This is a genomic window from Rhizobium binae, from assembly GCF_017357225.1.
GTDB lineage: Bacteria > Pseudomonadota > Alphaproteobacteria > Rhizobiales > Rhizobiaceae > Rhizobium > Rhizobium binae.
Map to the genome: position 1 here is coordinate 3,627,501 of NZ_CP071604.1, position 57,671 is coordinate 3,685,171.

General features: G+C 61.7%; 50 protein-coding genes, 2 pseudogenes and 1 riboswitch (2 of these 53 cut by a window edge). Of the genes and pseudogenes, 36 read left to right on the top strand and 16 right to left on the bottom strand.

Annotated elements, in window-relative coordinates:
* The 14 genes from J2J99_RS17755 to J2J99_RS17820 all read left to right on the top strand — a co-directional run.
* Nucleotides 1-194, top strand: partial view of a phosphoribosyltransferase gene (locus J2J99_RS17755; RefSeq protein WP_168296220.1) — the end only. The gene continues 490 nt to the left of window position 1, outside the view; the window shows 194 of its 684 coding nt (coding positions 491-684); its start codon lies beyond the left edge, outside the window; its stop codon occupies nt 192-194.
* Between the two features lie 99 nt (nt 195-293).
* Complete coding sequence (locus tag J2J99_RS17760; RefSeq protein WP_168296210.1) at nt 294-2,036, top strand: SLC13 family permease; 1,743 nt, start codon at nt 294-296, stop codon at nt 2,034-2,036.
* 85 nt (nt 2,037-2,121) lie between these two features.
* Complete coding sequence (locus tag J2J99_RS17765; protein ID WP_168296209.1) at nt 2,122-3,066, top strand: phosphoribosylaminoimidazolesuccinocarboxamide synthase; 945 nt, start codon at nt 2,122-2,124, stop codon at nt 3,064-3,066.
* A 108-nt stretch (nt 3,067-3,174) separates the two neighbouring features.
* On the top strand, nt 3,175-3,777 hold the full coding sequence (locus tag J2J99_RS17770) for a TetR family transcriptional regulator (RefSeq protein WP_168296208.1): 603 nt from the start codon (nt 3,175-3,177) through the stop codon (nt 3,775-3,777).
* Nucleotides 3,778-3,934: 157 nt separating this feature from the next.
* Complete coding sequence (locus tag J2J99_RS17775; protein ID WP_168296207.1) at nt 3,935-5,146, top strand: efflux RND transporter periplasmic adaptor subunit; 1,212 nt, start codon at nt 3,935-3,937, stop codon at nt 5,144-5,146.
* A 47-nt stretch (nt 5,147-5,193) separates the two neighbouring features.
* A complete protein-coding gene (locus J2J99_RS17780) occupies nt 5,194-8,304 on the top strand; it encodes an efflux RND transporter permease subunit (protein WP_168296206.1) in 3,111 nt (1,036 codons plus the stop codon).
* A 149-nt stretch (nt 8,305-8,453) separates the two neighbouring features.
* Nucleotides 8,454-9,890, top strand: a complete 1,437-nt coding sequence (locus J2J99_RS17785) for an efflux transporter outer membrane subunit (RefSeq protein ID WP_168296205.1) — start codon at nt 8,454-8,456, stop codon at nt 9,888-9,890.
* 176 nt (nt 9,891-10,066) lie between these two features.
* Entirely contained in the window at nt 10,067-11,110 is a 1,044-nt protein-coding gene (locus J2J99_RS17790) for a LacI family DNA-binding transcriptional regulator (RefSeq protein ID WP_168296204.1), read from the top strand.
* Nucleotide 11,111: 1 nt separating this feature from the next.
* Entirely contained in the window at nt 11,112-12,134 is a 1,023-nt protein-coding gene (locus J2J99_RS17795; protein WP_168296203.1) for an ABC transporter substrate-binding protein, read from the top strand.
* Between the two features lie 67 nt (nt 12,135-12,201).
* Complete coding sequence (locus J2J99_RS17800; RefSeq protein WP_168296202.1) at nt 12,202-13,029, top strand: ABC transporter permease; 828 nt, start codon at nt 12,202-12,204, stop codon at nt 13,027-13,029.
* Nucleotides 13,026-13,805: an ABC transporter permease gene (locus J2J99_RS17805; protein WP_168296201.1), complete on the top strand. Its 780-nt coding sequence runs from the start codon at nt 13,026-13,028 to the stop codon at nt 13,803-13,805. The genes J2J99_RS17800 and J2J99_RS17805 overlap by 4 nt, the downstream gene beginning before the upstream one ends.
* A complete protein-coding gene (locus J2J99_RS17810) occupies nt 13,798-14,823 on the top strand; it encodes an ABC transporter ATP-binding protein (RefSeq protein ID WP_168296200.1) in 1,026 nt (341 codons plus the stop codon). Before J2J99_RS17805 ends, J2J99_RS17810 begins: the two co-directional genes overlap by 8 nt.
* 4 nt (nt 14,824-14,827) lie before the next feature.
* The gene (locus tag J2J99_RS17815; RefSeq protein ID WP_168296199.1) at nt 14,828-15,748 is read left to right on the top strand and encodes a nucleoside hydrolase; all 921 of its coding nucleotides are present in this window, start codon (nt 14,828-14,830) and stop codon (nt 15,746-15,748) included.
* Nucleotides 15,745-17,532, top strand: a complete 1,788-nt coding sequence (locus J2J99_RS17820) for an adenine deaminase (protein WP_168296198.1) — start codon at nt 15,745-15,747, stop codon at nt 17,530-17,532. The genes J2J99_RS17815 and J2J99_RS17820 overlap by 4 nt, the downstream gene beginning before the upstream one ends.
* A gap of 47 nt (nt 17,533-17,579) precedes the next feature.
* Here the strand turns inward: J2J99_RS17820 and J2J99_RS17825 are convergent, their stop codons facing one another.
* The 6 genes from J2J99_RS17825 to J2J99_RS17850 form a co-directional block, all read right to left on the bottom strand.
* Nucleotides 17,580-18,749 (bottom strand): M20 aminoacylase family protein, encoded by a 1,170-nt coding sequence (locus tag J2J99_RS17825; protein ID WP_168296197.1) that lies wholly within the window; start codon nt 18,747-18,749, stop codon nt 17,580-17,582.
* Nucleotides 18,750-18,857: 108 nt separating this feature from the next.
* The gene (locus J2J99_RS17830; RefSeq protein WP_168296196.1) at nt 18,858-20,363 is read right to left on the bottom strand and encodes a tripartite tricarboxylate transporter permease; all 1,506 of its coding nucleotides are present in this window, start codon (nt 20,361-20,363) and stop codon (nt 18,858-18,860) included.
* Nucleotides 20,364-20,372: 9 nt separating this feature from the next.
* Nucleotides 20,373-20,834 (bottom strand): tripartite tricarboxylate transporter TctB family protein, encoded by a 462-nt coding sequence (locus tag J2J99_RS17835; protein WP_168296195.1) that lies wholly within the window; start codon nt 20,832-20,834, stop codon nt 20,373-20,375.
* Nucleotides 20,835-20,986: 152 nt separating this feature from the next.
* Nucleotides 20,987-21,970, bottom strand: a complete 984-nt coding sequence (locus tag J2J99_RS17840) for a tripartite tricarboxylate transporter substrate-binding protein (protein ID WP_168296194.1) — start codon at nt 21,968-21,970, stop codon at nt 20,987-20,989.
* A gap of 207 nt (nt 21,971-22,177) precedes the next feature.
* Complete coding sequence (locus tag J2J99_RS17845; RefSeq protein ID WP_168296193.1) at nt 22,178-23,512, bottom strand: sigma-54-dependent transcriptional regulator; 1,335 nt, start codon at nt 23,510-23,512, stop codon at nt 22,178-22,180.
* The gene (locus J2J99_RS17850; protein ID WP_246763143.1) at nt 23,509-25,383 is read right to left on the bottom strand and encodes a sensor histidine kinase; all 1,875 of its coding nucleotides are present in this window, start codon (nt 25,381-25,383) and stop codon (nt 23,509-23,511) included. Before J2J99_RS17850 ends, J2J99_RS17845 begins: the two co-directional genes overlap by 4 nt.
* Before the next feature lie 111 nt (nt 25,384-25,494).
* On the opposite strand from J2J99_RS17850, the gene J2J99_RS17855 reads away from it, so the two are divergent.
* On the top strand, nt 25,495-26,157 hold the full coding sequence (locus J2J99_RS17855) for a sulfite oxidase-like oxidoreductase (RefSeq protein WP_168296192.1): 663 nt from the start codon (nt 25,495-25,497) through the stop codon (nt 26,155-26,157).
* On the opposite strand, the gene J2J99_RS17860 is transcribed toward J2J99_RS17855, so the two are convergent.
* The 3 genes from J2J99_RS17860 to J2J99_RS17870 form a co-directional block, all read right to left on the bottom strand.
* Nucleotides 26,142-26,756: a hypothetical protein gene (locus J2J99_RS17860; RefSeq protein WP_168296191.1), complete on the bottom strand. Its 615-nt coding sequence runs from the start codon at nt 26,754-26,756 to the stop codon at nt 26,142-26,144. The genes J2J99_RS17855 and J2J99_RS17860 overlap by 16 nt on opposite strands.
* Before the next feature lie 35 nt (nt 26,757-26,791).
* Complete coding sequence (locus J2J99_RS17865; RefSeq protein WP_168296190.1) at nt 26,792-27,526, bottom strand: CbtA family protein; 735 nt, start codon at nt 27,524-27,526, stop codon at nt 26,792-26,794.
* Nucleotides 27,527-27,537: 11 nt separating this feature from the next.
* Complete coding sequence (locus tag J2J99_RS17870; protein ID WP_168296189.1) at nt 27,538-27,747, bottom strand: CbtB domain-containing protein; 210 nt, start codon at nt 27,745-27,747, stop codon at nt 27,538-27,540.
* A riboswitch (adenosylcobalamin (AdoCbl) riboswitch) is annotated at nt 27,746-27,901 on the bottom strand. (Overlaps the previous gene by 2 nt.)
* Before the next feature lie 78 nt (nt 27,902-27,979).
* On the opposite strand from J2J99_RS17870, the gene J2J99_RS17875 reads away from it, so the two are divergent.
* Nucleotides 27,980-28,528 carry a histidine phosphatase family protein gene (locus tag J2J99_RS17875; RefSeq protein ID WP_168296188.1) on the top strand — a complete coding sequence of 183 codons (549 nt, stop codon included), beginning with the start codon at nt 27,980-27,982 and terminating at the stop codon, nt 28,526-28,528.
* A 340-nt stretch (nt 28,529-28,868) separates the two neighbouring features.
* Here the strand turns inward: J2J99_RS17875 and J2J99_RS17880 are convergent, their stop codons facing one another.
* Nucleotides 28,869-29,006, bottom strand: a complete 138-nt coding sequence (locus J2J99_RS17880) for a hypothetical protein (protein ID WP_168296187.1) — start codon at nt 29,004-29,006, stop codon at nt 28,869-28,871.
* A 57-nt stretch (nt 29,007-29,063) separates the two neighbouring features.
* Here J2J99_RS17880 and J2J99_RS17885 point away from each other — a divergent pair, with 57 nt between their 5' ends.
* Nucleotides 29,064-30,635, top strand: coding sequence for a putative bifunctional diguanylate cyclase/phosphodiesterase (locus J2J99_RS17885; protein ID WP_168296186.1), 1,572 nt, complete (start codon nt 29,064-29,066; stop codon nt 30,633-30,635).
* 11 nt (nt 30,636-30,646) lie between these two features.
* On the opposite strand, the pseudogene J2J99_RS17890 reads toward J2J99_RS17885, so the two are convergent.
* Nucleotides 30,647-31,075 (bottom strand): annotated as a pseudogene (locus J2J99_RS17890) (inorganic phosphate transporter); the annotation flags it as partial.
* A 271-nt stretch (nt 31,076-31,346) separates the two neighbouring features.
* Between J2J99_RS17890 and J2J99_RS17895 the strand changes: the two are divergent.
* Entirely contained in the window at nt 31,347-32,525 is a 1,179-nt protein-coding gene (locus tag J2J99_RS17895; protein WP_168296185.1) for an acetate/propionate family kinase, read from the top strand.
* 71 nt (nt 32,526-32,596) lie between these two features.
* Nucleotides 32,597-34,984 (top strand): phosphoketolase family protein, encoded by a 2,388-nt coding sequence (locus tag J2J99_RS17900; protein ID WP_168296184.1) that lies wholly within the window; start codon nt 32,597-32,599, stop codon nt 34,982-34,984.
* 50 nt (nt 34,985-35,034) lie between these two features.
* On the opposite strand, the gene J2J99_RS17905 is transcribed toward J2J99_RS17900, so the two are convergent.
* A complete protein-coding gene (locus J2J99_RS17905; protein WP_168296183.1) occupies nt 35,035-35,925 on the bottom strand; it encodes a helix-turn-helix domain-containing protein in 891 nt (296 codons plus the stop codon).
* 117 nt (nt 35,926-36,042) lie between these two features.
* On the opposite strand from J2J99_RS17905, the gene pobA reads away from it, so the two are divergent.
* From pobA to J2J99_RS17945, 8 genes are all read left to right on the top strand, one after another.
* Complete coding sequence (pobA, locus tag J2J99_RS17910) at nt 36,043-37,215, top strand: 4-hydroxybenzoate 3-monooxygenase (protein WP_168296182.1); 1,173 nt, start codon at nt 36,043-36,045, stop codon at nt 37,213-37,215.
* 175 nt (nt 37,216-37,390) lie between these two features.
* Nucleotides 37,391-38,563, top strand: a complete 1,173-nt coding sequence (locus J2J99_RS17915) for an ABC transporter substrate-binding protein (protein WP_168296181.1) — start codon at nt 37,391-37,393, stop codon at nt 38,561-38,563.
* A gap of 66 nt (nt 38,564-38,629) precedes the next feature.
* Complete coding sequence (locus J2J99_RS17920; RefSeq protein ID WP_168296180.1) at nt 38,630-39,493, top strand: branched-chain amino acid ABC transporter permease; 864 nt, start codon at nt 38,630-38,632, stop codon at nt 39,491-39,493.
* A gap of 1 nt (nt 39,494) precedes the next feature.
* Nucleotides 39,495-40,493 (top strand): branched-chain amino acid ABC transporter permease, encoded by a 999-nt coding sequence (locus J2J99_RS17925; protein WP_168296179.1) that lies wholly within the window; start codon nt 39,495-39,497, stop codon nt 40,491-40,493.
* Nucleotides 40,493-41,257, top strand: coding sequence for an ABC transporter ATP-binding protein (locus tag J2J99_RS17930; RefSeq protein ID WP_168296178.1), 765 nt, complete (start codon nt 40,493-40,495; stop codon nt 41,255-41,257). The genes J2J99_RS17925 and J2J99_RS17930 overlap by 1 nt, the downstream gene beginning before the upstream one ends.
* Nucleotides 41,238-41,954 (top strand): ABC transporter ATP-binding protein, encoded by a 717-nt coding sequence (locus J2J99_RS17935; protein WP_168296177.1) that lies wholly within the window; start codon nt 41,238-41,240, stop codon nt 41,952-41,954. The genes J2J99_RS17930 and J2J99_RS17935 overlap by 20 nt, the downstream gene beginning before the upstream one ends.
* A 331-nt stretch (nt 41,955-42,285) precedes the next feature.
* Nucleotides 42,286-43,113 carry a VCBS domain-containing protein gene (locus tag J2J99_RS17940; RefSeq protein ID WP_168296176.1) on the top strand — a complete coding sequence of 276 codons (828 nt, stop codon included), beginning with the start codon at nt 42,286-42,288 and terminating at the stop codon, nt 43,111-43,113.
* A 513-nt stretch (nt 43,114-43,626) separates the two neighbouring features.
* Nucleotides 43,627-44,133, top strand: coding sequence for an Hsp20/alpha crystallin family protein (locus J2J99_RS17945; RefSeq protein WP_168296175.1), 507 nt, complete (start codon nt 43,627-43,629; stop codon nt 44,131-44,133).
* A gap of 490 nt (nt 44,134-44,623) precedes the next feature.
* Here the strand turns inward: J2J99_RS17945 and J2J99_RS17950 are convergent, their stop codons facing one another.
* The gene (locus J2J99_RS17950; protein ID WP_168296174.1) at nt 44,624-45,457 is read right to left on the bottom strand and encodes a universal stress protein; all 834 of its coding nucleotides are present in this window, start codon (nt 45,455-45,457) and stop codon (nt 44,624-44,626) included.
* Between the two features lie 123 nt (nt 45,458-45,580).
* Here J2J99_RS17950 and J2J99_RS17955 point away from each other — a divergent pair, with 123 nt between their 5' ends.
* The 3 genes from J2J99_RS17955 to J2J99_RS17965 all read left to right on the top strand — a co-directional run bounded on the left by J2J99_RS17955 (nt 45,581) and on the right by J2J99_RS17965 (nt 48,687).
* Complete coding sequence (locus J2J99_RS17955; protein ID WP_168296173.1) at nt 45,581-47,191, top strand: MBL fold metallo-hydrolase; 1,611 nt, start codon at nt 45,581-45,583, stop codon at nt 47,189-47,191.
* Nucleotides 47,192-47,274: 83 nt separating this feature from the next.
* Entirely contained in the window at nt 47,275-47,493 is a 219-nt protein-coding gene (locus tag J2J99_RS17960; RefSeq protein WP_246735343.1) for a hypothetical protein, read from the top strand.
* 21 nt (nt 47,494-47,514) lie between these two features.
* Complete coding sequence (locus J2J99_RS17965; protein ID WP_168296172.1) at nt 47,515-48,687, top strand: acetate/propionate family kinase; 1,173 nt, start codon at nt 47,515-47,517, stop codon at nt 48,685-48,687.
* A gap of 137 nt (nt 48,688-48,824) precedes the next feature.
* On the opposite strand, the gene J2J99_RS17970 is transcribed toward J2J99_RS17965, so the two are convergent.
* The gene (locus J2J99_RS17970; protein WP_168296171.1) at nt 48,825-49,178 is read right to left on the bottom strand and encodes a hypothetical protein; all 354 of its coding nucleotides are present in this window, start codon (nt 49,176-49,178) and stop codon (nt 48,825-48,827) included.
* Between the two features lie 264 nt (nt 49,179-49,442).
* On the opposite strand from J2J99_RS17970, the gene J2J99_RS17975 reads away from it, so the two are divergent.
* Both J2J99_RS17975 and J2J99_RS17980 read left to right on the top strand, forming a co-directional pair.
* Nucleotides 49,443-49,619 (top strand): hypothetical protein, encoded by a 177-nt coding sequence (locus tag J2J99_RS17975; protein ID WP_168296170.1) that lies wholly within the window; start codon nt 49,443-49,445, stop codon nt 49,617-49,619.
* 116 nt (nt 49,620-49,735) lie between these two features.
* Nucleotides 49,736-50,014, top strand: coding sequence for a DUF982 domain-containing protein (locus J2J99_RS17980; protein ID WP_168296169.1), 279 nt, complete (start codon nt 49,736-49,738; stop codon nt 50,012-50,014).
* Between the two features lie 79 nt (nt 50,015-50,093).
* Here the strand turns inward: J2J99_RS17980 and J2J99_RS17985 are convergent, their stop codons facing one another.
* Nucleotides 50,094-51,644, bottom strand: a complete 1,551-nt coding sequence (locus J2J99_RS17985) for a bifunctional aminoglycoside phosphotransferase/ATP-binding protein (protein WP_168296218.1) — start codon at nt 51,642-51,644, stop codon at nt 50,094-50,096.
* A 120-nt stretch (nt 51,645-51,764) separates the two neighbouring features.
* Here J2J99_RS17985 and J2J99_RS17990 point away from each other — a divergent pair.
* From J2J99_RS17990 to J2J99_RS18000, 3 genes and pseudogenes are all read left to right on the top strand, one after another.
* Nucleotides 51,765-52,623 (top strand): annotated as a pseudogene (locus tag J2J99_RS17990) (3'(2'),5'-bisphosphate nucleotidase CysQ family protein).
* A gap of 130 nt (nt 52,624-52,753) precedes the next feature.
* Nucleotides 52,754-53,050 carry an ATPase inhibitor subunit zeta gene (locus tag J2J99_RS17995; RefSeq protein ID WP_168296168.1) on the top strand — a complete coding sequence of 99 codons (297 nt, stop codon included), beginning with the start codon at nt 52,754-52,756 and terminating at the stop codon, nt 53,048-53,050.
* A gap of 65 nt (nt 53,051-53,115) precedes the next feature.
* Entirely contained in the window at nt 53,116-55,800 is a 2,685-nt protein-coding gene (locus J2J99_RS18000) for a cation-translocating P-type ATPase (protein ID WP_168296167.1), read from the top strand.
* Between the two features lie 20 nt (nt 55,801-55,820).
* Here the strand turns inward: J2J99_RS18000 and J2J99_RS18005 are convergent, their stop codons facing one another.
* A complete protein-coding gene (locus J2J99_RS18005) occupies nt 55,821-56,651 on the bottom strand; it encodes a universal stress protein (RefSeq protein ID WP_168296166.1) in 831 nt (276 codons plus the stop codon).
* A gap of 159 nt (nt 56,652-56,810) precedes the next feature.
* Here J2J99_RS18005 and J2J99_RS18010 point away from each other — a divergent pair, with 159 nt between their 5' ends.
* Nucleotides 56,811-57,671: the 5' portion of an HlyD family secretion protein gene (locus tag J2J99_RS18010; protein WP_168296165.1), read on the top strand. It continues 249 nt past the right edge of the window; the window shows 861 of its 1,110 coding nt (coding positions 1-861); it begins with the start codon at nt 56,811-56,813; its stop codon lies beyond the right edge, outside the window.

Below are 57,671 nucleotides of genomic sequence, written 5' to 3' on the forward strand. Positions count from 1 at the left end.
TCGTCGCGGCTCTTGATCTGTTGACGGGCTGCGGTGTCGAACCCCTGGTGATCGGCGCGGCGATGCTGCAGTCGGAGCGCTGGCGCGAAAGCTTTGCCGCCGCCGGCCCGGAATGGACTGCGCGCACCGTCGGTGTCTTTACAACACCCATTCTGGAACGAAATGCAGCAGGCTGGTGGCAGACGCCCTCCTGACGTGATGAATGAGATCGTTGCATCTTTGCCGGCCGGCACCTCTGTACAGCGCAGAAGGAACGATTACAGTCTGCCTGATCGATAAACACGGACCCGCGCATGACGTTCGAGCAAGCATCCCTGCTGATCCTTCTGTTGGCGATGCTCATTTTCTTCTCGTTCGATCGCATCCGCATCGAGCTGGTCTCGATCGCCGGCCTGCTTAGCGGCTATGCGCTCGGTCTCTATCCCGCCAACCAGATCTTCTCCGGCTTTGCCAGTCCCGTCGTCATCACCGTCATCGAGATTCTGCTGATCGTCCAGGTGCTGGCGCGCGCCAGGGTCTTCGACAGACTTGCAGCCCGTTTCGCGGCCGCAAGACCTTCGGATTTCACTGTCATAGCAGGCGCTTCCTCGCTTGCCGGCTTCATTTCCATCTTCATGAACAATATCGGCGCCTTTGCGATCACCCTGCCGGTGGCGCTGCGGCTCGGCACGGCGCTGACGATCCCTCGCCGGCAACTCGTCATGCCCCTCTCTTTTGCGGCGCTGCTCGGCGGCCTCGTCTCACTGATCGGCACGCCGGCGAACCTCCTCGTCAGCGATACGCTCGCCAAGGCAACCGGAGCAGGCTTTCGCTTTTTCGATTTCGCCTATGTCGGTCTGCCGGTCGCAATCGGGGGCATTCTGTTGATCGCCTTTCGCATCCGGCAACTGTTTCCGGAATCCGACGAAGCGCCGGCAGCGATCTCTCCCGGCACGCGGCGGATCGTCGTCGAGCGCCGCATCCCCGACGTTTCACCGCTGATCGGCGTCCGGCTTTCCGATTGTCCGACGCGCTTCGGCATCAAGCCGCACGCGCTGATCCGCGGCGACAATTTCGTCTTCGGTCCGCTCGAACAGACGGTAGTCGCGTCCGACGACATTCTGCTTGCCGAAGGGGCCGATGCGGTCTTTGCCGGACTTGCCGCCATGCAGGCGCTGGTGGCCGATGCTCATCCGCATGGCCTGCAGCCGGACTTTACCCGTGTCGAAGCCGTCGTCATGCCGGAGAGCACTCTGGTCGGTTCGCGCGTCCGCTCGCTGGAAGTGTTCCAGAGCCGCGGCGTCGCGATCACCGCTCTTTCCATGCGCGCGCCGCGCATCGAGGGCCGTTTCCTCGACCTGCAACTATCGATCGGCGATATAGTGACGCTCGAAGGGCCGCGCATGGCCATTGCCGAGGCGCTTGAGGAAAGCGAATGCCTGCCGCTTGCGCAAACAGTGGCTGCCGCACCGGCCCTCCATTCCTGGCGGCCCTCCGCGCTGTTTGCCTGCGGCGTCGCCGCGTCGGCGGCCGGCCTTCATCCCGAGGTCGCTTTTGGCGGCGTCGTGCTCGTCCTTGCCCTGCTCAATCATCTCAATATCCGTCAGGCGATGGCTGACCTCAACTGGCCGATCATCATCATGCTCGCGGCGATGATCCCAATCGGCCAGGCGGTGGCAATGACCGGAGCCGCCGGAGCGATCGCCGCCTGGCTGAGCCTTGTCGTGCCGATCGGCCATCCGCTTTCCGGCATCGCCCTCATCCTCTTCCTCGCAATGGCGCTAACGCCCTTCGTTAACAATGCGACAGTCGCAATCGTTCTGACGCCGATCGCGTTCGAATTTGCAAAGACCGGGCGACATGCGCCCGATGCCTATCTGATCGCGGTCGCCGTCGGCGCCTCTCTCGATTTCCTGACGCCCTTCGGCCATCACAACAATACGCTTGCAATGGGCATCGGCGGCTATCGTTTCAGCGATTTCCTGCGCGCCGGCTGGCCGCTCGCCGTCTCAAGCTACGGCTTGGCTCTGATTCTCCTGGCTCTGTTCTGGCTGTGATGCGATACTTGGCTCCCGACTTGACTTCCCCCGCGATGAAACTAGAGCAGAAGCCCTCACCCAAACACAAGGACAGTCGAGCACCGTGCGAATCCTCTCCGAAGCCCATTTCCCCGAATTGCCGAATTATTATCGCGGCAAGGTGCGCGAGAATTACGATCTTCCGGACGGACGCCGCATCATCATCAGCACCGACCGGCTGAGTGCGTTCGACCGAATTCTCACCTGCATTCCCTATAAGGGCCAGGTACTGACGCAGACGGCGCGCTATTGGTTCGAGGCGACGAAGGATATCTGCCCGAACCACGTTCTAGACTACCCCGATCCGAATGTCGTCATCGGAAAGCGGCTCGACATCCTGCCGGTCGAGATCGTCGTGCGCGGCTATCTCGCCGGCACGACCGGCACTTCGATCCTGACGCTCTATAAGAAGGGTGAGCGCGAGATGTACGGCATCCGCCTGCCCGACGGCATGCAAGATAATCAGATCCTGCCCGAACCCGTCATCACGCCGACCAGCAAGGAGTTCGACGGCGGTCATGACGAGCCGCTGACGCCTGCCGAAATCGTCGGCCGCGGCCTTCTGACCAAGGAGCAGTGGGAGACGTTATCAGGATACGCACTCGCTCTCTTCGCTCGCGGCCAGGAGATGGCGGCAAAACGCGGCCTGATCCTCGTCGACACCAAATATGAATTCGGCACCGATGGTGACAGCAACATTATCCTCGCCGACGAGATCCACACGCCCGACAGCAGCCGTTACTGGCTTGCCAAAAGCTACCCGACAAGTTTTGCCGCCGGAAAGCGGCCGGAAAGTTTCGACAAGGATTTCGTCCGCGCCTGGGTGGCAGAGCGTTGCGACCCCTATAAGGACGAGATCCCGGAAATTCCCACCGAACTGATCGAGCAGACCTCGGCCGTCTATATCAGGGCCTACGAGACAATCACCGGCGAGCGCTTTGTTCCCGACGACAGCGGCGAGACGCCGCTTGCGCGTGTCCGAAACAACCTCTCCCGCTATTTCCCTTGAAAAAGACGACACACGAAGCCGCCGGGCCGAACACCGGCTTGGCAGTTTTCGTGCAATCGCGCTAGCATAAGCAAAAAGGGATACCGGGCGCGGCCCGGCGGGGAACAGATGGCGAGAAGGCCGAGGCGCAAGGCCGAGGAAACGCGGCAGGACATCCTGTCCATGGCGGAGATGCTGTTTCGCGAGCGCGGCTATGTTGCCGTATCGATCGCCGATATCGCCGGCGCGCTCAACATGTCGCCCGCCAATGTCTTCAAGCATTTCCGTTCCAAGGTCGCACTGGTCGACGCAATCGCCGGACGCCATCTCGACAATGCCACCGAGCGTTTCCTCCCTCTCGACCAGGATATGCCCGCGAAAGAACAGCTGTTGCGCTTCGTCCTGCGGCTGCTGGAGGGCCATCTGCAGGACATCCAGAAGAGCCCCTATATTTTCGAAATGGTGCTTTCGACCATTGAAGCCAAACTCGAAGCCGGCAATCGCTATCGGACCCGCATCGAAGAAAAACTCGGTGAGATCATCCGCAAGGGCATGGCGGAAGGACGTTACCACTGCCGCGATCCCGAGCACGCGGCACATACCGTCGCCGATGTGCTGTCCTGCGTGCTGCATCCTGTCCTCATCGTCCGCGACGACAAGGAGACGCTGGTGCACCGGGCCGGGGAAATCGTCGGCTTCGTCGATGCCGCACTGCAAAATAGCGCTTGCTAAGTGACGGTTGCTGACTTACGTCACTTCGTAAAGTTTTTCTTAGACTCGGATAATGGCATCTGAGGCCAGATCAATCCTGACGCTGATACAAGCCTGCGCCCGGCCCGGCCGAGCCCGTGGATCGAACGGCGATTGCCACCGCATGAAGGAATTCAGAATGATACGGCGTGCCCTGCTCATCTCCTCGGCCCTGGTGGCCGGCGCCTTGCTTGGCGCCTGCAGCGACAACGCCAGCAAGCCTGCCGGCAATACCGGCGCAGGTGCCGCGCAGCAGGCAGCGCCCGTCGGCGTGGTCGCGCTGAAGAAGGCTAGTTTTCCGGTTACCACGATCCTTCCCGGCCGCGCCGAAGCCTTCCAGACGGCCGATATCCGGCCGCAGGTGAGCGGCATCATCCGCGAGATCGCCTTCAGGGAAGGCGGCGAAATCAAGAAGGGCGACCTTCTCTATCAGATCGAGGATGCGCCCTATATTGCCGCCGTTGAGCAGGCCAAGGCGGCAATCTCCAAGGCCGAGGCGAGCGTGCCGAGCGCTGAAAGCAATCTCGAACGCTACCAGCGTCTTGTCGGCAGCGGTGCGACCCAGATCGAATACGAGACAGCCAGGACGACGCTTCTCCAGGCGAAGGCCGAGGTCGAGTCGGCAAAGGCAGCCCTTGCCGCCGCGCAGATCGATCTTGACCATACCAAGATCGTGGCGCCCTTCGACGGCGTCATCGACCAGACCGCCTATAATGTCGGCAACGTCGTCTCGGCCAACCAGTCGACGGCGCTGACGACGATCCGCCAGCTCGATCCGATCTATATCTCCCTGACGGAATCGAGCACCAACCTCTTGCGGCTGCGCGATGCGATGGCAGCAGGCGATATCAAGGGCGCGGAGAACGTCGCCTTCCATCTGATCCTCGAAGACGGCAAGGAATATAATCAGCAGGGCAAGCTCGACATGTCGAAGCAGGTTGTCAGCGAGACGACCGGGACCTTCATCATCCGCGTGCTCTTCCCCAATCCGGATCGTGTCGTCCTACCCGGCATGTATGTCCGCGCAACCGTCGAGCTCGGCTCCGAGGCCGGTTATGCACTGCCACAGCTGGCAACGAGCCGCGACGCCAATGGGCGGCTGACGGCACAGTTCGTTTCCGCCGACGGCAAGGTCGAAACCCGCGCATTCGAGAACAGCTCGCCCTCCAACAATTCCTGGCTGGTGACCGAAGGCATCAAGGACGGCGACCAGCTGATCGTCAGCGGCCTGCAGTCGATCGCGGCGGGCATGCCGGTAAAGCCGGTTCCGATGACGATCAGCGACAACGGCGTTGTCGTGCCTGCCGAGCAGCCCGCGGCCGGTGACGCGCAAAAGCCCGCAGCGAAATAATCGCTTCGAGCCCGCCCGTCACCGTCTCAGCAGCACAGGAACAACCGATGGCCAAGTTTTTCATCCGACGTCCGATTTTCGCCTGGGTCATTGCGATCACCATCATGCTGGCCGGTCTGCTGGCAATCTTGACCCTGTCGATTTCGCAATATCCGGACATCGCCCCGACGACGGTTCGCATCAACGCCACCTATCGCGGCGCCAGCGCCGAGACTGTTGAAAAATCGGTGACGACGATCATCGAGGACGGCATGACCGGCCTCGACGACCTAACCTACATGACCTCGACCTCCTCGACCGGATCAGCCAGCATCCAGCTCACCTTCGGAACCAGCATCAATCCCGATATCGCCCAGGTGCAGGTGCAGAACAAGCTGCAGCTGGTTCAATCACAGCTTCCTAGTGATGTCATCGACGCCGGCATCAGCGTGACGCGTTCGACCTCGAGTATCCTGCTTGTCGGCTCGCTCGTTTCGACCGACGGCAAGCGGGGCTCGGTCGATCTCGGCAACATCATGTCGACCTCGATCGAGGATCAGATCCAGCGCCTCGAGGGCGTCGGCAGTATCAACATCTTCGGTTCGGGATACGCCATGCGCATCTGGCTCGATCCCTATAAGCTGTTGAAATATCAGCTGACGCCGAGCGACGTCACGGCGGCGATCCAGGCGCAGAACACTCAGGTCTCGGTCGGCTCGCTCGGCGCCCAGCCGACGATCCCCGGCCAGCAGCTCAACGTCACCATTACCGCGCAAAGCCAGCTGACCACGGTCTCCGATTTCGAGCACATCATTCTGAAGGTCGAAAAGGACGGCGCGACGGTGCGCCTGGGCGACGTCTCGCGCATCGAGATCGGTCAGGAAAGCTACGGCGGCAGTTCGCGCTACAACGGCCTGCCCTCGAGCGGTTTCGCGGTCAATCTCGCGATCGGTGCCAATGCCATCGATACCGCCGCCCGCGTGCGCTCCGCCCTCGATGTCATCGGCCGCACCCTGCCGGAAGGGGTGAAGATCACCTACCCCTACGACACGACACCCTTCGTGGAACTGTCGATCGAAAAGGTTGTGCATACGCTGATCGAAGCGATCGTGCTCGTCTTTGTGGTGCTGCTCGTCTTCCTGCAGAACCTGCGGGCGACGCTGATCCCGACGATTGCCGTCCCCGTGGTGCTGCTTGGCACGTTCGGGGTGCTGGCGGCCACCGGTTATTCCATCAACACGCTAACGATGTTCGCCATGGTTCTGGCGATCGGCCTTCTCGTCGATGACGCGATCGTCGTCGTCGAAAATGTCGAGCGCATCATGTCCGAAGAGAAGCTTTCACCGCTCGAGGCGACGGAAAAATCGATGGGCGAGATCACCGGCGCGATCGTCGGCATCGCGCTCGTGCTGACCGCCGTGTTCATTCCGATGGCCTTCTTCGGCGGTTCGACTGGTATCATCTACCGCCAGTTTTCGATCACCATCGTCTCGGCCATGCTGCTGTCGGCGATCGTCGCCATCGTGCTGACGCCGGCACTGTGCGCCACCATGCTGAAGCCGGTCAGCGAACACAGAAAACACCGCGCCGGCGACTGGTTCAACCGCAACTTCACGCGCTCGACCAACGGCTATGTCAGGACCATCGGCTATCTTCTGAAGCGGCCGATCCGCGTCATGCTGGTCTTCCTTCTCATCGGCGCCGGCTGCGCCTATCTCTTCACCCGCCTGCCGAGTTCATTCCTGCCGCAGGAAGACCAGGGCGTGCTGTTGACCATCGTCACCACGCCGCCGGGTTCGACCACGCAGCAGACCCAGGCCGTCGTCGAGAAGGTCGAAAACTACTACCGCGAGAACGAAAAGGACGCCGTCGAATCCGTTTTCGGCGCGCTCGGCTTCGGCTTCAACGGCTCCGGCCAGAACAGCGCCATCGTCTTCACCAAGCTCAAGGATTTCTCTGAGCGTACCGATCCCAACCTCAGCGCGCAGTCGATCGTCAGCCGGGCGCTGCGCAGCTTCTTTGCGATGCGCGAGGCGCAGGTCTTCGCGCTTCTGCCGCCGGCGATCCAGGGCCTCGGCGTGTCGAGTGGCTTTTCCATGTATCTCGTCGATACCGGCGGCCATGGCAATGACGCCCTGACGGCCGCCTCCAAGCGGCTGATCCAGATGGGCAACTCGTCAGGCAAGGTCGTGGCGCTGCGCAGCAGCAGCAAGGAAGTCGAACCGCAAATGCGCATCGTGCTCGATCAGGAAAAGATCGGCGCCATGGGCGTCGACATCGCCTCGGTCAATTCGATGCTGTCGATCATCTTTACCGGCCGCGACGTCAACGACTTCACGTTGAACGGTGAGATCAAGCCGGTCTATGTCCAGGGCGACGGGCCGTTCCGCATGCAGCCTGACGATCTGAACCACTGGTATGCCCGCAATAGTTCAGGCGAAATGGTTCCCTTCTCCGCCTTTACCAAAACCGAGTGGGTGAAGGGCGCACCCTCGCTTGCCCGTTTCAACGCCGTCAGCGCCATCCCACTCGACGGCGCCTCCGCCCCCGGCGTGTCGTCCGGCGATGCGATGAACGAGATGGAAGCGCTGACCGAACAGCTCGGCGGCGGCTACACGGTCGCATGGCAGGGCATCTCGTACCAGGAACGGCTTTCCGGCTCGCAAGCGCCGATGCTTTACGCGATTTCCGTTCTGGTCGTCTTCCTCTGCCTGGCAGCGCTCTACGAAAGCTGGTCGATCCCCTTCTCGGTGATCATGGCCGTGCCTGTCGGCATTCTCGGCGCGCTGGCGGCGGCAACGCTCTTCGGCCAGGCGAACGACGTCTATTTCAAGGTCGGCTTGCTCACCACGATCGGGCTTGCGGCGAAGAATGCGATCCTCATCGTCGAATTCGCCAAGGATCGGATTGAAAGCGGCATGGGACTCTACGAGGCGACGCTGGAAGCGGCCAGGCTGCGCCTGCGGCCGATCATCATGACCTCGCTCGCCTTCATTCTCGGCGTCGTGCCGCTGGCGATCGCGACAGGCGCGGGCTCGGCGGCGCAAAACGCTATCGGCATCGGCGTTCTGGGCGGCATGCTGGCGGCGACGATGCTCGGAATTTTCTTCGTGCCGTCCTTTTTCGTCGTCATCCGACGCATCTTTGCCACACGCGGCAAAAATGCGGCAGCGGTGTGATATAAATGCACTGTGATATTGCTGTTCCGATTGCTACATTGCGCCCGACTGCTTCGGTGTGTGTTTTTGGTAGAACGAGGCGCGGCGGCCGATAGTGAAGCATGAAGCTTCGGACAAGAATTGACTTGCTCGAGTACAGGAAGAACTGAATGGTATCTCTTCGTTTTGCCACACCGGCATTATTGTTGTTATTGTCGGGCTGTGTCGTAGGCCCGGATCATGCTCCTCCTGAAATGCCGCTGCCCGCCAAATTCGGAGAAGGCGGGACCAAGAGTTTAGGCGATGTTGCCACCGCAGCATGGTGGACCGCGTTCAGGGATCCCAAGTTGAACGGCTATGTCCAGGCCGGCCTTGATCAGAACCTGACCGTTCAGCAGGCCATCGAGCGCATCAACGCAGCGTCCGCAAACGTTACCGTTGCCGGTGCCGGCGGGCTACCGAATCTGACGGTCGGCGGCTCGCAGACGGTCAGCGGCCAGAGGGGCGAACTGCGCACGCAGTTCGACACGCGCAACACCAGTGCCGGCGATGTCCAGCTGAGCTGGCTGCTCGACCTCTTCGGCCTCTACAAGCGCAGTACCGAAAGCGCGGTCGCTTCGCTCGACTCCGCCTACGCATCTGCCGATGTCGCCAAGCTGACCCTCGTGCAGGATCTCGTCTCGAGCTATATCGACGTCCGCTACTATCAGCAGCGCCTGGCGCTTTCGAAGGCCAACCTGAAGTCTCGGCAGGAAACCTACGAACTCACCAAGTTCCAGCTTGAAGCCGGCGCCGCATCGCGGCTCGACGTCGTCCAGGCCGAAGGTCTGGTACAGTCGACGCTCGCCGAAATTCCCGGCCTCGAAACCAACATCCGCATATCGGCCCATCACATCGCCACGCTGCTCGGCCTGCCGGCCTCGGCGCTGGTCAACGAATTGCTGAGAGGCGGCGGCCAGCCGGTATTCCGCGGCGGCATCAACTCCGGCATCCCGGCAGACCTGATCCGCAACCGTCCCGACATTCGTGTCGCCGAGCGCGACCTCGCCGCCGCAACGGCCAATATCGGCGTTGCCGAGGCCCAACTCTATCCGAGCATCTCGCTCAGCGGCTCGATCTCGCCGTCCTACATCAACCAGCGCGGCATCCATGGCGGCCTGACCCCCTGGTCCTTTGGTCCGACCCTCAACCTGCCGATCTTCGACGGTGGCCGCCTGCGCGCCAACGTCAAGTCGGCGCAGTCCGACGCCGCGAGCGCCTACCTCAACTGGAAATCGACGGTGCTGACCGCCGTCGAGCAGGTCGAGAACGCCCTCGCCGCGGTCCGGCGCGACGCTCAGACGGTCGCCGCCCTCCAGGCCCAAGTAAAGACCACGCAGGAAACGCTCGAACTTTCGACCGCATCCTATAAGGACGGCGCCTCCTCGCTGCTCGACGTTCTCGACGCGCAGCGCCAGGTTTCGCTCGCCCAGGCAAGCCTTGCTCAGTCCGTCCAGCAAATGGCCAAGGACTATGTCTCGCTGAACATCGCGGTCGGCGGCGGCTACGCCCCAGGTGGCAAGACCACCGCGCCCGTGAAGCCTGAGCCGGCGAAAGCCAAGAGCTGATCGGCTCATCGCGTTTCTAATAAATGCCAAAACCCCGCGAGTTCATGAACTCGCGGGGTTTTTTATACGAGACAAATTTGTCCCCGGAATAACTGCCCTGAAGTTCAATTTGGATTCGACAAGCCAGAAAAGCTGATATATCCCTGATTAAACGATTAATCAGAGCGTCGTCGATCATGGCCTCATCGCGCCCGGGACCAAACCTCAGCAGGATCGCGAGCTCGCTCGGCGTTTCCGTCGCCACCGTCTCGAATGCGCTTTCCGGCAAGGGCCGGGTGTCCGGCCAACTGATCGAAAAGATTCGCGAGCATGCGGCCGAACTTGGTTACGTCCCGAGCCAGGCCGGCCGGGCGCTCAGGACCGGCCGCAGCGGTGTTCTCGGTCTGGTGCTGCCCGATATCGCCAATCCGCTTTTCCCGAAGATCGCGCAAGCGATCGAATTCGCAGCCTCCGCCGCAGGTTACGGCGTGCTGATCGCCGATTCCCGCGGCAACGTCGCTGCCCAGACCGAGGCGATCAACCGGCTGGTCGAGCGCGGTGTCGAAGGCATGATTATCATCCCCCGCCGCGCCACCCGCATTTCTGCCGCCGCCTGTCCGGTCGCCGTCATCGACACTGCCTCGACACCCGGCAATACTGTTTCCGCCGACCACTGGCAGGGCGGTCGCGAGATCGCCGGCCATCTCGCGGACCTCGGCCATCGCAAGATTCTGATCATCGGCAACAACCAGGAATCCAATGTCCAGAACGATCGCGCCGGCGGCATCCGCTCCGCTCTCAAGCAGGGAATGCATGCCGAGACGCTTTGGATCGACAGGCTGGAGCTGAATGGCGGCAGCGGCTGTTCGCTCGGCCTCGCCGAAAGAGCCGGGCGGGGTTTCACCGCTTTTGCAGCTCTCTCCGACCTGCAGGCGCTACGCGCGCTGACGGAGCTGCAGCAGGCGGGCATCAACATTCCCACCGATGCCAGCGTTACCGGCTTCGACGACCTCATCTGGTCATCGGTCGTCACGCCATCATTGACAACGGTCCGGATGGACATGGACAAGATCGCCGGGATTGCCGTGTCCGCGTTGGTGAATAGCATAAGAACCAACGGCACGCGGGAAGGCATGCTGGTTTCCGCGGAGACCGATCGCGTCGCCATGCAACTGGTCGTCCGTCAATCATCCGGGCCTGCGAACCCGGCACCAAAAACCTCAGAGATGGAGAACAAGTAGGATGAAAAACGCTCTCATTGCCGCGGCAGCGTTCGCCGCACTATCGCCGCTTGGCGCATCTGCGGCGGAACGGACGCTGACCATTTCCGTCTACGCCTTTGCCCAGGACGATTTCAAGGCGCTGGTCTACGAACCCTTCGAAGCCCAATGCGGCTGCAAGCTGGTGGTCGAAACCGGCAACAGCGTCGAGCGTCTGGCCAAGATGGAGGCCAACAAGGCCAGCCCTGTCGTCGATCTCGCCGCGATTTCGATGGCCGATGCCCTGGCCGCCGCCCGCGCTGGCCTGATTGACAAGGTCGATACTGCAGAACTTTCCAATTTCGCCAAGCTGTACGACATCGCCAAGGACCCGAACGGCGATGGCATGAGCGTCGGTTATACTTTCTACGCCACCTCGATCGCCTATCGCTCCGACAAGATGAAGATCGATTCCTGGGCCGATCTCTTGAAGCCCGAATATGTCGGCCACGTCGCCTTTCCGAACGTGACCACCAATCAGGGCCCGCCGGCCCTCTATATGCTGGGCCAGGCGCTCGGTAAGGACACGCCCGACCTGAAGGGGCCGATCGAGGCACTAGGCAAGAAAAAGGACGACATCGTCACCTTCTACGAAAAATCCTCACAGCTCGTGCAACTGATGCAGCAGGAGGAGATCTGGGCAGCACCGATCGGCCGGTTCTCCTGGGCGGGCTTCACCAAGCTCGATGTGCCGGTCGCCTGGGCGACGCCGGAGGAGGGCCAGACCGGCGGCATGAACGTGCTGGTGGTGACCAGGGGTTCGAAGAACCGGGATCTCGCCTTGCAGTTCATGGATTTCTGGCTCTCGACCGAGACCCAGACCAAGCTCGCCGAAAAGCTGATCGACAGCCCTGCCAACCGTGAGGTCAAGCTTTCCGAAGCCGCCGCCAACAATCTCACCTATGGCGAGGATACGGCCAAGAGCCTCAAGCTGATCCCGTCGGCCGTCGCCCTCGACAACCGCGCCGGCTGGCTGAAGACATGGAACGAAAAGGTCGGCCAGTAAGGCCCGCGTTAGAACCGGTCCCGGCGCCTCTACCGGGACCATCCTATGTCCGCTCGAAAGGCACCTCATGTTCCAGAACCGCGCAGAAGCCCTGGCGCTTGCCTTGCCGGCAGCCGTCTTTGCAACCCTGGTCTTTCTGTTGCCCGTCGCGATCCTGCTGTCGGAGGGCTTCCGCGCCGGCGGCGGCTGGACGCTGTCGGCCTATGCCGATTTCTTCTCGCAGACGTTGAACCGCACCGTTTTCCTGCGCAGCTTCCGGCTCGGTCTCGAAGTCACGGCGGTGTCGGCCGTCGTCGGTTATGCCGCCGCCTTCGCCATCGTCAACCTGCCGGCGAACGGCAAGGGCCGCATCATCGGCCTCGTCACCCTGCCGCTGATGATCTCGCCGGTGGCGCGCACTTATGCCTGGATCGTCATTCTCGGCCGCACCGGCATCGTCAACCAGGCGATAACGGGCCTCGGCCTCAGCGCCGAGCCGCTGCGGCTGCTGTTTACCGAAACCGCCGTCTTCATCGGCCTGCTGCAGCTCTTCCTGCCGCTGATGATCCTGTCGCTGATCAGCGCGCTCGAAAACATGCCAAGGGATGCGATTCCCGCCGCCCGCGTGCTCGGCGCCAACTGGTTCCAGGTCTTCTGGAAGGTCGTCCTGCCGCTCACGCGGGAAGGGCTCGTCATCGGCGGCACGCTCGTCTTTACCGGGTCATTGACAGCCTATATCACCCCCGCCGTGCTCGGCGGTTCCAAAGTGCTGATGCTCGAAACGCTAATGTACCAGCAGGTTTCCATCGCCAATAATTTCATCTCGGCAAGCGTCATCGCCTTCATCCTGATCGTCATGAGCTTTGCCGCCAATATCCTGCTGAAACGCATTGCGACGGCGAGAAACCGCCGATGACCCTGCGCTTGTTTTCGCCCATCGTGCTTTTCCTTCTGCTGGTCTTCCTGATCGGCCCGTTCTTGATCATCATTGCCGCTTCGCTGTCATCAGGCGATACGCTGGCCTTCCCGCCGCAGGGCCTGTCGCTGCGCTGGGTGATGAAGGTCTTCACCATCGAAAGTTTCCGCGACAGCTTCGCCATGTCCATGTTCCTCGCCGTCTTCGGAACGCTCGCAGCCCTGGTCCTCGGCATCCCAGCCGCTTACGCCCTGTCGCGCTACCGGTTGCCGGCGGCCGAGACCGTCCGCACGATCGTATCGCTGCCGATCATCGTTCCAGGCATCATCGTCGGCCTGGCGCTCCTGCGCTATCTCGTCGTGCCCTTCGGCTTCAACATTGCGCTGGCGCTGTTTTTCGCCCATACCGCCCTGGTCCTGCCCTATGCCGTACGTGTGGTTTCGGCGAGCCTGGACAATCTGCGCTCGGACATCGAAGAGGCCGCCGTCCTGCTCGGCTCCTCCAGGCTCGGCGCCTTCTTTCGCGTCGTCATGCCGAATATCCGTGGCGGCATCCTGGCCGCCTTCATTCTCGGCTTCGTCACCAGCTTCAACCAGGTGCCCGTGTCGCTCTTCCTCTCCGGCCCCGGTGTGCGCACGCTGCCGATCGACATGCTGGGTTACATGGAAACCACTTACGACCCTTCGATCGCGGCGCTCTCCGCCCTTCTCGCCTTCCTCTCGATCGGCATCGTCTTCCTCGCCGAGCGCTTCCTGGGATTCTCGCGTTATGTCTGATGCCTATCTTCAACTCGATAAGCTGACGCTCGCCTATGGCGATACGGTCGCGGTGAAGGACCTCGACCTTACGATCGGCAAAGGCGAACTCCTCGCCCTTCTCGGTCCCTCAGGCTGCGGCAAGACGACGACGATGCGCGCCATCGCCGGCCTGCTGACGCCGGCCTCCGGCCGCATCCGCCTCGACGGTGCCGATATCACCCGGGTCTCCGCCAACAAACGCGCCGTCGGCCTCGTCTTCCAATCCTACGCGCTCTTTCCGCATCTCACCGTCTATGAGAACGTCGCCTTCGGTCTGCGGCTCAAGGGCATTTCGGGCGCCAATCTCGACACCCGCGTCGGGGGCGGTCTGAAATCCGTCGGCCTCGCCGCCTTCGCCGGCCGCAAGCCCGCCGAACTCTCCGGCGGCCAGCAGCAGCGCGTAGCGCTCGCCCGCTCGATGGTGATGGAGCCGAAAGTCCTGCTGCTCGACGAGCCGCTCTCCAATCTCGACGCCAGGCTTCGCCTGGAGATGCGCGCCGAATTGCAGCGCGTGCAAAAAGAGACGGGCGTCACCATGATCTTCGTCACCCACGACCAGACGGAGGCGCTGGCGCTCGCCGACCGCATCGTCGTCATGCTGAACGGCGCCATCGAACAGATCGGCACGCCGGAAGAGATCTACAACAATCCCATCTCCGCCTTCGTCGCCGATTTCGTCGGCTTCGAGAACGTCTTTGCGCTGAAGGAGGGAAAGCTTGCGACGCCGAACGGCCCGGTCACGCTACCCGCTCCGCCACCGCAAACAGCAGCGGGCCTGGCTTGGCGTCCGCGTGCCGTAACCGTCGGCTCCGGTCCGTTCCAGGGAACCGTACGCGGCACGTCTTTTGCCGGCAATAGCCGCGAATATCTCCTTGATACGCCGCTTGGGGCCATCAAGGCCGAGATCGATGCGGGTCTGCCGCCGCACGAAATCGGCAGCACGCTCACCTTCGATCTGCCGGTTGCCGGCGCCGCCAACCTCAAACGCTTCGGGTGATCTCATGGGTGTGTGGATCGATACCGACATGGGTTTTGACGATATCGCCGCCATCCTGGTGGTGGCGCAGTCGGAACATGAGATCGACGGCGTCTCGCTCGTCTTCGGCAATGCGTCGCTGCCGCAGGTGAGAAGGAATGCCGCCGGCGCCGCCAGCGCCTTCGGCTGGACATTTCCGATCCATACCGGCCGCGCCATGCCGGTTCTCGGCAAGCTCGAAACCGCGCAGGCCATCCTCGGCGAAACCGGCATCCCCACCATCGGCAGGAGCCTGCCGGAGGCGGCAGCGCTTGCCGAAAGCGATGCCTTCACCGCGATTTGCCGCTGGCTCGAAGCCGACGGGCCACACCGCATCCTGGCGCTCGGGCCTCTCACCAATATTGCCGCCGTGGCGCTTGCCCGTCCCGATCTTGCCGCCCGCGTCAGTGACCTTGTCTGGATGGGCGGCGGCGTCACATTGGGCAATCACACGGCGTCTGCCGAGTTCAACGCGCTCGCCGATCCCGAAGCCCTGGCGATCGTCATCGCCCAAGGCTTGCCACTGCGCATGGTCGATCTCGATCTTTGCCGCAAGGTGCTGGCAAGGCCGGAGGATGCCGAGCCGGTGCGCAATGCAGGCGGCGGCAAGGCCGAACTGATTGCCGATATGTTCGCCGGTTATATAAGCATCGCCATCAGCCGCGGCCGACCTGGAATGGCGATCTACGACCCCTCGGCTGCCGTTGCCTTCGTCGCTCCCGATGTCCTCAGCTTCCGCCCGGCGCGCATCGATGTCGAGCTGCATGGCAGCCTGACGCGTGGCCGCACCGTCGTCGAGACGCGCGCCACCCATGCCACTTTCAATGCGCAATTCGCCACCGACATCGACGTCGACCGGGCGCGCGCCATCATTCTTGCCGCCCTGGTCAACGAGGCCCGCAAATGAACGTCACCTCTCGCCAGGAACCCGCCGATCTTAACGATCCTGCCTTGCGCGCCCGCGCCGTTGCGGCCGCGCGCGGCGACGCCCCCTTCGACGTGCTGATTACCGGCGGCCGGCTGCTCGACGTGGTGACCGGTCTAATCCGCAATGCAGATATCGGCCTTGTCGGCGCGCTGATCGCCAGCGTCCATGCTCCGGCAAGCCGCACGGATGCGGCCGAGATCATCGATGCGGCCGGCAGCATCCTGACACCCGGCCTGATCGACACGCACATGCATATCGAAAGCTCGATGGTCACACCCGGCGAATATGCGAGCGCCGTGCTACCGCGCGGCGTCACCACCATTGTCTGGGATCCGCATGAATTCGCCAACGTGCACGGCCTCGACGGCGTGCGCTGGGCGATCGAGGCGGCACGCGCGCTGCCGCTGCGCATGATCCTGCTCGTCCCCTCCTGCGTGCCCTCGGCACCAGGCCTGGAACTTGCAGGCGCCGATTTCGATGCGGCCGTCATCGCCGAGATGCTGCGCCCTTCGGCCGTCGGCGGCGTCGCCGAAGTCATGAACATGCGCGGCGTCATCGACGGCGATCCCCGTATGACCGCCATCGTCAATGCCGGCCTTGCCGCCGGTAAGCTCGTCTGCGGCCATGCCCGCGGACTTGCGCGTGCCGATCTCAACGCCTTCATGGCGGCGGGCATCACCTCCGACCACGAACTCATTTCCGGCGTCGATCTCGCCGCCAAGCTTGCCGCCGGCCTGACGATCGAACTGCGCGGCTCGCACGACCATCTGCTGCAGGAATTCGTCGTGGTGCTGAATGGTCTCGGCCACCTTCCTCCAACCGTCACGCTCTGCACCGACGACGTCTTTCCCGATGAACTCTACGAAAGCGGCGGCCTCGATGATGTCATCCGTCGCCTGGTGCGCTACGGCATGAAGGCCGAATGGGCAGTCAGGGCCGCGACCTTCAACGCCGCCGAGCGTCTGAAGCGTTCCGATCTCGGCCTTATCGCGGCCGGACGGCGCGCGGATATTGTTTTCTTCGAGGATCTCATCGAATTCCGGGCACGGCTGGTCATTTCGGGCGGCCGCATCGTCGCTCGCGACGGCAGCATGCAGGTGGGCGTCCAGCGGCTCGATACGGCGCCGCTTGAAAATTCGGTGAAGCTCCCGCCACTCGGCGAGGATGACTTCCTCATTCCATCGGACGGCTCGCGCGTTCGCGTCGCCACCATCGACCGCCCGCGCTTCACGCAATGGGGCGAGGCGGAGACGGAGGTCAGAGACGGGTTCGTCGTGCCGCCGGCCGGCAGCGCCATGATCGCCGTCGCCCATCGCCACGGCAAGGCCGACGGCACGGCACGCATCGGCTTCCTCACCGGCTGGGGCGAATGGCGCGGCGCCTTCTGCACCACCGTCTCGCATGACAGCCACAACCTCACCGTCTTCGGCGGCAATGCCCGTGACATGGCGCTCGCCGCCAACGCCGTCATATCAGCCGGTGGCGGCATGGCGGTCGCCAGAGACGGAAGGGTCGAGGCGATCCTGCCGCTGCCGCTCTCCGGCCTGGTGACCGGCGCATCGCTGAAGGACACCGCTTCGGCCTTCGCCTGCATCCGCAAGGCCATGGATAAAATCGTCGACTGGAAGCCGCCCTACCGGGTCTTCAAGGCCTGCTTCGGCGCGACACTCGCCTGCAATACCGGCCCACATCAGACGGACCGGGGGATTGCCGATGTGGTGACGGGGAGAGTGATGGAAAGCCCGGTGCTGGAGGTTTTGTAGGACCTGTTGAAACAGCGGGGTTCGTGCCGGGCGGCCCGCAAACGCCACTACCCCTTCAACTCCCGCTCCACCAACGCCACCCAATAAGCCGCCCCATAACCAAGCGCTTCATCATTAAAATCATAAGCCGTATTGTGATGCAGCGCCCCATCCACCGCCGGCCCATTGCCGAGCCAGACATAACAGCCCGGCGCGTTCTGCGCGAAGAAGGCGAAGTCGTCGCCCGCCGTCGACGGCGGAAAGTTTGTCCGCACTTTTTCACCAAAGACGGCGCCGGCAGCAGTAAGCGCCCGGGCAGTCGCATCCCCGTGATTGACGACAGGCGGAATGCGTCGGTCGAAATGACAGTCGGCCGAAATGCCATACATGGCAGCCGTTCCATCCGCCAGCCGGCCGATCTCGACCTCCAGCTGATCGCGCACCTCAGGCGAATAGGCCCGCGCCGTACCGCCGACCTCGACCGTATCGGGAATGACGTTCAGCGCCTTGGAATCGCCGGCCTCCAGGAAACAGGCGCTGATGACGGCCGGCTGCAGCGGATCGACGACGCGTCCGACGATCGTCTGCAGCGATGACAGGAAGGTGCCGGCCGCCGTGATCGGATCGCGGCCGAGATGCGGCTTGGCGCCGTGTGTACCGAGCCCGCGAAAGGTGATGCGCCAGCTGTCGGAAGAGGCGAGTTGTGGGCCTGCGACAACGGCGATCTCGTCGACCTCAAGCCCCGGCATATTGTGCAGGCCATAGACGGCATCGCAAGGGAAGAGCTTAAACAGCCCCTCCTCGACCATGCGCTTCGCGCCGCCGCGTCCCTCCTCGGCCGGTTGGAAGATGAAATGCACCGTGCCGGAAAAACCCCGCGTCGCCGCAAGGTGCCGTGCGGCGCCAAGCAGCATCGCCGTATGGCCATCATGGCCGCAGGCATGCATCTTGCCAGGTGCAGTCGATTTATAAGGTCGCTCCGCCGTCTCAGGCATGGCGAGCGCATCCATATCGGCTCTCAACCCGATCCTGCGCGCGCCATCGCCGACCTTAAGCGTGCCGACCACGCCGGTGCCGCCAATTCCGCGATGCACCGTGACGCCGGCCTCCTCCAGAAGCTTCGCGACGATGCCCGCGGTGCGCTCCTCCTCGAAACCGAGTTCGGGATGGGCGTGAAGATCGCGGCGCAAAGCAGTGAGGAACGGCAGATCGTCCTTGATCCCGGCGGGGATGCTCATCGGGCAATGCTCCTGGGGCCTGGAAATCCCTACGTGCGAAACGGGCGCCTGAATCGCGCCCGCGTCAGATCATCCCTTGTTCATTAAGCAAGCGGTGAATTCAACCCCTTACGCCTCTTCGACGAACACCTCCTCGCGCTTCCTCTTGACGCTCGGCAGGAACACGACGATCAGCACGGCAATCGCGATCGCCAAAAGCGTGGCGCTGATCGGACGGGTGACGAAGGTAGTCGGATCACCGCGCGACAGGATCATGGCGCGCCTGAGGTTCTCTTCCAGAAGCGGTCCAAGCACAAAACCGAGCAGGAGCGGTGCCGGTTCGCAGCGAAGCTTTGCCAGCACGTAGCCGATGAGGCCGAAGAAGGCGACGGCATAGAGGTCGTAGACATTGGCGTTGACGCTGTAGACCCCGATCGAGCAGAAGGCCATGATGATCGGGAAGAGCACGTAATAGGGCACGGTCAGAAGCTTCACCCAGAGCCCGATCAGCGGCAGGTTCAGGATCACGAGCATCAGATTGCCGATCCACATCGAGGCGATGATGCCCCAGAACAGCGCCGGCTGCTCGGTGGCGACATTCGGTCCCGGCACGATACCCTGGATGATCATCGCGCCGATCATCAGCGCCATGACGGGATTGGCCGGAATGCCGAGCGTCAGCAGCGGAATGAACGAAGTCTGCGCCCCGGCATTGTTGGCCGATTCCGGACCCGCCACGCCGGCGACCGCGCCCTTGCCGAAATCCTGCGGCGTCTTCGACAGGCGTTTTTCCACCGTATAGGAGGCGAAGGAGGCAAGGATCGCGCCGCCGCCCGGCAGGATGCCGAGCGCCGACCCGATCGCCGTGCCGCGGACCATCGGCGCAATCATCTCCTTGAATTCCTGGCGCGAGGGCAAAAGACTCGAGACCTTGGCCATCAGCACCGTGCGTGTCGACTCGCCTTCGAGGTTGCGCAGGATTTCCGCCACGCCGAACACCCCGACGGCGAGCGCCACGAAGTTCAGCCCATCGGCATATTCGCGGATGCCGAGCGTGAAGCGCGGCGTGCCGGTGTAGATATCGGTGCCGACGAGGCCGAGCAGTAGCCCGAGCGCCACCATTGCCAAGGCCTTGACGACCGAGCCGTGCGCGAGCGCGATCGAGGAGACGAGGCCGACGATCATCAGCGAGAAATATTCGGCAGAGCCGAATTGCAGCGCGATGTCGGTCAGCGGCGGCGCGAAAATCGCGACAAGGAAGGTTGAGACCGTGCCGGCGAAGAATGAGCCGAGCGCGGCGATCGCCAGCGCCGCCCCCGCCCTGCCCTTGCGCGCCATCTGGTAGCCGTCGATTGCGGTAACGGCGGAAGAGGATTCGCCCGGCATATTGATAAGAATCGCCGTCGTCGAGCCGCCATATTGCGCGCCGTAATAGATGCCGGCGAGCATGATGAGCGAGGAGACCGGCTCGAGCTGAAAGGTGATCGGCAGAAGCATGGCGATCGTTGCCGTCGCGCCGATGCCGGGCAGCACGCCGATCAGCGTGCCGAGCAGCACGCCGATCAGGCAGAAGAGAAGATTGTCGAGGGTCGCCGCCGTGGCGAAGCCGAGTGCGAGATTGCTGAAAAGATCCACCGTCGCCTCCTAGAACCGGACCCAAGGGCCGAAGCGCTCGAACGGCAGCCCGAGCCCATAGCTGAAGACGGCCACCGAAAAGATCGTCAGCAACAGCGACAGGATGATTGCAAACACCACGTTCACCTTGCGCGACGCGAAGCAGGCGATGAAGGCGGTGAGGAACAGCGCCGGCGCAAATCCGAGGCCGCGCACTGTCAATCCGAAAAAGACCGGCGCCGGCAGAATGAAGAGCATGCCGCGCCAGGCGAAGGCATCGACCGGTTCACCCTCGACGCGCAGCGCTTGAATGAAGATGATCGCGCCGAGCAGTACGAGCACGCAGGCGAGCACCAGCGGAAAATAACCCGGTCCCATGCGGAACGCCGTGCCGAGGTCGAGCGAGAGCGACTGGGCGGCGAAGAAGGCGCCGGTGGCGATGAAAAGCGCGCCGCAGATCGCATTGGTGGTATCGAAACTGATGGATTTCATGGTGTCTCCTGGAGTTGGAGATGGAGCGTCGTTGCTGCAGCCTTTGCCCGTCATCCGCCTGCCGGCCTCGGCCGCTGCTTTTGCGCATACAGTCCCCTCTCCCCGTGCACGGGGAGAGGGTTAGGGTGAGGGGCTATTCCTGGAACCCCTCACTAGTCCGCATATTCCCCGGCAGCCTCGATCACCGGCTTCCAGCGAGCGATCTCGCTTTCGAGCTTGGCCTTCAGCGCGGTCGGCGTCGCGTCGGCGGCGGAGGACGGCGCCGTGCCGAGTTCGGCGAAGCGGGCGCCGACATTGGGATCCTTCAGCGCCACCTGCAGCGATTTCGACAGCCGTTCGTTGATCTCGGCGGGCGTACCCTTCGGCGAATAGATGCCGTGCCAGATACCGACTTCGAAACCCGGCAGGCCGGCTTCGACAGCCGTCGGAATGCCCTTCATCACGTCGAGGCGCTTCGGCGAGGTCACCGCATAGGCTTTGATCGTGCCGCCCTGGATCTGCTTCGTCGTGTTGGTCGTCTGGTCGCACATGATATCGACCTGGCCGCCGAGAAGATCGGTCATGGCAGGACCCGTGCCCTTGTAGGGAACGGTCGTGAGCTGGGTCTGGATGGCGCTCATGAACATCATGCCGCAGAGATGCGAAGCGGCGCCGATGCCGGCATTGGCGACCGTCACCTTGTCCTTGTTGGCCTTGACGTAATCGATCAGGCCCTTGAGATCCGTTGGCTCGAAGTCCTTGCGTGCGACGATCGTCATCGGCACCTCGGTGACGAGGCCGACATAGTCGAAGGCGCCAAGCGTGTCATAGGCGAGTTTGCGGTAGAGCGTGGCGCTGGTCGCCATGCCGATATGGTGCAGGAGGATGGTGTATCCGTCGGGATCGGCGTTCGCCACCCGGCCGGCGCCGAGTGTCCCGCCGGCGCCGCCGACGTTCTCCACGACGATCTGCTGGCCGAGATCCTTGGACATGGATTCGGCGACGAGGCGTGCGACGGTATCGGTCGGGCCACCGGCCGCGAAGGGGACGACCATGGTGATGGTGCGCTCGGGATAAGTTTGCGCCGAAGCGACGCTGGCGAGAAGAGAGACCGCGGCAACCGCGGTCAGGCCGAGCATGGCCTTCAGAATTTTCATCGTTTCCTCCCTGATGAAACAAGCGAAGCCGCCGGCACATCCTCCTGCGCCGCGGATAACCTATTTGCCGCTCGGAAAAATCGAGCCGCAATCACCGCCACCGCCTTCACGAGACGATTCTGTGACGGTGCGGTGCAGCATGGGTCGATTTGGAAACAAACGGCTGCGGGGATGGGTGGAAATCCACCCATCCCAATGCGGGCAGGATCAGCCGTCGGTAATTAGCATCCGTTTGTCGAGGCCGTATTTCTGCATCTTTTCGTAGAGGGTCTTGCGGGAAATGCCGAGCGATTCATAGACCGGCCGGAGGCTGCCGCCATGCGCGACCAGCGCGCTGGCGATGACGCCTCGCTCGAATTCGGCGACACGTTCCGCAAGCCCGGTCGCCTCTTCGGCCTGCCGCCCGCCATTGTCGAGACCGAGGACCAGACGGTCGGCGGCATTCCTCAATTCGCGGACATTGCCGGGCCAGTCACGCTGGGCAATGTCGGAGGTCACCTCCGGCGGCACGGTGAGTTCGTCACGGCCGTAGCGGGCGGCTGCTTCCCGCACCAACTGCAGGAAAAGCAGCGGAACGTCCGCCCGCCGCTGCGACAGCGACGGCACATGCAGCGTTGCGACGTTCAGCCGGTAGAGCAGATCGGCGCGGAAACGGCCGGCCGCCACCTCCGCCTCGAGATCGACCTTGCTCGTCGCGATGAAGCGGACGTCGAGCGGCACGATCTCGTTCGATCCGAGTCTGGAGATTACCCGCTCCTGCAGCACCCGCAGGAATTTCGCCTGCAGGTCGAAGGGCATGGAGCCGATCTCGTCGAGCAGGATGGTGCCGCCGCGGCCGTGTTCGAATTTTCCGTAGCGCGGCCTGACGGCTCCCGGAAAGGCGCCGGGCTCATGGCCGAAGAGCTCGCTTTCGATGAGGTTTGCCGGCAGCGCGGCGCAATTGATCGCAATAAACGGCCGGCTTGCCCGGACACTGATGTCGTGAAGCGCGCGGGCCACGACTTCCTTGCCGGCGCCCGTCTCGCCGACAATAAGCGTATCGGCATCGCTCGCCCCGATGGCACGGATACGGTAGCGGAGATCCACCATCACTTGCGTGCGCCCGGGCAGCCGCGCCTCGATATCGTCGCGTTTGCCGGCGACTGCCTTCAGCAGCCGGTTTTCGAGCACGAGGCCGCGCCGCTCCATCGCCCGGCGAATGACGCCGGCAAGCATCTCCGCCGTAAACGGTTTCTCGATGAAATCATAAGCGCCCTCCCGCATCGCCTTCACAGCGAGCTGCACATCGCCGTGGCCGGTGACGAGAATGACCGGCACCTCCGGATCGACCTCGCGGATCTTCTGCATCAGCGTCATGCCGTCGATACCGGGCATGCGGATATCGCTGACGACGACCCCGGGAAAGCTATAGCCGATCAGCTCCAGCACATGATCGCCGTTCGAAAAGGTCTCGACGTTGAAGCCGGAAAGCTCCAGCGCCTGCGCCGTCGACCGGCGCAGCTCCTCCTCGTCGTCGACCAGCAGGATCTTCGCATCGTTCATTCCGCCGCCTCCGGCATCAGTCCCGCCGCCGACTGCAGCTCGATGCGGAACACCGCGCCCCCTTCGGGATGATTGGCGGCGGCAAGGCTGCCGCCGAAATCCTTGACGATGTTATAGGAGATCGAAAGGCCGAGACCGAGCCCCTTGCCGACGCCTTTCGTCGTGAAGAACGGATCGAAGATGCGCTCGGCGATCGCTGCCGGCACACCTGGCCCATGGTCGCGCACCTTCAGCACCACCTTGCCGGCCTCCTCGAAGGCCGAAACCTCGATGCGCCTGTCATCCAGCCCTTCCACCGCGTCGGCGGCATTGGAGATGACATTCACCAGCACCTGCTGCAGACGCACCGAACCGGCGCGCACGACCGGCGGTCGTATCCCGAGGTCGAGCCGGAGCTCGGCGTCCGCTGCCTTCAGCCGCCACGCGACGATTTCCAGCGTATCGCGTATCGCTTCGTCGAGAGGGACCGGCCCGAGTTTTTCGTTCGGCTTGCGGGCGAAGTTGCGCAGGTGCCGGCTGATCGATGCCATGCGGTCGATCAGCCCGCCGATCCGCCTTATATTGTCCCGCGCCTCCTCCATTCGCCCGCGGTCGATCAACACGGCGGCACTGTCCGTATAGGTCTTGGCGGCGGCGAGCGGCTGGTTGAACTCATGCGAAAGAGCCGCCGACATCTGCCCGAGCCCGGCAAGCTTGCCGGCCTGGATCAGATCGGCCTGGGTCTGACGAAGCTGCTGTTCGGTCAGCCGCCGCTCTGAGATCTCCTCCTCGATGCGGCTGTTGACGCGGGCAAGGTCGGCGGTGCGCTCTTCTACTCGCCGCTCGAGCTCGCCGCGCGCCTCGGCCTGCAACTGCATGCGCTCGGCAAGCCGCGCCCGCCGCTGGCGAAGCACGGCCACGGCAAGCGCGGCGATGCAAAGAATGAGGAAGACGGCCACTAACGCGGTGCGAGCCTGCGCACGGATGGAACTCGTTTCCATCAGCACGTTCACCGTCCAGTCCTCGGCCGGCATGTAATGTGACAGCACGAGATATTCGCTTGCACCCCGATCACTCGCCAGCGTCATCAGCTCGTGCTGCTCGAAGCGGTGACGCGTTACCGGCAGCGCCGTCAGCCTGGCATTGGCATAACGACGCGAGGCTTCCGTTCGGGCGATACGGTCGGCCGTCAGCGGCAGAATGGCCCCATAGAGCCATTCCGGGCTGCCCGACATGAAGATGATGCCCTCCGGATCGGAGACGAAGATCTTGTATTCCCCACCGCTCCAGGAGGATTCGATCATGTCGATATCGACCTTGAAGACAATGACGCCACGAATATCCGCCTCGACCCTGATCGGCGCCGAGAAATAATAGCCGCGTTTCAGCGAGGTGGTCCCGAGCGCATAAAATCGCGCCTGCCGGCCTTCGATCGCCTCCTGGAAATAGGGCCGGTAGTTGAAATTCTGCCCGACGAAGCTTCCCGGTCCATCGTAATTGCTGGCCGCGATCGTCTCTCCGTCCGGCTTCACAACATAGATGTCCGAGGACTTCAACAGCCCGTTGATCGCCTTCAGGTAGAGGTTGGCGGTCTCACGCAACGCCCTATCGTCGGGGGTGCTGACCAGTTCCTTGATATCGTCGTGATCGGCAATCAGCGCCGGTAGCGCCTCGTAGCGATTGAGATGGCCGCTGAGCGCCGAAACGGCAAGGCGCAATGCTGTTCCCGCCTGCGCCGAGGCCTCCTCCATATAGGCGCGCGTCGCAATCGCGCTTCCATAGGTGAAGAAGGCGAAGATGACGAGCGGCACCACCAAAAGCGCCGCTATCGCACGATATCTCGAAGACAGGTCCGGCTCCTCCCTTTCTGCCTCCACTCCCCAGCAAGGCACGCCCGACGGGCTCCAACTCTAATGATGCGGACGGGGATTTCCAAGGGGCTGCCGAAACTTGACACTCGGGGAGCCGAATGTCCTATTGCGGCAACGCAAGGAGACCCGCTCATGAACGACGACCGGACGCCCGCCGACAGCAAGCTGACCAGTTCCAAGCGCCGCTGGGCGGCGGAGGGCAAATTCCTGACCGGCCGCGTCAGCCGTGCTGAGGCCGAGCGGTTGCCGCCCGGTCAGCACCTCGTCAGGAACTGGCCGGTGCTCGATCTCGGCCAGCAGCCGGTCATCTCCACCGACAGCTGGCGGCTCGATGTCCGCGGCCTGGTCGAAACACCGCTCACCCTCAATTGGGCCGCCTTCCAGGCGATCGAGCAGAGCACAAAGGTCAGCGACATCCACTGCGTCACCACCTGGTCGCGCTACGACAACAACTGGAAAGGCGTTTCGACGCGGAATCTGCTCGATCTCGCCATGCCGAAGCCGGAAGCGGCCTACGTCATGCTGACGAGTTATGACGGCTACACCACCAACCTGCCGCTTGCCGATTTCGCCGCTGAAGACGCCATTCTTGCGACCTCGTGGGAAGGCCTGCCGCTGACATCAGATCACGGCGGCCCGATGCGCCTCGTCGTGCCGCATCTCTATTTCTGGAAAAGCGCCAAATGGCTGCGCCAGATCGAACTGATGCCCGCCGACACGGCCGGGTTCTGGGAAAGGAACGGCTACCACATGTATGGCGATCCGTGGCGCGAGCAGCGCTATTCCGACGACTGAGCCCTCGGCCGCAGGACGCGTCTAAGCGCAAGGACGGCAAGACCGACCAGGGCAGCAACTCCCGTCAACCATGCCATGCTGGCCGGATGAAGCGGAACCTGGCTCCAGCGCGGCTTGATGATGTCGGCGGTGTTGAAAGCCTGGCCGCTGAACCGGCAGGTGATGAGCGCAAGTCCGCGGCGCACCATATCGGCATCGACGGCCGAGATGATTTCGCCCGCGGCATGCGCTTCCCGCGGCATGTCCCGCATCGCCATCAGCACGGCTTTCGTCGCCGCGAGATAGGCATGTGCGCATTCGTTGAACGGACTTTCCTCATCCGTCACGCTTCCCGGCACCCTGCCCCAGATGCAATAGGAATATTGGATCTCGGCATAGTTCAGGATGCGGCGGAACGGCTCGTTCGTATCGACCGCCTGCGATGCGAGTTCGATGATCCCACGGCGATAGTCGGAAATCACCGCCATCTCGCCATGGGAAATCTCCGGGATATCGAGGCCGGCATGGCTGCCCCCGGCGCTGCGGCCGTGGGCAAGGCAATTTCCGGCAATGAAGAGCAGCGTGCCCGCACCGAGAACCAGCCCCCGGGTCAAGCCCAACGGCGAGAATGCAGCGAGCCTACCGGTAGACGGGATCACTGAAATGCCGGCCGCGTCCCGCCTTTGGCGGCAAGGCGCTTTTCCGCCAGTACCCCGAAGGCAAGGCCGAGCACTGCCCAAAGGATCGCGTGCATGCCGAGCGAGGTCGTGCGGAAACGCCAGAGCACCATCGCGGAGAAATTCTCCGGCACCTCGTTGATCGGCGGCAGCAGAAAGAGCACGAGGCCGATGAAAACGAGATAGGCGGTGCCGGCGACGATCGCGCCGTTCCAGAGACCGAAACGCTCGGAAAGACGGCGTGAAAGCGCGACCGCCGCGATCAGCGCGGCAAGCGAGACGACGATCATCAGGAAGAACAGCTCGGTCCTGACGCCGATCGTATCGGGATTGCCGACCGCCGGCGGGTTGGCCGGGTATTTAATGCCGGGAACCAGGACGACCGCCACGAAGGCGGCGATGGCGATGACGGCCGAGGTGCCACGCGCCGAAAGGCTGCTGAAACGGCCGTGGACGAAGGCGAAGGCGAGCGAGAAAAGACCGCCGACGGCGATGCTGTAGGCCATCACGCCGGTGAAAAGGCCGATCCCGGCCTGCGTGGCGCGGCTGACGATTTCGGGTTCAGCAGCTTCGCCGGCCGCCTGCGCGCTCGCCTCCTCGAAGGAGATCGCCGCATCGACCAGCGGCTCGCCGAAGACACGGGCGAAGGCGAAAACGAGAATGCCAGCAATCAGGCCCGCGAGCATGCCGCGAAGCAGAAGATTTCCAACCATGTCAGATTCCCTTAGTGGCAGGGAAAGCCGAGGAGGTGACGGCCGTCATGCACGAATTCATGCACGTACATTCCGTTGAACAGCGCCATCGCGCCTTCCTCGGTGCCGACGAAATAGACGGCTATGAGCATCAGCAGACCGCCGAAGATGGCCCAGGGCAGGATTTCTCCTACGGGGATCGGCGCCGGTGCCGCGACGGGCGCGAAAGTGGTGTCAGACATGTATTCCTCCGGAATGACGCGTTCAGTCGAAAGAGTGCTTGTGCGGCAGGGTCTGACTTCCAGCGCGAAGACCTTCGACACGCTGGTTACAGTGGCGCGACCGCGCCGGATTTTCACCGGCTTCCAAACCCGCAACGCCACGGTTATATCTGCTCGCCGGAGAGACTGTCAACGAAACTTCACCGAGCCGGCAAGGCTCGTCCCCATAGCATTCCGGGAGATGAGATCGATCGTGAATACGCGCCTCACCTGGATTTGCCACGGCGCGACGGCGGCAAGCCGCAAGGCGCTGTTCCCGCTCGACGAACCGCTCGATGACAGGGCAGCCGAGGAGGCCGGCAGGATGGCCGCCCTGCCCCGCGCCGACCGCATCATCACGAGCCCCGCTTTGCGTGCCCGCCAGACCGCCGAAGCCCTTCGTCTTCAAGCCGAAACAGACCAGGCGCTACGCGATTGCGATCACGGCCGCTGGGCAGGCAGGCCGATCACGGCGATCGGGGCCGAGGAACCTGACGATCTCTTGGCCTGGATGAGCGATCCGGAAGCCGCACCGCACGGCGGTGAGAGCTTTTTGGCTCTGCGCAGACGCGTTGCCGGCTGGATGGATGAGCAATCCCTGCTCGCAGGCCATGTGATCGCCATCAGCCACGCAGCCGTCATCAGGGCGGCGGTCGCGCATGTGCTTCAAGCGCCGCTTTCCGCCTTCTGGCTGATCGACGTCGAGCCGCTCGCCGTCCTTCGCATGACCAGCAACGGACAGCGCTGGTCGCTGCGCCTTTAGATGTGGAGCCTTTCCTCGCCGTCAGATCCGAACACCGTGGCCAGGAAAGAGCGGCGCATTAGCGATCCCTGATAAGATCCAGCCTTACGCAAGCAAATCGCGTCATCTCTATTCAACCGGGTTTGACCGGGACTACTTCCTTGTCCCAAGGAGATGGAAGACATGGCATATGACTGGAGTGGGGAACGCACGCGGCGCCTGCGCTTGATGCGTGTCGCGACCTTCATTATCGTCGGTCTGGTCGTCAGCGTTCCGCTGCTGATCGTCACCACCTGATAAAGCGAGACAGGGCGAGCGATGCGGCAGCACGCTCGTCCTCGTTCTTTGCAGAAATGCCAGCTCAACCGTTCAATCCCAAGACATTGCCGGCCTGGATCAGGCCGCAGAACAGCTGCAGCAACGCCATTTGACGCACTGCCGCTGCACCGACGGCACCGCAAAAGTCTATCACCTCCAATAATTCGCCTTCTGGTTTCAACGAACATTTCAGATTTTCGTGATAGTTCGGCGCAGGATGGAGATGGAGAAGGCGATAATGCCGGCGTTTTTCCAAAGCAGGGCCGGACGGCAATGCGTTTCAGTCGTGGTGCTCGGAGTGACGCTCTGGATCCTCGGCGCGCTGTTGCAGCTTGGCGACGGCCTGGTCTCTTTCATGACCGGTTTCAGCAAGTACGGCGCCGACAAGCTCGTTCTGGCCCTCGGCATCGCCGGCGCCATGAGCTTCATCTATTCGGTGCTGCGCATCGCCGACCTGCGCAGGGAAATGGAACTGGGCGTCGCCGCTCAAGTGAAGGCCGATTGGACGGCAACCCACGATCACCTGACCAAGCTGCCGAATCGCTACGCCTTCGAGCGCAAGATCTTCGCACGGCCGGCCAAGAGCGACGAAGCCGAAATCGAGGAATGGAACCACAACGTCACCATCTTCTCCGTCGATCTCGACGGCTTCAAGAAAGTCAACGATCTCGTCGGCCACAAGGGCGGCGACGTGCTGTTGATCGAAGTCGCAAGGCGCATCTGCGCACTCGGCAACGCCGATTGCGTCTACCGCTTCGGCGGCGACGAATTCATTATTGTCGCCTTCGCCCTGACGGCGCAGCGGGAGGAGCGTTTCGCCAAGCTGTTGATTCAGGCCGTGACCCGACCGATTCATATCGATGGCTTTGCAGTCGAGGTCGGGGCCAGCGTCGGCTACGATCGCTGGGCTGAGGGAGCCGAACCGCTGGAGGATGCCGCCCATCGTGCCGACCTCGCCATGTACGAGGCGAAATCACGCGGTCCCAACCATTATCTCGTCTTCGAAACTTCGATGCAGGATAAGGTAACGGAGCGCGCCTCCCTGGAAACCAAGCTGCGCGCCGCGATCGCCAATAAGGACATCAAGCCCTTCTATCAACCACTGATCGACCTGAAGACCGGAGAGCTCTGCGGTTTCGAAGCGCTCGCACGCTGGACGGGCGAGGATGGCATCCACATTCCGCCGCCGGTCTTCATCGATATTGCCGAGGAAACCGGCATGATCACCGGCCTCTTCGAAGATCTGCTCGCCCAGGCCTGCAGCGACGCGCTCACCTGGCCGGCGCATGTCATGTTGTCCTTCAACGTCTCGCCGGTGCAGATGGAGGACAAACTGTTGACCTCCCGCATCCTCAAGGTCCTGTCGGCAAGCCGGCTGCCGGCGCAACGCCTGGAAGTGGAGATCACCGAGAACGCCCTGATCCAGGATACCGCCATCGCCGCCGTCATCCTCGATGAATTGCATGCCGCCGGCATCCAGATCGCCCTCGACGATTTCGGCACGGGCTATTCGAGCCTCGCCCAGCTCGCCCGCTACCGCTTCGACAAGATCAAGATCGACAAAAGCTTCATCGCCACCTATCGCGACGACGAACGCCAGGAAAAGATCGTCCGCGCCATGCTTGGCCTCGGCAGAAGCCTCAACATCAAGACGACTGCGGAAGGCGTCGAGGAACATGGCCAGCTCGCCTTCCTGCTGCAACTCGGTTGCGACATCGGCCAGGGCTATCTTTTCGGAAAGGCGATGCCCGCCGCCGAGGCGGGCATCTTTGTCCGCAACCGGGACGCCAAACTGGCGTCGACGGCCTGACGGCGCTTTTCGAAGACCATGGCAAGGCCGGAACCGGAGCCGACCTCCAGGATCAGTTCCACCGGCAGCACCGCCAGAATGCCGAAGGCGACGGCGCCGCTGGAGGTCAGCACGCCGAGGAAGTTGAAGAAGCCCGACCAGATGACGGCGAATTCCGCCGGCATCGAACGGGTATAGATCACGGTGGCCACCGCATTGGCCGTATCGTGGAAACCGTTGACGAATTCGAAGCCGAGCGCGATCGGCAGTGCAAGGCCGAGCAGGATCCAGGGAACGGCAACTGCGGTTGTCAGGTCGCGGCCGAGTGCATAGGCGACATATCCAAGGCCGCAGAGCAGGACGAGCCCGAAGAGCGGCAAGAACCACTTTCCGGCCGAATTCGAGCTGTGGAGCGGGTGGGAAGCGTCGCTATGAGCCTGGCTGGGGGCAATATCGGCCATTGCATAGGTCCTTATTCCGCTTTGCAAATTTGTCTTTTGTTAATAATTCCGCAGCGTGAAGCTATCGTGACGCCCCGACGGCCGACCTTCTAAGGTACTGACATCGGACGATATTTGCCGTCGCATCTTCCCATGTCCGCGCGTCTTCGGCCTGCCGAGACGATCGCGGCGCGGCGTCAAAAACACGCGGCCGGCAATCGCATATCTTTCCCTCACAAGCCCCGGCGCTAAGTTCCGGTCATCGTCATGCCCGCGCGGAGCCTTTGAAGACATGTCATTGACCGACCTCCTCCTGACCTTCAACGCCGGCTCCTCGACCGTCAAGATCGGCATCTTCTCGATGGCTGGCGCCAAGGCACGGCACATCGGCAAGGGCGTCATCGATCTTCGCGCCGAGCCGCTGTCCCTCGGTCTGAAGAAAGGATCGCAGACCTTCGAGATGCCGTTGAAGGTGGAGGTGACGGAAGACCTGCACGATGTCATCGGCGAGACCTTCGCGCGTCTCGCCGATCATTTCGACGTGGCCGCCGCGCGCGCCGCCGGCCACCGCGTCGTCCATGGTGGCGACCGCTTCACCAAGGCCGCCGCCCTTGATAATGCCGGCATCGCCGCCATCGAAGCACTGACACCGCTCGCGCCGCTGCACCAGCCGCAGGCGTTGCGCTTCATCCGTGCGCTCGGGCATCTGAAGCCGCACCTGGCCCAGACGGCCTCCTTCGACACGGCCTTCCACGCCACGCAGGACGATCTCGTTCGCCGCCTCGCCATCCCGCGCGCGCTGCACGAGGAGGGCATCAAGCGTTACGGCTTCCACGGGCTTTCCTATAAGTTCATCGCCGGCGAACTCGCCCGCAAGGCGCCGCAGGCGGCAAAGGCGGTGGTCGCCCATCTCGGCAGCGGCGCCAGCCTCTGTGCGCTGGACCGGGGCATCAGCCGCGATTGCAGCATGGGCTTTTCAACCCTCGACGGCATCCCGATGGCGACGCGCCCGGGCTGGCTCGATCCCGGCGTCATCCTGCATCTGGCAGGAGAGAGAAAACGCTCCCTGGGCGAGATCGAGGATCTGCTCTATCACCGCTCCGGCCTGCTCGGCGTTTCCGGCATCAGCGCCGACACGCGCGACCTGTTGAAGGATGGCCGGTCGGAGGCGCGCCAGGCAATCGACCTCTTCACGCTGCGCATTGCCGGCGAAATCGGCCGCATGGCGGTAACGCTCGGCGGCCTCGATGCCGTCGTCTTTACCGCCGGCATTGGCGAGCATCAGCCGGAGATTCGCGCCGGCGTGGCGAAACACCTCGCCTGGCTAGGCCTTTCGATCGACGCAAAGGCCAATGCCGCCAATGCTTTCACGATCAGCTCGGGGGACAGCCGCATCTCCGCCCATGTCATTGCCACGGACGAAGAACAGGTGATCGCCGACGAGGCGCTGTCACTTCTTGGCGAACGCTGATCCAGATCAATGGCGCGCCGGCGCTGACGGCTAGAAATGACGTTGAACGCGTTTTCGAACGGAAGAAGCCAATGGAAAAGCATGTCTCGACCGCCGCCCCCCTGACCGATGCCGAACTCAGCCTGATCGACCGCTACTGGCGGGCCGCCAATTATCTCTCGGTCGGCCAGATCTACCTGCTCGCCAATCAGCTGCTGCGTGAGCCGCTGAAACCGGAACACATCAAACCCCGCCTGCTCGGCCACTGGGGCACGACGCCCGGCCTCAACTTCATCTACGCGCATCTCAACCGCCTGATCCGCGCCCGCGACATCGACGTCATCTATATATGCGGCCCCGGGCACGGTGGGCCGGGCATGGTTGCCAATACCTATCTCGAAGGCAGCTATAGCGAGATCTATCCTGATATCTCCGAGGATGCCGAAGGCATGCGCAAGCTCTTCCGGCAATTCTCCTTCCCCGGCGGCATCCCGAGCCACGCGGCCCCGGAAACGCCAGGATCGATCCACGAGGGCGGCGAACTCGGCTACGCCCTCGTACATGCCTATGGCGCCGCCTTCGACAATCCCGACCTGATCGTCGCCTGCATCGTCGGTGACGGCGAGGCCGAGACCGGGCCGTTGGCGGCGAGCTGGCATTCCAACAAGTTCCTCAATCCCACCCGCGACGGCGCCGTGCTGCCAATCCTGCATCTGAATGGCTACAAGATTGCCAACCCGACCGTCCTTGGCCGTGTCGGAGACGATGATCTCCGCCGCCTCTTCGAAGGCTATGGCTACGAACCCTTCTTCGTCGACGGCCATGAGCCGCGCGACATGCACCAGCAGATGGCCGCGACGTTGGACCGGATCTTCGACCGCATTCGTGAGATCCAGAGCCAAGCCCGCAACGGCAAGGCCGCTGACGGCTGCCCGCGCTGGCCGATGATCGTGCTGCGCAGCCCCAAGGGCTGGACGGGCCCGAAGGCGGTCGACGGCAAGAAGGTGGAAGGCTTCTGGCGCGCCCACCAGGTGCCGGTTTCCAACTGCCGCGAGAACGATGGCCATCGCGAAATTCTCGAGCAGTGGATGCGGAGCTACGACCCGGAGGATCTGTTCGACGCCGATGGCCGGCTGAAGCCCGAACTGCGGGCGCTCGCCCCCGCTGGCAGACGCCGCATGGGCGCCAATCCGCACGCCAATGGCGGGTTGCTGCGCCGGGAGCTCGATGTTCCCGATATAAGCGAGTATGCAGTCGAGATCGGCAAGCGCGGCAGCGTCGTGGCCCAGTCGACGGAGATTCTCGGCCATTATCTGCGCGACACGATGAAGCGTAACGCGGCGGCCGCCAATTTCCGCATCTTCGGCCCTGATGAAACGGAATCGAACCGCCTCGGCAGCGTCTTCGAGGTCACCGACCGAGTCTGGATGGAGGATATCGAGCCCTATGACGTCCATCTCTCGCGCGATGGACGCGTCATGGAGGTGCTTTCCGAACATCTCTGCCAGGGTTGGCTGGAAGGTTACCTCCTGACCGGCCGCCACGGCCTTTTCTCCTGCTACGAGGCATTCATCCACATCATCGATTCCATGTTCAACCAGCACGCCAAATGGCTGAAGGTGACGGGCGAGCTGGAGTGGCGAAAGCCGATCTCCTCGCTGAACTATCTGCTGACCTCGCATGTCTGGCGCCAGGACCATAACGGCTTCAGCCACCAGGATCCCGGTTTCATCGATCTCGTCGCCAACAAAAAGGCCGATATCGTCCGCATCTACCTGCCGCCGGATGCCAATACCCTGCTCTGGGTCGGCGACCATTGCCTGCGCACCTATGACCGCATCAATGTCATTGTCGCCGGCAAGCAGCCGGAGCCGCAATGGCTGTCGATGGACGAAGCGGGAAAACATTGCGAGGCCGGCATCGGCATCTGGCACTGGGCAAGCAACGAGGAAGACGCCGTCGCGCCCGACCTCGTCATGGCCTGCGCCGGCGACGTGCCGACCATGGAGACTCTTGCCGCCGTCGACCTCTTGCGCAAGGCCATTCCGGCGCTGAAAGTCCGCACCGTCAATGTCGTCGATCTGCTCGCGCTGCAATCCAGGGACCAGCATCCGCATGGCCTGACCGACGAGGCCTTTGACGCTATCTTCACGTCAGACAGGCCTGTCATCTTCGCCTATCACGGCTATCCCTATCTCATCCACCGCCTGACCTATAAGCGCACCAACCACGAAAACATCCACGTCCGCGGCTTCATCGAAGAAGGCACGACGACGACACCCTTCGACATGACGGTCCTCAACGAACTCGACCGCTACCATCTCGCCATCGAAGCGATCGAGCGTGTCCCGGGCCTGAAGGAAAAGGCGACGGATGCGCTTGCCGCTTTCCGTGGCAAGCTTTCGGAACACCACGACTATGTGCGCGAACATGGCGAGGACATGCCGGAGGTGCGGGACTGGACATGGCCGGCGACGTGAGACATCGGTGACTGACGCCTGCGAATACGCCGCCACCGGATGCCAAAATCCTATCCGCGGTCGAGTCGGGCCTTTTCCGTCATGCGCCAGACTCGCGGCGTTTCGCCGGCATATTTCAGGAAGAATCGCGAGAAGTAGGCGGGGTCGGAGAAGCCGAGGCGGAATCCGATTTCCTGAACGCTGCCCAGTGTAAAGACAAGCTGACGCTTCGCCTCCTCAACGAGTTTGGCGGCAATCAACTCGTGCGGCGTGCTGCCGGTCATCGACCGGACGATCCGGGTGAGATGCGTCGGCGAAACCCCGAGCTCCCCGGCATAGAAGGATGTAGGCTTGTGGGATCGAAAATGCTGCTGAATGAGCTCGCCCAGCATGTCCATCCGTCGCTCGTTTTCGTTTGACGCAAGCTCCTGCGAATTCCCCTCATGAGAAATCCGCGCCGTCAGCCGCAGCACTAAGGCGACGTAGGCTGCCAGGACCTCGTTGCGGCCGCTGCGGCGATTTTCGAATTCGTCGCCCAGCCGTCGCAACGTCTGCATCACATGGGCAGCTTCGGCATCATCAGGATCGAGCGCCGTCAGATGCGGCGTCGCCAGCCATTCGCCGAGATGGCTCCGCTCGCCGGGTGGATGGCTGAGATGGGACTGCAATATGGTGATGACGAGACCGTCGATATCGCGTGAAAAACGAAAGCCGTGATTGAACGCCGGGGGAACGGTGATGACCGCTGGCGGCCGGATGGCATGGCTCCTCGCGCCGAAGATCGCATCGCCCGATCCGGCCTCGATGTACAATATCTGAAAGAAGCTCTCATGCCGGTGCAGCCGGATTTCCCATTGATGCAGGCTGCTCCGGGAGCGAATTGTTTCGCAATGCAACCAAAATTCCGGCGATCGCCCGACATTTTCGCCGTAGAGCTCGTAGGTCGGTATATGTCTGCTCATCAGCTCCCTCCCGCGCCAATGTTCGATTAGTGCAATTTTTAGGCTGGAATGTCCATTGTGGCGATCCGGTCGGTGCGGCAGAATCTGACGAAACGCAAAAAAGAGAGGGAGGACGCGTTGCGAACCCAGGTCGCCATCATCGGTTCGGGACCATCCGGCTTGCTTCTCGGTCAGCTTCTGACCGAAGCCGGCATCGACAATATCATTCTCGACCGCGTCGACAAGGACTACATCCTCGGTCGCGTGCGCGCCGGCGTTCTGGAGGAAGGCACCGTCGGCCTGCTGGACCAGGCCAAAGCCGGAGCGAGGCTGCATGCCGGAGGCCTGCCGCATGACGGCTTCTCGCTCGCCTTCGACGGACGCGACCATCGCATCGACCTCTACGAACTCACCGGCGGCAGGCGCGTCACTGTCTACGGCCAGACCGAGGTGACGCGCGACCTGATGGAGCGGCGCGAAGCAAGCGGCGCCCTGTCGATCTACGATGCCGCTAATGTCACACCGCAAGGTTTCGACGGCCGCTCTCCTTTCGCTACCTATGTGAAAGACGGCGCTGCCAGGCGCATCGATTGCGATTTCATCGCCGGCTGCGATGGCTTTCATGGCGCAAGCCGCAAGGTCGTTCCAGAACGGGCGATCAAATGTTTCGAAAAGGTCTACCCCTTCGGCTGGCTGGGCCTGCTTGCCGACGTGGCGCCGGTCAGCCACGAACTGATCTACGCCAATCATCCGAGGGGCTTTGCGCTCTGTTCGATGCGTTCGGCGACGCGCAGCCGCTATTATCTCCAATGCCCGCTCGACGAGAGGGTCGAGGACTGGAGCGACGACCGCTTCTGGGACGAGCTGAGGCGGCGTCTGCCGGCGCATCACGCCGAGGCGTTGAAAACCGCGCCGTCCTTCGAGAAATCGATCGCTCCCTTACGCTCCTTCGTCGCCGAGCCGATGCGTTTCGGCCGGCTTTTCCTTGTCGGCGACGCCGCCCATATCGTACCGCCGACCGGCGCCAAGGGGCTGAACCTTGCAGCCAGCGACGTCCATTATCTTTTCTCCGGGCTGATCGAGTATTACCGCGAAGGCTCGGATCATGGCATCGACGCCTATTCGCAGGTTGCACTTTCTCGCGTGTGGAAGTCCGTGCGGTTTTCCTGGTGGATGACGACGATGATGCATCGTTTCCCCAATACCGGTGATTTCGACCAACGGATCCAGGAGGCTGAGCTCGACTACCTCACGCATTCCCGCGCCGCCTCGACGGTCCTTGCCGAAAATTATGTGGGATTGCCATTCTGAAACATTGCGGATGAAGGCTGCGCCCACTCGCAGTGAACCGGGTGTTCGAGACGCAGAACCATAACCAAGAGATCATGTGTTTGGGGATTTATTTCATTTTACATCACCATTTCGCATGACAAGCTAAACGGAAATTCAATACGGCGCCGGAGTACGCCGAAAAGGGAGAGAGAAAATGAGGAAAATGCTTCTGGTCGCCGCTGCGGCAATCGTCATGGGCACGAGCGCCTATGCCGACACCATCAAGGTCGGCGTCATCGGCCCGTTCTCGGGTCCCTTCGCGCTCCAGGGCAAGAACTTCAAGGCCGGGATTGACGCCTATATGGCTGTTAACGGCAGCAGGGTCGGCAACGATACCGTCGAGATCGTCTATCGCGACGTGCCGCAGGCGGATCCTGCCCAATCCAAGGCGCTTGCCCAGGAACTGATCGTCAAGGAAAAGGTCCAGTATCTCGCCGGCTTCTATTTCACCCCCGATGCCATGGCGGTGACGCCGATCCTCAAGCAGGGCAATGTGCCGATGGTCGTCATGAACGCCGCCACCTCGGCGATCGTCACCAAGAGCCCGCTCGTCGTGCGCACCTCGTTTACGACCTGGCAGACCTCGACGCCGATCGCCAAGGTCGCCTTCGACGCAGGCGTCAAGAAGGTGATCTCGGTCGTCAGCGACTATGGCCCCGGCATCGACGCCGAAAACGCCTTCAAGACCGGCTTCGAAAAGGCCGGCGGCCAGGTGGTCGAGGCGATCCGCATGCCGCTTGCGACCAACGACTTCAGCCCGATCATGCAGCGCATCAAGGATTCGGGCGCTGAGGGTGTCTTCGCTTTCCTGCCGTCGGGTCCGACGACGCTCGGCTTCGTCAAGGCATATAACGAGAATGGCCTGAAGGCTGCGGGCATCAAGTTCTTCGCGCCCGGCGACCTGACCCAGGAATCCGATCTGCCGGCGCTCGGTGATGCCGCACTCGGCATCCAGACGACCTTCCACTATGCCGTTTCGCACGACTCGCCCGAGAACAAGGCTTTCGTCGAGGCTGCCACTAAAGCGATCGGCAACAAGGCCGAACTCTCCTTCCCCGCAGTCAGCGCCTATGACGGCATGTATGTCATCTACAAGATGATCGAGGCGACGGGCGGCAAGCAGGATGCCGAGAAGGCCGTCGATGCGGTGAAAGGCCTTGCCTGGGTGAGCCCGCGCGGCCCGGTTTCGATCGATCCGGAAAGCCGCCACATCACGCAGAACATCTATCTGCGCGAAGTCGCCAAGACAGACGACGGGACCTATATCAACAAGGAGGTCCAGACCTTCGAGAAGCAGGGCGATCCGGGCCTGGCGGCGGCCAAGTAACATCGGGCGTCAGAACATGCGACGGGCATGGAATCCCAGGCCCGTCGCATTCAAGCAGGTAGTTCCATGCAGACAGTCTTCAGCATAGCCGTCGACGCGCTAGCCTATGGCATGGTGCTCTTCGTGATATCGATCGGCCTTTCCGTCACCATGGGGCTGATGCGCGTCGTCAACCTCGCGCACGGCGCCTTCGCCATGATCGGGGGCTACATCGCCTCCTATGCAGCACATGATCTCGGCCTTGGTTATGCGGCGGCGATCATCGCTGCCGTGGTCGCCACGATCATCATCGCAATACCTCTCGAGCGCTTCCTCTATCGTCGGATCTACGGCGCGCCGGAACTGACCCAGGTGCTGATGACGATCGGCATCACCTTCTGCGTCATCGGCATTGCGAACTATGCAATGGGACCGACGCTGAAAACCATACCGCTTGCCGGTGCCCTGCAGGGCTCGGCCGACCTCGGCTTCCGCACCATTCCCGTGCACCGACTTTTCGTCATCCTCTGCGGCCTGGTGGTCGCAGTCTCGCTCTGGTTCGCCATCGACCGGACCAGCTTCGGCGTCAAACTGCGCGCCTCCGTAGATGATGCGGCAATGGCGGCGGCACTCGGCGTGCGCACTGAGATCATCTATGCTGTGAGCTTTGCCGTTGCTGTCGGCCTTGCCGCCTTCGGCGGCGTCGTCGGCGCCGAACTCCTGCCGGTCGAGCCCTATTACGCATTGCGATACATGGTGACCTTTCTGGTCGTCGTCTCGGTCGGCGGCGCCGGCTCCATTCCGGGCGCGCTGATCGCCTGCCTGCTGCTCGGCGCGATCGACACAACAGGTCGTTATCTGATGCCGGAATTCGGCGAATTCTTCTTCTATCTCGCCGTGATCGCCATCATCTGCGTCTTCCCGCGCGGCCTTGCCGGAAGGATGAAATGAAATGGCGCTTGTCATGAACAGCGAAAGCGAACGTCTCCAGCATCAGCGCAGCTTCAGTGGCGACCTCGTCGGAATAGCCGTGATCGCAGCCATCGGCACGATCGGTTACTTCGCCTTCCCCGACAATCTCGCGCTGCTGACGCGGATAATCACGATCGCCCTGCTCGTCCTGTCGCTCGATCTGGTGACCGGCTATTGCGGCGTCGCCACGCTTGGGCATGCCGCGCTCTTCGGGTCCGGCGCCTATGCCGCCGGGATCCTGTCGGCGCATTACGGCATCAACGACCCGCTGCTGATGATGCTTGCCGGCATTGCCGCCGGTGCGATTGCCGGGCTGCTGTCGGGCGCCATCATCCTGCGCGCGCATGGATTGCCGCAACTCGTCCTGTCGATTGCCCTCATCCACCTCTTCCATGAATTCGCCAACAAGGCCTCGTCGTGGACGGGAGGCAGCGATGGGCTTTCCGGCATTGCGCCGGACCCGATCTTCGGTCTTTTCGAATTCGATCTCTACGGCCAAACCGCCTTCTTCTTCGGAATGGCGCTGCTGCTAATCGTCTTCGTGCTGCTGCGGTTTCTGGTTCGCTCGCCCTTCGGCATGCTCTGCCGCGGCGTCAGGCAAGATCCGCTGCGTATCCGCGCCATGGGCGGCTCGCCGAAGGCGGTTCTCATCAGGATGTACGTCATATCCGGCGCCGTTGCCGGTGTCGGCGGCGCGCTGAATGCGATCTCGACCCAGGTCGTCGGCCTCGACAGCCTGTCCTTCACTCAATCGGCAGAAGCGCTTGTCATGCTCGTGCTCGGCGGCACCGGCTCCCTTTTCGGGGCACTGTCAGGCACTGCCATCTTCATGCTCTTCGAGGACTATGTCTCGGCCGCCAATCCCTTCCATTGGCTGACCGTGGTCGGTGCGCTCTTGATCGCCGTCGTGCTTTTTGCGCCGAAAGGGCTCTACGGAACGACCGCAGCTTTGATTGTCCGCCGCAGGGAGCAGCGCTGATGAGCCCGGTTTTCGAAGTCGCCAATCTTAGAAAAGCCTTCGGCGGCCTTGCCGTCACAAACGACGTTTCGCTGGCGATGGCGCCCGGCGACCGCGTCGCGCTGATCGGCCCGAACGGCGCCGGCAAGACCACTTTCGTCAACCTCGTCACAGGCAATCTCTCGCCCGATTCCGGCGAAGTCCGCCTCGGCGGCGAGACGGTGACGTCGATCAATGCGATCGGCAGGGTCAAACGCGGCCTCGTCCGCTCCTTTCAGGTGACACGGCTTTTCCAGGACATGACGCCCGCCGAACATGTGGGGCTCGCTGTCCTTCAGCGGGATGGCAAGACCCGGAACATGTTCGGAAATTTCCTCTCGATGCCCGATGTCATGGCCGAGATCGCCGACCTCCTCGGAAAGCTCGGACTGACACCGCTGATGCATCGCAAGGTCAGCGAGATTGCCTATGGGCAACAGCGGCTCTTGGAACTTGCCGTGGCGCTGGCGCTGAAGCCGAAGGTGCTGCTGCTGGACGAGCCGGCGGCCGGCGTGCCGCAGAGCGATACCGGCCGCATCGAGCAGGCGCTTGCCGATCTGCCCGGCGATCTCGCCGTGCTGATGATCGAACACGACATGGATCTCGTCTTCCGCTTCGCCAAACGCGTTATCGTGCTCGCGGCGGGCGCGATCATCTTCGATGGCCTGCCGGCCGATGTCACCAAGGATGCCCGCGTGCGCGAGGCCTATCTCGGGAGCTATGCCAATGCCAGCCATATCGCTTGAGGTCGACAATCTCTCGGCCGGATATGGGCCGACGCGGGTGCTGGACAGCATTTCTTTCTCGGTGCCCGCTGGCGCACGGCTTGCCGTGCTCGGCCGGAATGGCATGGGCAAGACGACGCTGCTCGCGACGCTTGCCGGACAGACCAGGCGCTATGAAGGCCAGATCCGACTCGGCGATCTGGATGTCACCGCAGCGCCAAGCGCCGCGCGGGCGCACAAGGGTCTCGGTTATGTGCCGCAGACCCGCTGCATCTTTCCGACGCTGACGGTCGAAGAGAATCTCTTCGTCGGCCTGAAGGCGCGGCCGAAAACGGCGCTGGAAGAGGCCTATGCGATGTTCCCTCGGCTGAAGGAGCGCCGCCGCAATCTCGGCAATCAACTCTCCGGCGGCGAGCAGCAGATGCTCTCCACCGCCCGCACAATTCTCGGCCGCCCTTCCGTATTGCTCCTTGATGAACCGCTGGAAGGGCTCGCCCCCGTTATCTGCGAAGAACTGATGGCTGCCTTCGCCGAACTCGCCAAGTCAGGCGACATGACCATTCTGCTCGTCGAGCAACGCATCCAGAGCGCGCTCGATTTCGCCGATCAGGTCGTCATACTTGAACGCGGCAGGCTGGCCTGGGCGGGGACGCCGGCAGATCTGTCCAGGGATCACCAAACTGTCGAAAGCTTGCTCGGAGTGGGCGGCCTGCATTGAAGCCATCAATGCCGTATATCGTCACGATGACGTCACCAGACTGGCATTAATACGTGCCTGAAATATTTCTGCTGGCCGAAATTGGTAGAATGCTTGAAGAGCAGAAAATACCGCTCGCCCAGAAGCGGCATCAGCGTAAGACAGCGCATGAATCTTTATTTTTCAACAGAATAGACGCCGGCGTCGATCCCTTTATCTGGATCTTTGAGCTGCAGACAAATTGTGCCCGTTGCATTTGACAGGCTGAATTGATCCGACGCCTGGCAAAATTTCGTTGCCGAGCACCCGATAGAGTTGCATGTTCGAACAGAACTTCTGACGGGAGGTAGAAATGGCAAACCACAAGCCGGTCGCAGCGGACGTATACCAGCCCATTTTCAACATCGACAAGCCGGTTGACGGCAACATCCTTGACGGTTCCACGGATGCCGACGGAGATCCTGTGCGTCTTAACTTCGTGAACGGGCAGCGAATTCCGCAACCGGCCACTCCTGACGGACCGGCCTCGACGACGACAATCGAGGGAAAATACGGCACGCTGACCGTCTATTCCGACGGTTACTACACCTATGAACTCGATCACTCCAATCCGGTGGTATCAGCGCTCGGCCCGGGGGATCTCCTCGTTGACCAGTTCAATTTCAAGATCTCGGACGGTAAAGGCGCCACCGACTTCGGCTTGCTCAATATCGCTGTCGATCTGCCGGAGCGTGGCGATATCCTCGTCAATTTCGAGGATGTCGGCAAACATGATTTCCCCACCGGCTACAAGGGCTTCGATTGGGGCGCTTGGCACGATGGTGACGATGCAGCGATACAAAAGGAAGCCGACGGCAACCATTATCTGTCAGGCGGCGTATTCTGGACACCCATCCAGGCCGCCGATGGCGGCACCTTCCAGATCGAGCAATTCAGCGTGGCAAATGGCACGTCGGACTATGACAACGTTCTGACGATCGAAGGTAGACTGAACGGCGATACGGTGTTCTTGGTTAGCGTCAACGTGACCGCCGACAGCATCCATGACCCGCAAGTAATTGATCTCAGCGCCTATGGCGCGATCGACTATCTCGTGCTCGACACCGAGCCCGTCATCACCGAAACGAGCGGCCCCGACTATTATGGTGCTCAATACGACAATTTCCACTTTGTCGTTTGATGGCCAGGGAAAGGGCGCCGCATCGCCAAACCTTGCATCTTTCCGAGCGCCGCCGCAGCGGCTATCTGGTAGCGATTTCTTGCGATAGCTGATCAACCTGCGCCCTGTTAGCATCAGATCGTCCGAGGAGGGACGGTTATGCTGGGATGGAGGAGATAATGCAGTCAATGGGAATCAGGTTAGCGGCGGTCATGTTCTCGCTGGCCTTATGGGCTATTATCATCGCTGCTGCATCTCATCTTTGGGCGATGAAAATGCCCATATTGCACTTTGCGCTCTACAGATAGCACGGACCTCGACGTGAGCGAGGCGTGGGACATGCATGCGCAGCTTTGAGGAAATGGATCCTCGGCCTCGTACCGGATCTCTCGTGGAAGATAGTTCGCCGAAGCGCCTGCTCTCCAACTGATCTTGGAATTGTTTGACGGCGATCAATGTTCGTCCGGCTGCTGAGTTGTTCAATGGAATTGTCGCCGCCCGATGACCGGCGGCAATCAACCATGGAGAAACGCAATGGCAGACACAGGAACAAAACCACCGGCGAAGACGGAAGAAAAATCTGCCGCTCCCTTCGAGCGGTGGAGGCCGTTTGAGAACCTCCGTAGCGAGATTGATCGCGTCTTCAACGACTTCAGCCCGACGTTCTTCGACAGAACGTTCAGCAGGATGCCAGCGGCATTCTCCCGCAGTCTTCTTGCGGTCGATGTTGTCGAATCGGCAGAGAACTTCGAGATTTCCGCCGAGCTTCCGGGCGTCGACGCCAAGGATCTCGATGTAACGCTGACCGACGGCATTCTCACGATCAAGGGCGAGAAGAACGAGGCCAAGGAAGAAAAGGAAAAGGACTACTACCTTTCCGAACGCCGCTACGGCTCCTTCCGACGCAGCCTCGAATTGCCGCGCAATATCGACAGCGAAAAGATCGATGCGAACTTCTCCAACGGCGTCCTTAAGATCCGTCTGCCGAAGACGTCTGGGCGCCAGGACAAGGACCACAAGATCGTGATCAAGACGGCCTGACGGTGCGTTCCCGTCGTGATGAGTGCGCGAGAAGCGGTAGCGAAAGGGAGGGAATGCCCTCCCTTTTTTCCGTGTGAATGGTTCCAACCGTCCCGTCGGCTATCGATCATGCTGATACCCACCGAGCCGGCCATCATCTCCTCCGAGATTGTGAGCGTCGCTGATATCATGCCTGCGATTGGGCAGCTTGCCTGATGCAAGGACGACCAATCATCCGTCGTGCCGATCTATTTCTTCTATGTGAATGGCGTGGCCCATTGCTTTTCGATGCCCCCGCAAGATGGATTGGATGCAAGAGAACGACAGACTGTGCCTCCACATGGATCATCGGGCCGGGTGACACTGACCTTTGGCGAAGTGAACGCCTGCACGCCTGGAACAGCTTGCAGAAGCACCGGTCGGAGTTCGGTTCGCTCAAGCCGGAGGCGCCTCAAGTTCTTGCTGAATCTCCGCACCTGATCGGACATTTCGAAGCGAGTGGCTCGCGACTTCAATGGGCCATGAAGATCGGCAGCTTGCTTTCTTCGATCATGTTGCGCGTTACTCCCCCAAAGATCGTCTGCTGCCAGCGGGGATGGTTGTAGGCGCCCATGACGATCAGGTCGGCCGCGACGTCGGCAGCATGCTGTCTGAAGACCTCGTCTGCTGGCCGTCCGCCGCTGGCAATCCTGTCCACCTGGACCTTGACGCCGTGACGGGCAAGATAGGCAGCAATGTCGGCCCCCGGCTCCTCCCCGTTCGCATCTGTGCGTGCCATAGGGTCCACCATGGTTACATAGACTGCGTCGGCTTGCTTGAGCAGGTCGAGCGACTGCCGGACGGCGCGCGAAGCTTCGTCACTTGAATCCCATGCCAGCAGCACCGACCGCGATGATGAATTCATCGCCCGCGTACCTCGATTGATGAGGATCGGGGTAGGTGTCTGAAATAGAGCCCCGTCGATAATGCGTTTGCGCAGCTGCTCGTCCCGGGCCGCCTGCCGCCCGACAAGGACGACGTCGGCGTAAAGCGCCCTTTCGGCAATATCCTGGTCTGCGAAAGCGAATTCCGTATAGACGTCCTGGACATCGTAGGAAAGTCCGCTTCGCCCGAGGATTTCCTTGATCTCTTCGACCTTCTCGGAAAGCGCGTCGATTTCGCGCTGGCGCTCGTCGAGCCAGACGGCGGAAACGGTGTTATAGTCCCCCATGATCGGAATTGCGCCCAACGAGATCACCAGCGCGTTCAGATGCGCAACCTGTACTCCGCAGAAGTCGATCGCGCTTTTCAGGTCCTCCTCGAACCGATTGACGCCAAGGATGCTTAATACCGTCCGGATTGTCATCTCGATACACCTCGCTGCTCGGATAAAGCCAGGATAATCGCCGCTCCGGTAAGTTCCTTGACCTTCGTCAAAGCAGTGTCGATCTCCGACTTATAGTCTGTCTGCTAACGGACAGGAGCAACCATGGACAGCGCTATCCTAAAATTTCACGGAGCAGCAGGCTCTGTCACAGGCTCGTGCTTTCTTCTCAATGCTGGTGGCGCCGAAATTCTGATCGACTGCGGAATGTTCCAAGGCTCCAAAACCGAAAAGGAACTGAATTACAGGCCGTTTCCATTCGACCCTGGCAAGATAGACGCCGTGCTTCTTACTCACGCTCATATCGATCATTCGGGTCTGCTTCCGAAATTGGCTAAGGACGGTTTCAGCGGCCCGATCTACACGACATCCGCCTCAGTCGATCTTTGCGCGATCATGTTGCAGGATTCCGGACATATCCAGGAATCCGAGGTTCTCCAGCTCAACCGCAGGAACAGACGGCGGTCGCGGGAGGCGGTGGAGCCGATCTACACCGCGGACGAGGCGCGCAGCATCATGCCGCAATTTGTTGCGGTGCCTTACGGAGAGTGGCGCGAGACGGCAGGCAAACTGAAGTTCCGGTTCTGGGATGCCGGCCATCTTCTTGGATCCGCTTCGATCGAGATCGAGGCGAAGGATGCGGACGGACCTGTCCGGCTGTTGTTCTCAGGAGACGTGGGTTCGAGGCACAAGCTTTTTGAAAGCAATCCTGAAGCGCCGAGCGGAGTCGACTACCTGATCTGCGAAACGACTTACGGCGACCGCGAGCGGGAAGACTATGCGCTGAAGGAAAGGCGCATCAGCCTTCAAAAGCTCGTCGCGCAATCGAACCAATCGAACGGGGTACTTCTCATTCCTTCCTTCGCCGTGGAGCGCACTCAGGAAGTGCTGACGGATCTCATCGCGCTCATGGACACAGGGATGCTGCCGCGGTGCCCCGTGATCATCGATTCACCACTTGCCTCCAAGGCCACCGACACCTTCAAGAAACATGTTGGAAGCATGGAGCACGGAGCTGATTTCCTCAGGGCGCTCAATGCGCCTAACGTGAGGTTTACCGAGACCGCCGAACAATCGAAAGCGCTTGATCTCCTAAAGGGTTTTCACATTGTCATCGCTGCCAGTGGCATGTGTGAGGCAGGCCGGATCCGGCACCGCCTGAAGAACTGGCTCTGGCGGCCGGAATGCACCGTTCTTTTCGTCGGCTTCCAGGCTGCAGGCACGCTCGGCAGGATCCTGCAGGACGGCGCGGAAGTCGTGCGAATCCAAGGCGAGGAGATCAGGGTCGGCGCCCGAATTGCAACGCTCGACGCCTATAGCGGCCATGCCGATGCAAGCGAGCTGGATGACTGGGTGATGGAGCGCGGCCCAATCCGCAAAGCTATCTTTCTCGTGCATGGAGAAGCGGGCGCCCGAAGCGCGATGTCGAACCGGCTGGCAAAGTTGTTGCCGGTCGAAATATTTACCCCGCGCCTCGATGACGCATACGAGCTGAAGGGAGAATCCGCACGCCTCCTGACCAGCGACATCCCAGCCCGCCTCCAACCCCAAGAAATCGGTCATCAGGACTGGCACAATGACTATCAGAATTTCGTCCTCAATCTGGCCGACCGCCTGAAGGATGCAGCCGACCGCAAGAGCCGTGCCGTGATCCTGCGCAGACTTGAGCGTGCGCTGGAGGACGAGACCAATCAGAGTGAGGATTGGAGACCATAGATGCTGTCGACCGAACGCGATTTCAAACGAGGCAGTAGCGCTTTCCCATTCCCTCGCAAGGCGAAGTCGAAGGCAAACTTCTGATGTTCGAGTTGGTCGCCGTCACCTGCCTGAAGGAGCTCCTCGCAGAAACGGATTCGCATCCAGTCTCCAGACTTCGCCGGAAGCTCGTCCGCAACTTGAAAGAAAAATGCGCTCCACTGAAGCTCTGCGCCGGCGATGCAACCGCCGCAAGGGAAATCGCGCTTCAACTTTTAGATGCGGCCTGCAAAATCACAGAAGACGAGAGAAGGGCCGACTAGCCAGGATCTACAGGAGGTCCAATGAGCGGAACCGCAATCACCTTCAACACTGGATCATCAAGCCTGAAGATTGGCGTCTTCAAAGTCGAGGCAGGTTTTGCAAGGCCGTTGGCCAGAGGCACTGTAATGATCGGCAAAGGGACGCGGTTCAAGTACACTTCTGGAACCGACGTCCATGAAGTCGATCTGCCGCACGTCAAGGAAATTGGTCCAGCCTTGCTTGCCGAATTACTCCCCCTCATCCTGCCAAAAGGCTCGGAGCCGACGCTTGTCGGACATCGCATCATTCATGGGGGCCTGAAATTTACCGCGCCCGTGCTTCTGGATTCGGACACGGAGGCCTGCATCAACCAACTGGTGCCGCTGGCGCCCTTGCATCTGCCTTGCGCACTGGAGGTGGTTCGCGCCGTCCGCGCGATGTATCCCGACGTGCTGCAAACCGCATCCTTCGACACGGCATTTCACACATCGCAATGTGCCCTGGCCACACGCCTTGCCATTCCGCGGGAAATGCATGACGCGGGAATTCGCAGATATGGCTTTCATGGCCTTTCCTACAAGTTCGTATCTCAAAAACTCAAGAAATTTGCACCGGATCTCGGCAGCGGCAGGGTCGTATGCGCACATCTGGGAAATGGCGCGAGCCTCTGCGGGATGGTGGACGGCGTCAGCAAAGACACCAGCATGGGCTTTTCCTGCCTCGACGGCGTCCCGATGGCGACGCGCCCGGGATCGATTGATGCCGGCGTCTTGATCCATCTTCTCCGAAACGGCTTCCATGACGCAGACCGGCTCGAACACTTCCTCTATCACGGATGCGGCCTGCTGGGCGTGTCCGGCGTAAGCGGAGACGTCAGGGTACTTATGGAAAACTTTCACCCGGCGGCAAGGGAAGCATTGGATCTATTCTGTTTCAGGATCGCCGGCGAGATCGGCAGGCTGGCTGTATCGCTCGGTGGTATAGACGCGATCGTCTTTACGGCCGGCATCGGGGAGAACCAGCCGGAAGTGAGAAAGGGCGTGGCGCGCCATCTTGCCTGGATGGGGCTCGAACTGAGCGAGTCCGCCAATAAGGCCAATGCGACCGTCATCAGCGGTCGCGACAGCACGATAACCGCTTTCATCATTCCGACCGACGAGGAACAGGCGATCGTCGACGAGACTCTGGCCGTGGTTAACAGGCACAAGCTCTGACGGCCGAGTGCGATAAGCCTTCGTCATAGTGAGGATCGAGCGCTGCTTGGCTTGATGGACATCGACCTGAGAAGCAGCGCGTCGCTTGCTGCGAGGCGTCCATCATCCGCCATCGCCGCACATGTTACGGCTTATCTTCAAGCGCAGGTTCGAGCGGCCAGCCCTTTGACGGTCTCGTCGGCCAGCTCTCGCGCGACCTTCGCCGATACCGATCCCATTTTCGAAGTGATCATAGCCAATCGCGCAGACTCTCGTGACCCCTCGGCCAAGGCGTTGTGCGTGAAGTCGGCCATCACTTCGAACGTGTCGTTCAGTTCGACGCTTGCGACAAGGTCATCTACGAACCTCTCGTAGAGTTCAAGCCGGTGCTTGAAGAAGTTCAGCAGCTCGATCTGGCCATGCAGGGCCGCCTTGGACATCTCGACGTTCAGTCGATAACTCGCGAGAAAGAGGTTTCTCGCGGTCGCAGGCAGCGCCTGATCCGGCATCATGAACCCATCGTTGAACATGGCGGATCCTCTCGTTTTGATAAGCCTAGCGTCCCTGAGCCGGGACATCTTTGATCTGGATCAAGAGAGCCCGCGCCCAAATGTCCGATCCTAGGCCAAGACGCCTGCACGATCCGCCAAGGCGCAACCTGATCGATCGCGGAGCGATGTAAGCACATCGAGACGATAAGCTGATTGATCGAGCGCAATGCGAAGCATGCCGGCTCGCACGAAGGTGCTTCATCACCACCCGGAAAGGAAACTATCATGCTGAAGCTATTCACCGCAGCAGCCGCAATCCTGCTGGCCGTCCTGGTCGGCTACGGCGGCGCCACCTGGTGGCCGCAGCCGGACCAGTCGGATGCAACCCAGCAGGAAAAGAAGGCCCCCAAAGCCGGATACCCAGATCCATTCACACCTCCGACGAAGGGTAACGGCTTCTGACGCCGCCAGGATCCGCGCAAGGCTGCCTCGGCGATCGCGAAGTATCCCGCGCGCGCACGGGTCGGACAGACCATGGTTTCTGGAGCATGTTCAACTGCACTTCGTGGAGACAGACGATGGCTTTCAAGGAAAACACGACTCAGGACTGGCGCGAGCCCGTCTACGTACAGGTTTCGATGCGCACGCCCAATACGATCCACAACGCAAGCGAGGCGCTCGATTTCTTAGACAATGCATGGAAAGGCTCGCGAAAGAAGCACAGGTTTGCGAAAGAAATCTGCTCTGCGGCGGTGCTTGGGCAGGTCTCCCCCGAAACGGCGCGAGAGGCTTTCGTGCAGGCCGCTTCCGAGGCGAGAATGATAACCTGTGCGCCCAATGCGGAAGCCTCGAGCTGATTCTGGCGCGTCACGACACTTCTAACGAAGTGCCGGCAGACTGTCATTCGCCGTTGCGACCGTCCCATGCGTCGCAGTCTCAGATGGAAACGCCGACCGCTCCCGCTGCATCGTTCGCCGACTTGAGAATGCCTTGCACGAGGTCCTCGACGGGCTTGGTGGCATCGAGCGCCGTCCAGTTTACGCTGCCCACGTCGTGGACGAGCTGCTCCTCAAGGACGTCGACCGTAGCATCCGAAATGCCCGGCGGTCGGGCAAAAACGCGTTGGCGCAGGACGCCTGGATCGGCCTCAAGCCAATATCCTTGGAAGCGATGCCCTCCGAACGCGGCAGCTTCCGCGATCAACTGACGATTTCGCGGCTTGTCGAAAACCGCGTCGACGATCACGCAGCCGCCACCGTTCAGAAGGAGCCGCGCGCGCCAGGCCATCTCGCGATAGACCCTGGCAGAGATCTCCGGCCTGTAGGCCGCCGGCGGCAATTTGGTTTCGGGCGGAACGGCATGCATGGCCTTCCGGACCCTGTCGCTTTCGACGATGCGCGCGCCGGGGCCGACGTCCAATAGCGGAGCCAGGGCTTCGGCAAGAGTTGTTTTTCCTGATCCGCTGAGACCGCCGATCGCTACCAGCCGAGGCTTTGCAGGCTCCAGCAGCGCCCAAGCAAGTGCAAAGTAGGATTTTGCTTCTTCGACAAGTGCCATGGCTTGGTCTCCGCTCAGACCCTCGGCCTGTGTAGCGGTCACATGGGCGCGTACGGCAGCTCTCAGTGCCATGAAAAAAGGCAGAACCCTAAAACCCTCTTCGTCGTCGGTCTCGTCGAGATACCGGTTCATCAACCGGTTCGCCAGCCCTTTCTCCTGCCGATGCCAGAGATCCATCAGCAGAAATGCAAGATCGTACAGCACGTCGGTCGTGGCAATCTCATCGTTGAATTCAATGCAGTCGAACAGGCGCGGCTCGCCGTGGAGCAGGACTATGTTGCGGAGATGAAGATCGCCATGACATCTGCGGATTTTCCCCTCATGCTCGCGCTCATTGAGCAATTCGGCCAACTCCGACAGGCGCTGATGGAAAATAGACGTGAGCTCCCGGACCTGCTCCGGCAAAAAAACCGTGCTGGTTGCAAAACCCGCATCGTTGATGTTCAGGACAGACACCACGTTGGCCCGCCCGGATCGCGCGTGCGAGACCGGCGCACCCCGATGAAACTGCACAATTGTCTTTGCCAAGGCGTCGACGATCGAAGATGTCAACGCTCCCGACGTGGCGAGCCGATCAAGGAGCGCCGATTGATCGAAGCGGCGCATTTCGACCAAGGCGTCGCACACCTCTCCGCCTCCGTCGAGCACGTATTCACCAGAGGGCTCGCGCGTTACCAGTCTGACTGCAAGATAGGTCTCCGGCGCCGTAGCGCCGTTCAGCTCAAGTTCCTTGCGGCACGCCGTCACCCTGGCCCCGACTGAGGAAAAATCGACATAGGGCAATCTCACGGCGCGCTTCATCTTGTAGGCCCGATCGCCGGAGAGGAAGATCGTTGAGATATGGGTATTGATGATTTCGACCGGGTGTTCGTCCCGGCGCAGAGCTTTCTCGAGATAGGAGCACACCTTGGACTGATCTTGCGCAAGCATGGCGATCCTCCTTGATTGGCTGAGGAGAGGGTCGCCGATTGGCGATCCGCCGCATTGATTTCCATCAATGCCGACAGCCGCGCATTGGCGTCCATTTGACCGAGCTTGGGACGGTTGATCATGGACTTGCGACGCAGAAAGCACCTCATCGCCGAACTCATTCCTTTGGCCCGTAGGGCCGGTGATGCCGCATATGCCCTTCAGCACGGTGGCACGCGCGCCCGAACGAAGGTGGATATGTCGCCGGTCACCGCGGCGGATCTGGCGAGCCACCAAATCCTGAGGGCGGGTTGTCGCTGCCTGGCACCGGATATTCCGGTATTGAGCGAAGAGGATACGACGCTGGAGTTCGGCGCACTTGCCGCTGAAACCGTCCTGCTTCTCGATCCCCTTGATGGAACCAAGGAATTCATCGATGGGCGCGACGATTTCACCGTCAATATCGCGCTCGTTGAAGCGGGCGTTCCGACCGCAGGCCTTGTTTATGCCCCCGGCGGAAGATCGCTTGTTCTTCAGTTATGGCAAGCAAAGGGCGTTTACGCAGGCGCTGGCGGCAACGCCTCGCCCTCTCCCGCAGCCACCGCACCCGCGCCCCGAGCCGATAGTGCTCGTCAGTCGCTCGCACCGCGACGAACGCACCGAACAATTGCTTCAGGCGCTCAAGCCGTGCGAAGTGCGCCACCTCGGTTCATCCTTGAAATTCGCGCTCGTGGCAGCGGGAGAGGCAGATATTTACCTCCGGCCGTGGCCAATGATGGTTTGGGATTGTGCCGCCGGCCATGCGATCGTCGAAGCTGCGGGCGGCGTCGTATTGGGGCTCGACGGCAGCAAGGTAAATTACGATCCTAGCGAAGCCGGTAAAGTCGAAGGTCTGGTTGCGGCACGGACAAGCGAGCTTGCAGCGCGCGTTCTGGCCGCCTCGAGGAATTTGCGGCCGAGCCTGCCTGCTGGCGATGCCCATGGCCTTTCCCCAACTTGAAGAGCGGCTTGACGATAATCAAAGACGCCTTCGGCACCAGGGTCTTATCTTGAGATGAGGATTTGTGGATGCCGGTGCAGCGCATCGGATGCGGCACAATGGGCCTCAGAAAGGAACGATGATGAGCATCATGAGCGATCGTGAAGAGGCACTCGAGAAAGAGTATGTGATGAAGCTCGAGCGCCCACTTCAAATTCGCGCAAGGCGCGACCGGATGCTGGCGCACTGGGCAGCCGATCTTATCGGGCGAACGGACGTCGATGTCTATTTCGACGAAATCATTTCCGCCGGTCTCTTGGAGGCTGGTGACGAGAATGTCTTCAGAAAGGTCTTGAACGACCTGCAATATGCGGACGTCCCGATCGATGCCGACACGCTTCGCGAAAAAATGAAGCAGCTTCTGCGTGAAGCAGCGTTTTCCTCTTAATGGCGCTGGCTGGTTCGGGTGACAGAGACCGGGTTGCCGGCAATTTTGCGTGCAGGAGATGTGTCATGGCCATTCCCATTCCCCTGTCTCCCGGCTCCGAAAATCCTAGCGGCCTCGATAGTAAAGAGGCCGAAAGCCGGCTCGCGAAATATGGTCAAAACCTCTTGCCTGAGCCCGAGGCCACGACTTTCATTACAGTCTTCTTGCGACAGTTCCGCAGCCCTCTGATTTATATCCTGCTTCTGGCCGCCGCAGTCTCGCTGGTGGTCAGCGATACGAAAGACACAATCTTTATCGGCATTGTCCTTCTGCTGAATGGTTTGATCGGCAGCCTGCAGGAATATTCGGCGGGCCGCGCAGCGTCGGCGCTTCGAAAGCTGGAACAGCCGCGTGCCGCTGTCATCCGTGACGGCAAAGTGCGGGAAATCGAAGCGCGTCTTTTGGTGCCGGGGGATCTCGTACTGCTGGAGGCCGGCGGAAGGGTTCCCGCGGATATCGCCCTGGTCGAGGCAACCGACCTCCTGTGTGACGAATCCCTCCTGACTGGAGAATCCCTGCCGGCACGCAAGATGGCGCCGTTCGCCGGCGCGCGGGCTGTGGATAGCAAGGCGACGATAGCCTTCGCCGGCGCACTCGTCACCCGCGGGCGCGGCACGGGTGTCGTAATGGAAACCGGATCTTCGACCGAGATTGGCAAAATCGCCGCTGAAATCGGCAAGGCGTCCGCCTCCCTGCCGCCACTGATGATCCGGCTGGCGCGTTTCTCCAATGCGATCGCCTGGGCGGTTGGATTGACCTCGCTGTTTCTGGTCGGAGTCGGCTTCATAAGGGGACTTGCCTGGAGCGACCTCTTCCTCATGTCGGTCGGCCTTGCCGTCAGCGCAATCCCCGAAGGCCTGCCTATTGCGATCTCGATCGCGCTCGCAATTAGCATGCGTCGCATGGCCAAGCGCAACGTCATCGTGCGACGCATGCCGGCGGTGGAAGCGCTCGGCTCCTGCACAATGATCGCCACCGACAAGACCGGCACCCTGACGCTCAACGAGCTGACCGTCACCGACATCCGTCTTCCTGACGGCACCCACCTCGCGCTCGACGCGGTCACTGATCTCGACATCTGCGAGATCAAGGCGGCGAACATGAGCCCGGCCGAAGCGCGCGTGCGCGCCGGCCGGCTTCTGCGAGCCGCTTCGCTTCCCAACGAGGGCTCACTGGTCCAAGATGAGAACGGCTGGAAAGGCGTCGGCGACACGGTGGACGTTGCTCTGCTGACCGCCGCGCGGAAGGCAGGCCTCACGCAGGACAAAATGACCGAGGATTATCCTCTTGTCGCCCGTATCCCTTATGAGCCCGATCTCAAATATGCCGCCTCTTTTCATCGCGGGGGCGAACACGTGCACGTCTTTGCGAAAGGCTCGGCCGAAACGCTGCTCAGCATGACCGATCGCATGGACGTCGGCGGCCGAGCGATCGAAATCGACCGAGGGGTGCTTCTTGCCCAAAAGGAAGAGATGGCCGCACGCGGCCTTCGGGTCCTCGCCTTCGCCGAGGGCGAAATCCGCAGTGGCGCCGACCAGATCTTCGGTCATCATCACCTCGTCGATCTCGTCTTCCTGGGCTTTGCAGGCATGCAGGACCCGATCCGCCCGGAAGTTTCGCAGGCGATCCGCGAGTGCCACGCCGCTGGGGTTGAGGTGGCAATGGTGACAGGCGACGACCCGAAGACAGCGGCGGCCATCGCCGCTCAGGCTGGACTGGAATTCGGCCCGAGCCAGATCACCACCGGCGACGCTGTGCGCGAGGCAGAGGCTGCAGGTCCGGAACGGCTGGATGAACTGACGAAACGCGCCCGCATCTATGCCCGCGTTTTACCCAGCCAGAAGCTCTCGATCGTGCTCTCGATGGCACGCAACGGCCATTTCGTGGCAGTGACTGGGGATGGCGTCAACGACGCTCCGGCGCTCAAGCACGCCCATGTTGGCGTCGCCATGGGCGTGAAAGGTACCGAAGTTGCCAAGGAAAGTGCCGATATCGTCGTAGCCGATGACAATTTCGCGTCGATCGTTTGCGGCATTCGCGAGGGACGAACCGCCTATTCGAACATCCGCAAAGTCATCCTGATGCTGACCGCGACAGGGGCTGCGGAAATGCTGCTTTTCCTGCTGGCGATCCCCCTCGGTCTCCCGATGCCTCTGCTTCCCGTGCAGCTTCTCTGGCTGAATCTCGTGACGAATGGCATCCAGGACGTAACGCTTGCCGGGGAACGGCCGGAGGGCGACGAGCTCGCCAGGCCGCCCCGACGCCCGAAGGAGCCGATCTTCGACCGGCTGATGGTGCGCCGGATCATCCAATCGACCTTCGTCATCGGCGGCGGCGGATTCGTCGCTTTCTACTGGCTGCTGTCATGGGGCTACCAGCTTGCCGAGGCGCGAAACCTGCTGCTTCTACTCTTTGTGATGTTCGAGAACGTGCAAACCCTGAGCTGCCGTTCCGAACACCGTTCATTGCTCTCACGATCCTTCTTCAGCAACCCTTTGCTCCTTGCCAGTGTCGTCGCAGCACAGGCCATCCATATCGGCGCCATGCATCTCCCATGGTTCCGCGATGTGCTCGGTCTGGCGCCGATCTCGCTCGCAGAATGGTCGCTGACGCTTATTGCGGCCGCATCCCTGCTTCTTGTCATCGAAATTGACAAATTTCACGGGCGCAGCTCTTCAAGCAAAAGCCTGCGCGCAATCGAAGCTGAGTGAGCGCCAGTCCCGAGAGGCGCTTATCGCGCCATGAAGACTGGCACATTGCAGTCTTGAAGGATGGAGGCGGTCACGCCGCCGAATATCCGTTCGCGAAGCCGAGAATGGCCATAGGCGCCCATGACGATCATGTCACAGCCAAGCTCCCGGGCGTGTTGTCGCAGAACATCTTCAGTCCGGCGTCCGGCGCTCGCCAGCTGTTCGACGATGACCTTGACCCCGTGGCGAGCCAGAAATGCCGCAATGTCCGCACCAGGCTCGTCGCCACTTCTGAAATAGGCGCTGTCCGGATCGACGAGGACGAGATGCACCACCTCGGCTGCAATCAGCATCTCCAAAGCTGCCTTGGCGGCAAAGGCTGCCTCTGGACGCGAATTCCAAGCGACGAGCACATTTTTCGGCTTTAAACTTGAGAGACCGGTATTTGGCACGAGGAGCAGCGGCGTTCTTGAATCGAATGCGGTTGCCGCCACCACGGCTCTCCGGAGCTGCGCGTCCCCGCGCAAACCTGGCCCGACGAGGACGATATCCGAATACATCGCACGCATACCGATGTTGCTCTGCGCGATGAAGATGTCTTCATAGAGGAAGTCGACATCGAAGGAGACGTCGCTCATTTGGCACAGATCTTCAGCCTGCTGCCGGAGGCGATGCAGGGTGTTTATCTCATCCTGCATCTGCTCGACCCAATCAGAGGCGACAGGATAATCGGCGGCTGCCGGCTGCAGCGTGGCGGCGATGATCAGAATGGAAAGATGGGCGTCATGCTCGGTCGCAAATTCGATCGCAAAGTTGATATCCGGTGCGGTGTCCGTGGCTCCGACGATTGCCAGCACAGTTTTCAAAGACATGGAGAGCCTCCCTCGATTTGGTTCGTTGACCCAGTGACCGAGCCTAGGGAACTGGACGAAGGCTGCAATGATCTCTGTCAACCGCCGCTAAACGGACGCTGAAGCTTAATCGCGCCGATCCATTGATCGCCGTCAAAGCGAAACCCGTCGAAACGGACGATGAAGGGTGCGTCAAGTTCGACGCGTGTGGAGCATCCTTTGAACCGGTACTGGAAAGCCGCTCTTGCGGTGATCGCCCTCGCCGCCGCTGGTTACGTCGTCTGGCAATATCAGGCAACGCGGCTTGCCGCGCTCGCCATGGCCGGCATTGCGAGCGGAAACGGCAGAATCGAGGCCGTCGAGATTGACGTGGCCGCGCGCACCGCCGGACGTCTGTCGGATGTGCTGGTGAGCGAAGGCGATTTCGTTGAGGCCGGCCAGATCGTCGCGACGATGGACGTCGAGCAGCTGAATGCTCAAAAGCGCGAGGCCTTAGCCCAGGTCGCTCGAGCCCGGATTGCGATCGACACGGCAAAAACGCTGGTCCTGCAGCGGCAAGCAGAGAAGGAAGCTGCCGCGGCCATCGTTTCCCAGAACGATGTCCAGCTTCAGTCGGCGCTGAAGCGGCTCAACCGCAGTCAACAGCTTTCGAAGAACGGTTCTGTTTCCGAGCAGACGCTGGACGACGATCGCGCCCGCGGCGACGGCGCCGCCGCCGCCCTCGGAGCCGCCAAGGCGAAGCTTGTCGCCACCGATGCTGCGATCGGCACCGCTCAGGCGCAGGTGGTAGATGCGGAAGCCGCTGTCGAAGCGGCCGAGGCGACAGTCGCTCGAATCGAGGCAGATCTGGGCGACTGTGTGCTCAAGGCACCCAGAAGCGGACGCGTCCAGTACCTCGTCGCGCATCCGGGCGAAGTCGTTGCGGCCGGCGGGCGCGTCCTCAACCTGCTGGACATTGGCGATGTCTACATGACCTTCTTTTTGGGCACAGCAGATGCGGGCCGTACCGCAATCGGCAGCGAGGCTCGCATCGTCCTCGAC

Excerpts from the sequence above, each read along its gene's own strand:
- J2J99_RS17795 (WP_168296203.1), top strand. The coding sequence starts at position 11,112 with ATGAAAAACGCTCTCATTGCCGCGGCAGCGTTCGCCGCACTATCGCCG.
- J2J99_RS17895 (WP_168296185.1), top strand. The coding sequence starts at position 31,347 with ATGTCATTGACCGACCTCCTCCTGACCTTCAACGCCGGCTCCTCGACC.
- J2J99_RS17780 (WP_168296206.1), top strand. The coding sequence starts at position 5,194 with ATGGCCAAGTTTTTCATCCGACGTCCGATTTTCGCCTGGGTCATTGCG.
- J2J99_RS17865 (WP_168296190.1), bottom strand. The coding sequence starts at position 27,526 with ATGGTTGGAAATCTTCTGCTTCGCGGCATGCTCGCGGGCCTGATTGCT.
- J2J99_RS17905 (WP_168296183.1), bottom strand. The coding sequence starts at position 35,925 with ATGAGCAGACATATACCGACCTACGAGCTCTACGGCGAAAATGTCGGG.
- J2J99_RS17855 (WP_168296192.1), top strand. The coding sequence starts at position 25,495 with ATGAACGACGACCGGACGCCCGCCGACAGCAAGCTGACCAGTTCCAAG.
- J2J99_RS17995 (WP_168296168.1), top strand. The coding sequence starts at position 52,754 with ATGAGCGATCGTGAAGAGGCACTCGAGAAAGAGTATGTGATGAAGCTC.
- J2J99_RS17980 (WP_168296169.1), top strand. The coding sequence starts at position 49,736 with ATGGCTTTCAAGGAAAACACGACTCAGGACTGGCGCGAGCCCGTCTAC.
- J2J99_RS17950 (WP_168296174.1), bottom strand. The coding sequence starts at position 45,457 with ATGACAATCCGGACGGTATTAAGCATCCTTGGCGTCAATCGGTTCGAG.
- J2J99_RS17960 (WP_246735343.1), top strand. The coding sequence starts at position 47,275 with ATGTTCGAGTTGGTCGCCGTCACCTGCCTGAAGGAGCTCCTCGCAGAA.
- J2J99_RS17820 (WP_168296198.1), top strand. The coding sequence starts at position 15,745 with ATGAACGTCACCTCTCGCCAGGAACCCGCCGATCTTAACGATCCTGCC.
- J2J99_RS17840 (WP_168296194.1), bottom strand. The coding sequence starts at position 21,970 with ATGAAAATTCTGAAGGCCATGCTCGGCCTGACCGCGGTTGCCGCGGTC.
- J2J99_RS17805 (WP_168296201.1), top strand. The coding sequence starts at position 13,026 with ATGACCCTGCGCTTGTTTTCGCCCATCGTGCTTTTCCTTCTGCTGGTC.
- J2J99_RS18000 (WP_168296167.1), top strand. The coding sequence starts at position 53,116 with ATGGCCATTCCCATTCCCCTGTCTCCCGGCTCCGAAAATCCTAGCGGC.
- J2J99_RS17970 (WP_168296171.1), bottom strand. The coding sequence starts at position 49,178 with ATGATGCCGGATCAGGCGCTGCCTGCGACCGCGAGAAACCTCTTTCTC.
- J2J99_RS17940 (WP_168296176.1), top strand. The coding sequence starts at position 42,286 with ATGGCAAACCACAAGCCGGTCGCAGCGGACGTATACCAGCCCATTTTC.
- J2J99_RS17920 (WP_168296180.1), top strand. The coding sequence starts at position 38,630 with ATGCAGACAGTCTTCAGCATAGCCGTCGACGCGCTAGCCTATGGCATG.
- J2J99_RS17935 (WP_168296177.1), top strand. The coding sequence starts at position 41,238 with ATGCCAGCCATATCGCTTGAGGTCGACAATCTCTCGGCCGGATATGGG.
- J2J99_RS17915 (WP_168296181.1), top strand. The coding sequence starts at position 37,391 with ATGAGGAAAATGCTTCTGGTCGCCGCTGCGGCAATCGTCATGGGCACG.
- J2J99_RS17955 (WP_168296173.1), top strand. The coding sequence starts at position 45,581 with ATGGACAGCGCTATCCTAAAATTTCACGGAGCAGCAGGCTCTGTCACA.
- J2J99_RS17965 (WP_168296172.1), top strand. The coding sequence starts at position 47,515 with ATGAGCGGAACCGCAATCACCTTCAACACTGGATCATCAAGCCTGAAG.
- J2J99_RS17815 (WP_168296199.1), top strand. The coding sequence starts at position 14,828 with ATGGGTGTGTGGATCGATACCGACATGGGTTTTGACGATATCGCCGCC.
- J2J99_RS17760 (WP_168296210.1), top strand. The coding sequence starts at position 294 with ATGACGTTCGAGCAAGCATCCCTGCTGATCCTTCTGTTGGCGATGCTC.
- J2J99_RS17845 (WP_168296193.1), bottom strand. The coding sequence starts at position 23,512 with ATGAACGATGCGAAGATCCTGCTGGTCGACGACGAGGAGGAGCTGCGC.
- J2J99_RS17775 (WP_168296207.1), top strand. The coding sequence starts at position 3,935 with ATGATACGGCGTGCCCTGCTCATCTCCTCGGCCCTGGTGGCCGGCGCC.
- J2J99_RS17790 (WP_168296204.1), top strand. The coding sequence starts at position 10,067 with ATGGCCTCATCGCGCCCGGGACCAAACCTCAGCAGGATCGCGAGCTCG.
- J2J99_RS18005 (WP_168296166.1), bottom strand. The coding sequence starts at position 56,651 with ATGTCTTTGAAAACTGTGCTGGCAATCGTCGGAGCCACGGACACCGCA.
- J2J99_RS17885 (WP_168296186.1), top strand. The coding sequence starts at position 29,064 with ATGCCGGCGTTTTTCCAAAGCAGGGCCGGACGGCAATGCGTTTCAGTC.
- J2J99_RS17870 (WP_168296189.1), bottom strand. The coding sequence starts at position 27,747 with ATGTCTGACACCACTTTCGCGCCCGTCGCGGCACCGGCGCCGATCCCC.
- J2J99_RS17825 (WP_168296197.1), bottom strand. The coding sequence starts at position 18,749 with ATGAGCATCCCCGCCGGGATCAAGGACGATCTGCCGTTCCTCACTGCT.
- J2J99_RS17925 (WP_168296179.1), top strand. The coding sequence starts at position 39,495 with ATGGCGCTTGTCATGAACAGCGAAAGCGAACGTCTCCAGCATCAGCGC.
- J2J99_RS17985 (WP_168296218.1), bottom strand. The coding sequence starts at position 51,644 with ATGCTTGCGCAAGATCAGTCCAAGGTGTGCTCCTATCTCGAGAAAGCT.
- J2J99_RS17975 (WP_168296170.1), top strand. The coding sequence starts at position 49,443 with ATGCTGAAGCTATTCACCGCAGCAGCCGCAATCCTGCTGGCCGTCCTG.
- J2J99_RS17930 (WP_168296178.1), top strand. The coding sequence starts at position 40,493 with ATGAGCCCGGTTTTCGAAGTCGCCAATCTTAGAAAAGCCTTCGGCGGC.
- J2J99_RS17800 (WP_168296202.1), top strand. The coding sequence starts at position 12,202 with ATGTTCCAGAACCGCGCAGAAGCCCTGGCGCTTGCCTTGCCGGCAGCC.
- J2J99_RS17835 (WP_168296195.1), bottom strand. The coding sequence starts at position 20,834 with ATGAAATCCATCAGTTTCGATACCACCAATGCGATCTGCGGCGCGCTT.
- J2J99_RS17810 (WP_168296200.1), top strand. The coding sequence starts at position 13,798 with ATGTCTGATGCCTATCTTCAACTCGATAAGCTGACGCTCGCCTATGGC.
- J2J99_RS17770 (WP_168296208.1), top strand. The coding sequence starts at position 3,175 with ATGGCGAGAAGGCCGAGGCGCAAGGCCGAGGAAACGCGGCAGGACATC.
- J2J99_RS17945 (WP_168296175.1), top strand. The coding sequence starts at position 43,627 with ATGGCAGACACAGGAACAAAACCACCGGCGAAGACGGAAGAAAAATCT.
- J2J99_RS17785 (WP_168296205.1), top strand. The coding sequence starts at position 8,454 with ATGGTATCTCTTCGTTTTGCCACACCGGCATTATTGTTGTTATTGTCG.
- J2J99_RS17900 (WP_168296184.1), top strand. The coding sequence starts at position 32,597 with ATGGAAAAGCATGTCTCGACCGCCGCCCCCCTGACCGATGCCGAACTC.